41 protein-coding genes (2 of these 41 cut by a window edge) are annotated in these 57,671 nt (G+C 39.1%); 22 read left to right on the top strand and 19 right to left on the bottom strand.

Annotated elements, in window-relative coordinates; translation table 11 throughout:
• Window positions 1-1,984, top strand: partial view of a glycoside hydrolase family 2 TIM barrel-domain containing protein gene (locus XM47_RS00135; RefSeq protein WP_048687967.1) — the 3' portion only. It extends 1,121 nt beyond the left edge of the window; only the last 1,984 of its 3,105 coding nucleotides appear in the window; its start codon lies beyond the left edge, outside the window; its stop codon occupies window positions 1,982-1,984.
• A 128-nt stretch (window positions 1,985-2,112) separates the two neighbouring features.
• On the opposite strand, the gene XM47_RS00140 is transcribed toward XM47_RS00135, so the two are convergent.
• Window positions 2,113-3,660, bottom strand: a complete 1,548-nt coding sequence (locus XM47_RS00140; RefSeq protein WP_342669138.1) for a BNR-4 repeat-containing protein — start codon at window positions 3,658-3,660, stop codon at window positions 2,113-2,115.
• Window positions 3,661-4,264: 604 nt separating this feature from the next.
• Between XM47_RS00140 and XM47_RS00145 the strand changes: the two genes are divergently transcribed.
• From XM47_RS00145 to XM47_RS00155, 3 genes are all read left to right on the top strand, one after another.
• On the top strand, window positions 4,265-7,657 hold the full coding sequence (locus tag XM47_RS00145) for a TonB-dependent receptor domain-containing protein (RefSeq protein ID WP_048689103.1): 3,393 nt from the start codon (window positions 4,265-4,267) through the stop codon (window positions 7,655-7,657).
• 89 nt (window positions 7,658-7,746) lie between these two features.
• Complete coding sequence (locus XM47_RS00150; RefSeq protein ID WP_048687970.1) at window positions 7,747-9,402, top strand: VCBS domain-containing protein; 1,656 nt, start codon at window positions 7,747-7,749, stop codon at window positions 9,400-9,402.
• Window positions 9,403-9,439: 37 nt separating this feature from the next.
• Window positions 9,440-12,229 (top strand): VCBS domain-containing protein, encoded by a 2,790-nt coding sequence (locus XM47_RS00155; RefSeq protein WP_048687972.1) that lies wholly within the window; start codon window positions 9,440-9,442, stop codon window positions 12,227-12,229.
• 81 nt (window positions 12,230-12,310) lie between these two features.
• On the opposite strand, the gene XM47_RS19220 is transcribed toward XM47_RS00155, so the two are convergent.
• On the bottom strand, window positions 12,311-12,493 hold the full coding sequence (locus XM47_RS19220; RefSeq protein ID WP_216595964.1) for a hypothetical protein: 183 nt from the start codon (window positions 12,491-12,493) through the stop codon (window positions 12,311-12,313).
• 354 nt (window positions 12,494-12,847) lie between these two features.
• Window positions 12,848-15,277 (bottom strand): BNR-4 repeat-containing protein, encoded by a 2,430-nt coding sequence (locus XM47_RS00165; RefSeq protein ID WP_078061815.1) that lies wholly within the window; start codon window positions 15,275-15,277, stop codon window positions 12,848-12,850.
• Window positions 15,278-15,325: 48 nt separating this feature from the next.
• On the opposite strand from XM47_RS00165, the gene XM47_RS00170 reads away from it, so the two are divergent.
• Window positions 15,326-15,679 carry a hypothetical protein gene (locus XM47_RS00170; RefSeq protein ID WP_048687980.1) on the top strand — a complete coding sequence of 118 codons (354 nt, stop codon included), beginning with the start codon at window positions 15,326-15,328 and terminating at the stop codon, window positions 15,677-15,679.
• A 64-nt stretch (window positions 15,680-15,743) separates the two neighbouring features.
• Here the strand turns inward: XM47_RS00170 and XM47_RS00175 are convergent, their stop codons facing one another.
• From XM47_RS00175 to XM47_RS19070, 3 genes are all read right to left on the bottom strand, one after another.
• A complete protein-coding gene (locus XM47_RS00175; RefSeq protein ID WP_048687981.1) occupies window positions 15,744-17,618 on the bottom strand; it encodes an alginate lyase family protein in 1,875 nt (624 codons plus the stop codon).
• A 473-nt stretch (window positions 17,619-18,091) separates the two neighbouring features.
• Complete coding sequence (locus XM47_RS00180; RefSeq protein WP_053084479.1) at window positions 18,092-19,654, bottom strand: BNR-4 repeat-containing protein; 1,563 nt, start codon at window positions 19,652-19,654, stop codon at window positions 18,092-18,094.
• Between the two features lie 55 nt (window positions 19,655-19,709).
• Entirely contained in the window at window positions 19,710-19,871 is a 162-nt protein-coding gene (locus XM47_RS19070) for a hypothetical protein (RefSeq protein WP_154665740.1), read from the bottom strand.
• 179 nt (window positions 19,872-20,050) lie between these two features.
• Here XM47_RS19070 and XM47_RS00185 point away from each other — a divergent pair, with 179 nt between their 5' ends.
• The 3 genes from XM47_RS00185 to XM47_RS00195 all read left to right on the top strand — a co-directional run bounded on the left by XM47_RS00185 (window position 20,051) and on the right by XM47_RS00195 (window position 24,906).
• Window positions 20,051-21,538, top strand: a complete 1,488-nt coding sequence (locus tag XM47_RS00185) for a sulfatase (RefSeq protein ID WP_245623388.1) — start codon at window positions 20,051-20,053, stop codon at window positions 21,536-21,538.
• Window positions 21,539-21,618: 80 nt separating this feature from the next.
• Window positions 21,619-23,193 carry an arylsulfatase gene (locus XM47_RS00190; RefSeq protein ID WP_412731117.1) on the top strand — a complete coding sequence of 525 codons (1,575 nt, stop codon included), beginning with the start codon at window positions 21,619-21,621 and terminating at the stop codon, window positions 23,191-23,193.
• A gap of 201 nt (window positions 23,194-23,394) precedes the next feature.
• On the top strand, window positions 23,395-24,906 hold the full coding sequence (locus tag XM47_RS00195) for a sulfatase family protein (protein ID WP_245623389.1): 1,512 nt from the start codon (window positions 23,395-23,397) through the stop codon (window positions 24,904-24,906).
• Between the two features lie 243 nt (window positions 24,907-25,149).
• Here XM47_RS00195 and XM47_RS00200 read toward each other — a convergent pair whose 3' ends face one another.
• Window positions 25,150-25,467, bottom strand: coding sequence for a SemiSWEET transporter (locus tag XM47_RS00200; protein WP_048687984.1), 318 nt, complete (start codon window positions 25,465-25,467; stop codon window positions 25,150-25,152).
• A 167-nt stretch (window positions 25,468-25,634) separates the two neighbouring features.
• On the opposite strand from XM47_RS00200, the gene XM47_RS00205 reads away from it, so the two are divergent.
• Entirely contained in the window at window positions 25,635-26,468 is an 834-nt protein-coding gene (locus XM47_RS00205) for a helix-turn-helix transcriptional regulator (RefSeq protein WP_048687985.1), read from the top strand.
• Window positions 26,469-26,630: 162 nt separating this feature from the next.
• On the opposite strand, the gene XM47_RS00210 is transcribed toward XM47_RS00205, so the two are convergent.
• The 3 genes from XM47_RS00210 to XM47_RS00220 form a co-directional block, all read right to left on the bottom strand.
• Window positions 26,631-27,134: a hypothetical protein gene (locus XM47_RS00210; protein WP_048687987.1), complete on the bottom strand. Its 504-nt coding sequence runs from the start codon at window positions 27,132-27,134 to the stop codon at window positions 26,631-26,633.
• A 204-nt stretch (window positions 27,135-27,338) separates the two neighbouring features.
• The gene (locus XM47_RS00215; protein WP_048687988.1) at window positions 27,339-27,755 is read right to left on the bottom strand and encodes a hypothetical protein; all 417 of its coding nucleotides are present in this window, start codon (window positions 27,753-27,755) and stop codon (window positions 27,339-27,341) included.
• A 167-nt stretch (window positions 27,756-27,922) separates the two neighbouring features.
• Complete coding sequence (locus tag XM47_RS00220) at window positions 27,923-28,351, bottom strand: hypothetical protein (RefSeq protein ID WP_048687989.1); 429 nt, start codon at window positions 28,349-28,351, stop codon at window positions 27,923-27,925.
• Window positions 28,352-29,152: 801 nt separating this feature from the next.
• Here XM47_RS00220 and sbcB point away from each other — a divergent pair.
• The 8 genes from sbcB (at window position 29,153) to XM47_RS00265 (ending at window position 34,481) form a co-directional block, all read left to right on the top strand.
• Window positions 29,153-30,589 carry an exodeoxyribonuclease I gene (sbcB, locus tag XM47_RS00230; RefSeq protein ID WP_048687996.1) on the top strand — a complete coding sequence of 479 codons (1,437 nt, stop codon included), beginning with the start codon at window positions 29,153-29,155 and terminating at the stop codon, window positions 30,587-30,589.
• Between the two features lie 85 nt (window positions 30,590-30,674).
• A complete protein-coding gene (locus tag XM47_RS00235) occupies window positions 30,675-31,193 on the top strand; it encodes a hypothetical protein (protein ID WP_053084480.1) in 519 nt (172 codons plus the stop codon).
• 60 nt (window positions 31,194-31,253) lie between these two features.
• The gene (locus XM47_RS00240) at window positions 31,254-32,252 is read left to right on the top strand and encodes a 2-hydroxyacid dehydrogenase (RefSeq protein WP_048687998.1); all 999 of its coding nucleotides are present in this window, start codon (window positions 31,254-31,256) and stop codon (window positions 32,250-32,252) included.
• A 98-nt stretch (window positions 32,253-32,350) separates the two neighbouring features.
• Window positions 32,351-32,614, top strand: a complete 264-nt coding sequence (locus XM47_RS00245; RefSeq protein WP_048688000.1) for a DUF3081 family protein — start codon at window positions 32,351-32,353, stop codon at window positions 32,612-32,614.
• A 4-nt stretch (window positions 32,615-32,618) separates the two neighbouring features.
• Window positions 32,619-32,834: a TIGR02450 family Trp-rich protein gene (locus XM47_RS00250; protein WP_048688003.1), complete on the top strand. Its 216-nt coding sequence runs from the start codon at window positions 32,619-32,621 to the stop codon at window positions 32,832-32,834.
• 81 nt (window positions 32,835-32,915) lie between these two features.
• A complete protein-coding gene (locus tag XM47_RS00255; protein WP_048688006.1) occupies window positions 32,916-33,236 on the top strand; it encodes a hypothetical protein in 321 nt (106 codons plus the stop codon).
• Between the two features lie 43 nt (window positions 33,237-33,279).
• Window positions 33,280-33,687, top strand: a complete 408-nt coding sequence (locus XM47_RS00260) for an energy transducer TonB (RefSeq protein ID WP_048688009.1) — start codon at window positions 33,280-33,282, stop codon at window positions 33,685-33,687.
• Window positions 33,688-33,692: 5 nt separating this feature from the next.
• Entirely contained in the window at window positions 33,693-34,481 is a 789-nt protein-coding gene (locus XM47_RS00265) for a phytanoyl-CoA dioxygenase family protein (RefSeq protein WP_048688015.1), read from the top strand.
• 4 nt (window positions 34,482-34,485) lie between these two features.
• On the opposite strand, the gene XM47_RS00270 is transcribed toward XM47_RS00265, so the two are convergent.
• The gene (locus XM47_RS00270; protein ID WP_048688019.1) at window positions 34,486-35,178 is read right to left on the bottom strand and encodes a PilZ domain-containing protein; all 693 of its coding nucleotides are present in this window, start codon (window positions 35,176-35,178) and stop codon (window positions 34,486-34,488) included.
• Between the two features lie 228 nt (window positions 35,179-35,406).
• On the opposite strand from XM47_RS00270, the gene XM47_RS00275 reads away from it, so the two are divergent.
• Entirely contained in the window at window positions 35,407-37,434 is a 2,028-nt protein-coding gene (locus XM47_RS00275) for a GGDEF domain-containing phosphodiesterase (protein WP_048688022.1), read from the top strand.
• An 82-nt stretch (window positions 37,435-37,516) separates the two neighbouring features.
• Here XM47_RS00275 and XM47_RS00280 read toward each other — a convergent pair whose 3' ends face one another.
• Together XM47_RS00280 and XM47_RS00285 are read right to left on the bottom strand one after the other, a co-directional pair.
• A complete protein-coding gene (locus tag XM47_RS00280) occupies window positions 37,517-38,230 on the bottom strand; it encodes a FadR/GntR family transcriptional regulator (protein ID WP_048688024.1) in 714 nt (237 codons plus the stop codon).
• 349 nt (window positions 38,231-38,579) lie between these two features.
• The gene (locus tag XM47_RS00285; protein ID WP_048688027.1) at window positions 38,580-41,729 is read right to left on the bottom strand and encodes a LamG-like jellyroll fold domain-containing protein; all 3,150 of its coding nucleotides are present in this window, start codon (window positions 41,727-41,729) and stop codon (window positions 38,580-38,582) included.
• A 207-nt stretch (window positions 41,730-41,936) separates the two neighbouring features.
• Here XM47_RS00285 and XM47_RS00290 point away from each other — a divergent pair, with 207 nt between their 5' ends.
• Window positions 41,937-43,013 carry a family 16 glycosylhydrolase gene (locus XM47_RS00290; RefSeq protein WP_149865419.1) on the top strand — a complete coding sequence of 359 codons (1,077 nt, stop codon included), beginning with the start codon at window positions 41,937-41,939 and terminating at the stop codon, window positions 43,011-43,013.
• 82 nt (window positions 43,014-43,095) lie between these two features.
• Here XM47_RS00290 and XM47_RS00295 read toward each other — a convergent pair whose 3' ends face one another.
• Window positions 43,096-43,992: a 3-keto-disaccharide hydrolase gene (locus tag XM47_RS00295; protein WP_053084481.1), complete on the bottom strand. Its 897-nt coding sequence runs from the start codon at window positions 43,990-43,992 to the stop codon at window positions 43,096-43,098.
• A gap of 212 nt (window positions 43,993-44,204) precedes the next feature.
• On the bottom strand, window positions 44,205-45,278 hold the full coding sequence (locus XM47_RS00300; RefSeq protein WP_077066422.1) for an SMP-30/gluconolactonase/LRE family protein: 1,074 nt from the start codon (window positions 45,276-45,278) through the stop codon (window positions 44,205-44,207).
• Window positions 45,279-45,418: 140 nt separating this feature from the next.
• Between XM47_RS00300 and XM47_RS00305 the strand changes: the two genes are divergently transcribed.
• The gene (locus tag XM47_RS00305) at window positions 45,419-46,723 is read left to right on the top strand and encodes a family 16 glycosylhydrolase (protein WP_078061784.1); all 1,305 of its coding nucleotides are present in this window, start codon (window positions 45,419-45,421) and stop codon (window positions 46,721-46,723) included.
• A 165-nt stretch (window positions 46,724-46,888) separates the two neighbouring features.
• Here the strand turns inward: XM47_RS00305 and XM47_RS00310 are convergent, their stop codons facing one another.
• The 4 genes from XM47_RS00310 to XM47_RS00325 form a co-directional block, all read right to left on the bottom strand.
• Complete coding sequence (locus XM47_RS00310) at window positions 46,889-47,455, bottom strand: hypothetical protein (RefSeq protein ID WP_048688035.1); 567 nt, start codon at window positions 47,453-47,455, stop codon at window positions 46,889-46,891.
• 176 nt (window positions 47,456-47,631) lie between these two features.
• Window positions 47,632-49,974, bottom strand: a complete 2,343-nt coding sequence (locus XM47_RS00315; RefSeq protein WP_048688037.1) for an Ig-like domain-containing protein — start codon at window positions 49,972-49,974, stop codon at window positions 47,632-47,634.
• A 74-nt stretch (window positions 49,975-50,048) separates the two neighbouring features.
• Window positions 50,049-54,008 (bottom strand): TonB-dependent receptor domain-containing protein, encoded by a 3,960-nt coding sequence (locus XM47_RS00320; protein ID WP_048688040.1) that lies wholly within the window; start codon window positions 54,006-54,008, stop codon window positions 50,049-50,051.
• A 156-nt stretch (window positions 54,009-54,164) separates the two neighbouring features.
• Window positions 54,165-55,613: a sulfatase-like hydrolase/transferase gene (locus XM47_RS00325; RefSeq protein ID WP_048688042.1), complete on the bottom strand. Its 1,449-nt coding sequence runs from the start codon at window positions 55,611-55,613 to the stop codon at window positions 54,165-54,167.
• A 323-nt stretch (window positions 55,614-55,936) separates the two neighbouring features.
• Between XM47_RS00325 and XM47_RS00330 the strand changes: the two genes are divergently transcribed.
• Both XM47_RS00330 and XM47_RS00335 read left to right on the top strand, forming a co-directional pair.
• Window positions 55,937-56,644, top strand: coding sequence for a hypothetical protein (locus XM47_RS00330; protein WP_048688045.1), 708 nt, complete (start codon window positions 55,937-55,939; stop codon window positions 56,642-56,644).
• Between the two features lie 193 nt (window positions 56,645-56,837).
• A protein-coding gene (locus tag XM47_RS00335) for a CRTAC1 family protein (protein WP_048688047.1) crosses the window boundary here: on the top strand, window positions 56,838-57,671 show its 5' end (the start). 1,086 nt of this gene lie beyond the right edge of the window; only the first 834 of its 1,920 coding nucleotides appear in the window; it begins with the start codon at window positions 56,838-56,840; its stop codon lies beyond the right edge, outside the window.

The following is a 57,671-nucleotide window of genomic DNA, read 5'->3' on the forward strand; positions in this document are numbered from 1 at the left end:
CGATGAACTCGGCATTATGTTGATGGACGAAATATTTGACGGCTGGAAACAAAAGGCCCGCCACGACTACGGCGCACATCATTTTGATAAGTGGTGGAAAACCGACCTTGAAGAATGGGTAACTCGTAACCGTAATCACCCTTCTATCATTATTTATAGTGTAGGTAACGAAACGCACGGCAAAATTGCGCCTGAGCTAGTAAAAGCAGTAAAAGAATTTGATCCAACTCGTTTAGTAACATCTGGCTCAACTAACAAAGAAGGGATGGACGTTGTTGGTATTAATGGTGGATCAGAAGGTAAGAGTTTCTTTAAACGACGCTTTGATCGCCCATTTGTCTCAACCGAAGCACCTCACACATGGCAGACACGTGGTTATTACCGTACCCAAACTTGGTGGCGTGATGGACCTAAAAGCAACACCTTTGATTTACCAAGCATCACAGAAAAAGAAATTTTCTTTTACGACTGGAAAGATCCAAAAGACTGGGTAAATCAAAAACAACACCTAAACTCATCCTACGACAACGCAACAGTACGTATTAATGCGCGTAAAAACTGGGAAATGGCACGAGACTTACCACACCATTCTGGCCACTTCCGTTGGACAGGTTTTGACTATCACGGTGAAGCAGGTTTAGCGCATGGTGGTTGGCCGTTTATCGCTTTTATGGGTGGCGCTTTAGACTTAGCTGGTTTCAAAAAAGATTTATTCCACTTGTATCGCAGCCAATGGTTAGATGAGCCATCGTTGCACATTTTGCCTAGTTGGACACATCCAACTATGAAAAAAGGCACTAAAATTCCAGTGTGGGTTTATTCAAATTTAGATGAAGTTGAACTGTTCTTAAACGGTAAATCTTTAGGCAAAGACAAGCCAGGTCTTAAAGCAGAAGACATGCAATGTGAGTGGTTTGTACCTTGGCAGCCTGGCACATTAACGGCTGTAGGCTACAAAAATGGCAAGAAAGTTTTAGAGCAAACCTTAAATACTGCAGGTGCCCCAGTTGCATTAAGACATCAAGTAGAAGTATTTGAAGCTGAATCTGATTTTGACACGGCTAAAGTCATCTCAACAGAAACGGTCGACAAAAACCAAGAGTTCTACCCATATGGCGCACATAAAGTTTATTACCACTTTACTGATGGCGTGAAAGTAAAAGCGTTAGAAAACGGCTCACCGTTCGAACATACCAATAGAGTACGCGCTAATTTCCGTCCATTATTTATGGGTAAAAACCGCGCTTTTGTAGAAGTTAAATACCCACAAGCAATGGAATATGCAACCATAGGTGCAATTGTTGGAGACGAAGCATTGCGCTTATCGAATGAAGTGAGTATCGATGCACAGTACTTACCGCTAACAGATAGCGCACGTTATCAAATGCAACAAATGCAAATTGTTTATTCGATTAACGATGCCTACGCTACGGATATGCAAACCTATAACAAACCATTTACCGTTAAAAATGGCGACACTGTTTACGCTAAAGTTTTGGTTAACGGCAAAGTTATCTTAAACATGCAGCAAAGCTTTGGCGACGGAGTTGGTATTTTTTGGGGTGATGAAAACTCAGCTAATATGTGGGTAGGTCGCGGCTTATCAATGCAAGGTGAAGCAGCCGAGTATAAAGGTGATGCAGCAGCCGTAAGAGATGCACACGGCGTACACGGTGGCGCCTATGGTACTTTCAACGACAAAGAAGGTAGCATGTATTGGTATCACGAAAATGATGGTGAAGAAGGCGTGTACAAAGCTGTATTCCGTTACACCCACAATGATCAAAAGACCAAGCGTCGTATCGCTATCTACATCAACAATGAAAAAGCGACTGAAGTTGAATTCGAACCAACAGGCAGCTGGGACAGCAAATGGAGCGAACAAGCCTTTGCCAAATTCACTTTAGTAAAAGGCGCAAATCATATTGAGTTCAGAACTATGGGCGAAAGTGGTCCAAACATTGATCAATTCGTTCTAGAATAAAGAGAACTCAGCTTAATGTCCCTGCCTAAATGTGTAACACATCCTAGGACAGGACAATACAACATAACAAACTAAAAAGCCCGCTAGCGGGCTTTTTTTAATGGTTTAATAAACCTAGTTTCAGAGTCTTAATTAACTCCTAAATCAATAATCTGCAAATGTAGTGGCAATGAACTCCCAGAGCCTCTTTCCATTAAATAATAATAAGCCTTGCCGTTTTTAATATGGACTGTACCGTGATCAAACTGTGTACCGCCTTTTTGCTGATACACAGGTTTAAAATCATTGGTACCGCCTTTGGCTTTTTCAACATAGGGATAGCCCCTTTTCAACCCGATAATAAAAATATCATCGCCAGCTGTGTAAATTGAATCACCGCCGGTAAAGTCAGTCGAAATCTTGAACTCACTTGCACCTGCTGGTTTGTATGCGTGAATTGCAACATCTTCAAAATCTGGGCGTTTGCTATTAGCCGAACTCGCTTTACTAATAATGTGAATATCTTCGTTTTCTGTCACAGTCCAATCAAACCCACGAACGATATACACAGAATTTGGCTCTTGATGAGAAATGTAGTCACCTGGCTCAAATACTTTTATTTCATCTGAGTTCACCAAAGGCCAAGTCATAGGTTCACCTTTGTGATTTTTCCACTCGCCCATGCCGTCCGGATGATCAGAGTATGCGTAATACACACCGTTTTGATATTTGTATCTGTCATTATTGTCAGCACTACGTTGTTGAAAGCTCACTCTAAGCTTACCGTTAACATATTTCATAAACCCGTATAAACCCCAGTTATATGGATGTCCGTGAGTTTTTTGATCTTTGTGATTAAACGGTGTGAATCGAGTCCACTTTTGCTTTTCAGCATCATATTTATTGAAATAGTAAGCGCCGTTATTGTTACCCCCCCAGCGCATATAATGGATTAATGTGCCGTTGGTGCTGGTATAAAATTTAGGGTAGGTTAAAGCAGAAAAATTTTCTTTGTCGGCTAAATCCCCTGTCATTGTAAGGTGTTTATAATCGTCAGGCCCTTCGCTCACTTCACTGGTATCTTTAACAAACTGCGCTAAAGTGAAATCTTCATCGCTGACATCAGCCGCACCTACCACTGAATAAGAATAACGGAAGAAGTCATTAACAAACCTACCTTTAAATCGGCCATTTTTATCGTCATCAACATAAGCGTGCATGTCGTAAACCATATGAATAGTGCCATTCAACGGGCTAACCGCCAAACCTATAGTATTATGTGATTCACCAACCAAAGGATCGCCACGGAATCCGGTATGTTGATGCGGAAACTGAATAGTTTTAACCTTGCCAGTTTTAGTATTTAAGCGCGATAACATCACATTACGATTGTCTTTACCGCCTTTATACCAAGTCATAAATACATAATGTTTGTATGGTTTTACTGCATCACCATGTGCTGAGATATTTTTACCAAAGAAATAATCATATCCAGCACCTTTTGATGGGTTTTCAAAGGTCTTATGATTCAACTTCTTACCATCAAAATGCAGCGCACCATCGGTAATTTTTGTTTGGCTTTCTAAAACAACTAGCCCAGCTTTACTATTTTCTACACTTGCACTTGATGGCGCATTATTAGTTGCGGAGCAAGCAGTTAACACAGTTATTGCAATCAAACTCTTAAATGATGTCAAGCATGTAGCTTTGAGCTTGAATTGTTTAAATTTTTGCATTTAAATTGTTTCCGGTTGTTATAAACAGAAGGGATAAACATGCTTAATTGAGCCAAAATAACTCACATACAAGCAGATTGAATCATAAAGTAAATATATACGAAAATATTATTTATTCAACCTAAGTAATCATAACCAACTTAGGTGGTCGTCGAGTAACTATAGCCCTAGCACGATAGGCATGTTTTAACACCTCTTACCAAAACTTATATTGCGGTGCGTAAGTTAAAATTTAGACAATGGTCCATTTATAGTGATCATTTTACCTCTTAACATCAGCTCAGTATTGACCCTACACCCCAACAAATCATTGCTGTTCTGGCTATGCCACTTGATCAAATGACTTAACGCTACCATAGGCGCTAAGCACTCTGTTGACCATCACAAACCACAAAAAACCAAATTCAAACAAAAAATTTCATTTTTTATCACATTTTATCAAAAAGGGGGGTAGTAGTTTTCTAACTTCATTGCTTTGGATATTGAAGCATAGGCTTTCAATATGTAGTTGGACGACCAGCTCATAAAAATAACTAAAAAATCCAAATATGGGGAAAAGTTTGAAATGAAAGAGACCAAAACATACCCGAAACAACATAGTGTTGGCAAAGCACTATTAATCGGGGGATCGGCTAGTGTGTTGATGTCGCTTTTCACGCCATCAGTATTAGCAGCAGAAGTTAGCTCAGTAATAAATGCCAATAAACAAGCAAATAATGATGTTGAAGTTATCGAAGTCAGCGGAGTTCGAGGTTCATTAGAATCAGCCTTAAGAGAAAAACGCGGTGCTTTATCTATTGTTGATGCCATTTCAGCAAAAGACATGGATGCGCTACCTGCTCTTGATTTAGGTGAAGCCATGCAAGCCATCCCTGGTGTGCAGCTTAATACTGACGACTCAGGCCGTAACTCAGAAATTACCCTGCGAGGTTTACCAGGCGGTTTCGCAAAAACCATGGCAGAAGGTCAATCTTTTGCTGTACCGAGTTTATCTCGAGGTGCAGTGGGTGAATCGAACCCATTTGGTGCGTTTGAAGCAAGCACATTTGACGGTGTAACCGTAATTAAAGCGCCAACTGCAGATTTGCAAGAAGGTGGAATGGCCGGTGTCGTAAACAAAAAACTACAACGAGCACTCGGCTCTAGAGATGGTAAATACTCAATAGGTTTAGGTGGTCGCTGGGAAGAACTGACGGATGATTGGAATAAAACGATTAAATTATCTGCGTCCAAACATATTATTAAAAATAAATTGGCCGTGGCGTTTAAAGTAGCTGGCTCTGAACAAAACTTCCGTAGTGACACCGCAAACTTCACTGAATATGTGCCGTTAAACTCAGTTGAGAACAATTTAACTGTTGATAGTAATTTTATCAGTCGTGATGATTTAAACGCCTATAAAACCCAACATGGTATTAACGATCCACTATCTGTTATAAAAGCCATTGGTAAAGCTCATCAGGTTAGCGTGCATAATCGAGGTAATCGCGTTTCGGCAACTGCTAACATTGAGTGGAAACCAACAGATTCATTAAAACTAGGTGCCAATTTCCTCTATACCTTGAAGAAGATGGACGAAAGTAATATGGAAGATGCACAGTTTCAGGTTGATACCAGTGGCAACAATGATACTCAGCGAATTACACCGCTAAGCACCCCTATTCGTTTAGATAGCATTGATAACCCAGATTATAGACCTGGCATAGATGACCCTACTTTAGCAAAAATCCCTCAATATGCGGTCACTCATACAAAGTTAACTAATGTTAACTATAGACCTGTTAACCGCCTAACCTCGTCAGAGCAGGAAGCGAAAGGTGTTTTCATCTATGCTAATTATGCGACAGACGATTGGGTAATTGATGCCACAGCCACCAGATCAAACTCAGTGAGCGAAAACGTTCAAAGCGGTTTTGATTTTCGTTTAACCAATAGCAGTCACCGAACATACACTGACTTAGATGGCCTTCCATATAAACCCAATTATGCACCTACGGGGCTTAATGCCGAGGTTAAGACAGGTGAAGGTGATTTAAAAAATGCGTCTGCTACCATCACAGGGCTTGAAAATTATAACTTCTCAGATGTAAACAACGTATTTCAACAAATTGATCCTGTTACAGGTGAGCTGATGTATGACTTAGGCGACAAGTCTTGGCAGCGTTTTGCCAATGGCTGGCAAACAACTCGGGTCAACTTTAATGGTAGTAAACTAGATCCAAAAATTAATCCAGCTAACCTCGCTGATTACCCAGAAGATTATTTCTACAACAAAGCAATTGAGGCATTGCAGAACGCGAGCAAAGAGCCGACCGAAGAGAATATTGCCGCAGAAATATTGAACCTACAGAGTAAAGTTGGCGGAAAATCAGTAGATTTTTATACATTCGGTCGAGTGCAACGCCCTACACGCGAAATGAAATCAGCTGAAATTAATTTTGAACGTTATACCGACATAGGTAGTGATGCCTTTAGATTAACCAGTGTTAAATTTGGTAGCCGCCACTCTCGTGAAACTTTAGAAGCTTACGATAGAACCATAGGTGGAGGTGGTATCAACATGGGTCTAGTTCAAAGTACCGACTTCTTCCAAAACGGCTTAACATCTGACCGTCAAAACGAATATTTTAATGGTGACTATCCTAAGCACTTCCGATCAGGCATTGACAACGGTTGGTTAGTGATTAATTCACAAAACATGAAGCAAATAGTACAAACCGATATGGTGCTTTATGACAAAGACGGTAATCTTGACCCTAATTTGCGTATCAATCCAGAAACGGGTTTTGCTGAACGTTTGATCTCTATTGAGGGCTCAACTTCTATCGTGAATCAGCAATTCCGCCAAAACTTTTATGCAGACCAAGCAATCAATGCAGCCTACTTAATGGGTAAATTTGAAGGTGAACTTGCTGGTTTTACTTATACAGGTAATGCAGGTCTTCGTTACGTTTCTACGTCTAATGATGTAATAGGTTCAGGTTTTAACGTTGACGGTAACGAAATTGCTGTATTAACCGAAAACAACTACGAGCACACTCTACCATCACTCAACTTAGCCATTGATGTGCATGACGATGTGGTGCTGCGTACAGCTTATTCACAAGCTTTAGTTCGTCCAAACCTACTCGCACAATCGCCAAGCCCGATATACACCTACGACGAAAACCGAGTGACTTTAGAAAATTCTAAAGCTGAAGTATTACCTTATACCTCGAATAACTTCGACCTTTCATTAGCTTGGTACAACCGTGATGGCTCATCTATTTCTGGTGGCTTCTTCTACAAAGAAATTGAAGGGCAAATCGTAACCGACACAATTTGTCCAGTCGGTGATCCTGAAACCGCTGCCTTTTGGGGGGTAGGTGAAGTCGCTATTGAGGGCTCAAACTGTAAAGAAGTTGGTGAATTCGTAACGGATGAAGGCGAAATTTACAGCAACCGAATTGTAAAAATTAAACAAACCTACAACAGTGATATTCCAGTAAAAGTATTTGGTTATGAGTTTTCAATGCAGCAGAAGCTCGACTTTTTACCTTACCCTTGGAACGGTTTTGGTGGCAAGCTTAACTTCAGCAAAATCGATGTAGATGAAGGTGCTGGTAGAGCGATGACCCGAATCGCTCCTTATACATCGAACCTGATTGGCTACTGGGAAAATAACGGCGCCAGCATTCAACTTGTATACAACTGGCAAGATGAAAAACTCCTGAGTACAGGCCAAGAATCAGGCACCTTCTTAGGTACTGAAGCGCGCACCCAAACCGCAGGTGGTCGTATCGATCTTTCAGCTAGGTACAAATTTCGTAAAAGTCTAAAAGGTCTAACGCTGAACCTTAAAGCAATGAATGTAAACAACCGAGAAGAATACGAATACATAGCCGGTAACGATAAGGCAATTAGCCGTATTCGTTATCAAGGACGTATTGTCTCGCTCGGCCTTAGCTATAGCTTTTAACAAAGTAGCGCTTAAAGATTAATTTATATTGCAAAACAATAAGTTAAAAAATTTAGCAATATAAGAACAGTATTTATAGGAATAATCCAATGAAAAAACAATTTTTGGCCATATCTATTATGGCCGCACTGACTGGATGTGATTTAGACAATCTAGATGACTTAAAGGTGCAAGCAACCTTTGATAATGCCTTTAAAACAGAAGTCGGTTTTTCTGGTACCGAAGGTGCTGGTTTTGATGTTGAGCTCACCACAGGTCATGGTCAAGCATCAGGTACATTAGTTGTCAACGATGTTAACTATGGTGAAGCCGAACCTAACTATGAACTCACCCCAGAAGCCATGTATGGCACATTTACTCTATCGCCCCTTCAATCAGGTTATGCCACATGGAGATATGATTTAGATGAAACTAACCCAAAGGTGGCAGAGATTCTTGATGTTGCTGATGCGACACTCACAGATAGCTTGACTATTACTACCTTAGATGGCACCACAAAAACCATCAACTTTATTATTAAAGGGGTTGACCCAACTCTGCCAGCCGAGGTTAGAGGTGCGTTGATTGCCAATGCATCTATTCGTGAAACCTCTGCATTTGGGAGTGTAACGGCATACGATCCAAATTTTGGCCAATCAAAATTAGTCGCAAATGCGACTTTTGATCCAACCTCAGCTGAACTTTCCCCAACCACATTTGACGATATAGGCAAAGCAGTCGGCATTTTATCAGATAAAGGTTTTGGCTCGCTATTTATCTCGGAACAAGGTGCTTGGGAGTTTAAGGTAAATAGAAATGCCAAAAACCCAGAAGATGATACCCAAACACTTAAAGATATGTTACCTGAGCCAGACAGCACACCAGTAACAGACACTGTCACTTTCACCACGATTGATGGTACAGCGACTACCATGGATATAAACATTTATGGTGCGGTACCAAATTTTGTCGCTCGTATAGTGAATCCAGACCCTGTTTCCACAGATCCTAATGCGAATCAAGGCCATGTTAGTTTCCGCATCGATATGGATGTTGCTGGAGTATCTGCCGCTGCTGCTGCCGAAGGGAAATTGGTGTTTAAAGCCAGAATATCAGAAGACCTTACCAAGCCAGCCATTATTAGTATGAGCTGTAATAGCAACTGGCATCCAAGCGCAGAGAACAGAAGGCTTGCTTCTTTTTATATTAAACCTGATGGTCAATTTGAAATGTGGTCAGGTGAACTCAAACCAGGCTTTGATCACGATGATCGCGGCATTCCATCGTCAATGACAGGCACCGATAATAAAGTAGTTTTCGACCAAGGTTTTGTCCCTGGTGAGTGGTCAGAATTTACTTTGACTTGGGAAGGCGCGGGCAAGACGACAAAAGCTTTGCTTGAAATGTGGTTAGATGGCGAGCGCTTAACCTCAGATCATCCAGCCATTCCAACCGACCCAACTCAAAAGGTGACAGCACAAAATATTGGTGGTTTTACCGTCAATCAATGCCTGAATCAACTTGCGTTTTATATTAAGAAGAGTGGCGACAACGACACTGGTGGTGTAGGCGACTTTTTAGTTGATGATATTCAATACTACACAGACATCAATGCAATTCCAAAAACCGATGCAGACACCAAAGCTTTGTTGAATGAAAAGTTCGCCAACAACGTACCTGGAGATGTAGTTAAAGAAATTACTGTGGGCACAAACAAACCATACAGCAGTTATACAACTGAAGACGTGTTGGTTGTTAAAGACTAATAAAGCGCTGGATTAAAATAGAATTAAAGGTAAATCAATGAAACGTAAATTATTAACTTTATCCATTGTCGCAGCGCTAACCGCTTGTGGAGACAATAGTAACGACGAAACAATTGGCTTTACACCAAATCCCGACACTGTACCTGAATTTGTTGGTGAATTTTCTGCTATCGCCACCAAACACGCAGAAACTGGCAACCCAACAGGTCAAGTGGTTATTACCGACGCAAGTCCAGGTGAATCGCTGTTTAAACCGCTAGAAGCCGTTGGCACATACGGTGAGTTTACATTTAGTGCAAACGGAACTTGGACTTATACCCTATGGGATAACCCAAAAGAATTTTCTGCCACACCACAGCACCCAGATGTGACTGCATTAACTAAAGCAGGTTTACCTGATTTGGTTGAAACATTTACGGTTACCACTGCAGATGGCACCGAAAAACAATTCACCGTCATTATTCGTGGTATCGACGAACCTGCAACCTTTAGTGGTTCGCTTGAACGAGCGGTTTCACGCGATACAGGTAAAGGCGATACAGCTGGCACAGTTATCGTTAAAGATGCAAACCCAGAAGAAGCCTCGTTTAACCTAACCCAAACAACGACGCCTCAAGTTATGTACGGTGCAGCAACCTTTGACCCGACTACAGGTAACTGGACTTATGACCTAGATGAAATGAACGCAGATGTAATGGCGTTAACCGATTCTAGCCAATCGTTAACCGACAGCTTTACCATCACGTCACTGGATGGGACTGAACAAATGGTCAGTGTATTTATCTCAGGTGCAGATCCAGTAGCGGCAACTTTTGTTGCAGATAAAACCTTAACCACCAATGAAGATGGCACATTCTCAGCCATGGTTAGTGCTAATACTGGCAGCTTAGCAAGCTCCATTGCTGTGACCGATCCTAACTATATGGAAGAAACCTTTAAGCCTTTAGATAATGTGGAAACGGCTTTAGGCCATGTAACAATAGATGCAGCTGGCGCTTGGTCGTATAACATCGACTACAGCAAAGATGCCGTTAAAGCACTTTTATCAAAAGATGCAGTTGATCCACTGCCAACAGCAACAGACGTATTAACGTTTGAAACCATAGATGGCACGTTAGCAACGGTAAATTTAACTCTTGAAGGCGCACAATTGGTGCCTGCTGTTGTTGATGGTTTACCTATGGTTGAAGATGGTGTTTCATCCTCAGCAGTGAATGTTAACTTTCTAACAATTACTGGTAGCTTAACAGTTTCTGACACTAACTCGTGGCAAGCAGCCTTTATGCCTGACACTTTAACCACTACTTACGGTTCATTCACAATTGATGCTGCGGGTAGCTGGAGTTACACGTTAAGCAATGACTCAGTAGCACTGATTAACGCTGGTACATTAGCTTTACCATTTACTGAGCAAGTGACAGTTAAAGCCGAAGATGGTACTGAAGTAACCTTGCCGGTGTCTATTACCTCAATTGAAGGTGTAAACTATGGTGCGCAAATTGCTGGTGACAGCACAGGGACCAAAGTTTGGGTGATGAAAATACCAGGCCCAACCGAGGCTGTAGGTAAGGCAAGCTTTACTGTAAGAGTACCTGAAAGCAATACCAAAGATGTAAAAATACAGTTCCACGGTTCAGAATGGCAAGGAGGTGACGTCAGAGTTCACCTACTATCTATGGCTCTACAACCTAGATCAAACTCAATCTTTATTCTTGATGGTACAGGCACCAGCACCACAGGTAATTCAGTCAAGCTTGATCAACCTTTAACTATGGGTGAGTTATTGAAGTTTGAATTGACTTGGGACAGTTCTGCTGACGCGTTAGCGGCAAACGGCGACAAACCTTTGCTCACGTTAAAACTTAATGGCAAGCCAGTCACAGGCACTGAATCAGCAAGCGGCTCTAGCATTGTTAATGGTGAATTTCCGTCATTCTCAACAGCTGATGTATCTATGTTAGATAAAGGACCTAAATTCTTTGCTGTCTGGACTAAAGATGATTTACCTGTCGATCTAGACGATTTCATCGTTTATTCAGATGTTGCGGGTACCACAGAAGTCTTTAGTGAACACTTCGATGCGGATGGCATAGCAGAAGGCGTTGAGTTTACGCCTGACTATGTAAATGCTGGTCTAACCAACACTAAAACTGTGGGTGTTGAATTCCCTGCAACCGACAAGTTCTTGCGTCTTTCTAATGACGATAGCAACTATGGTGGCACTACCCTTCAATTTCCGAAACAAGAAAAAGGTAGTGTTAGTTTTGATGTTCGAATGTCTACAACTGCACAAGCAGGTTACGCAAGCCTATTTGGTGCCACAAGTGGTAGCCAGGGAACCGCTCTGGTCGATTTTGAGTTCAATAAGTTTAAGGCCTTTAAAGTAAGAGGAACCACTGATAAACCAGGCTATATCCCTGTCATCCGATACCCTATGGACGAGTGGTTCCCTATCGAACTATCTTGGGATGCGACTGGTGATGGTACTCCAACGGTGATCATGAAGCTCGACGGTCAGTTGGTGACTGAAATTCCTAACTTCACTCTTGCTGCTGACGGCTCTTTTGAATCGAACAGTACCGCTCTTGCCGATATCGCAGATGGTGTGCATAGAATTGCCTTTAAGTGTGGTTTTAAGTTAAATGACCCAGCCAGCGTTTGTGACTTTGATAACGTGGTTGTTAAAGCCGCAGATGGCTCAGAAGTAGCTTCTGAAAACTTTGATAGCCTTGAAGCGGGTGAAGATGCTATTACTCAAGATGAAGTTTTACAAAGTGGTATGAAAACCCTAGGTACTATTCTTAACGCTGATATTGTTGAAAAATAACTTCACCAATACCCTGCAAACCTAACCTCGCGCGGCTTGGTCGCGCAGGTTATAAAAAAACCCCAGCATGTCAGCTGGGGTTTATTTTTTCGACTCTAAAAGTTTAACCAAACCCATCAATTGAGCAATGGTGTTTTTGCCCTTTTTTAGATATTGACTGATGTCGATAGTGTCGTAGTACTTATTTGAAGCAATCACGTAGTTATCAATGCGTGGTGACGGTGTAACTGGGCTTGGGCCGCCAGTGAAGCCCCCTTCAAACACCACCATTTCACCGTTAATCCACAACTAGTATTTAGTGTCGGCACTAATATAAGCTTTGGCTTGTTGGTCGAGGTTATCAATTGTAACTTCTTTGCGAAACGCCACCCAAGAATTGGAGATACTGGCTCTTGTATTACTCCAAATCCAATCTGCTTGTCAGTTGACCGCGAGTGATTGAAAACTGGCCCCAATAAATAACAAGGCTAGGGATATTATTATATGCATAGAATTTGTGTCATTCCTATATTAGAGCTAAATCAATATAAATAGCTTTAGTTTCTAGAGTTTGTTGAATAAAAAAGCCAACACATTGCTACATAACAAAGTGTTGGCTTGGATTAGGTATTAAAAGATTTATTTGATTACTTTACGTCGGCCAGCTAAGGCTATTAGAGCTAATAAAGAAATGAAACCAAACGAGCCACCACCTTCACTCTCTTTATCTTGTGTTGGAGTTGGTGTTGGTTTAGCACTAACAGTTACTGTCATACTAGCCTCTGAAGTAGTCCCATTGCTATCGGTTAGCGCTGCTATCAAGGTATGAGTGCCGATTGAAAGACTACCCAATTCTTCCGTCGTCAGATCCCACTGATATGGTGCTTCAGAGTCTGTGCTAATGATCTTGTTGTTTAGCACTAAAGAAACTTGAGCGATTGACGCGGTATCGGATGATATTTGAGGGTTAACTTTCACCAAAATAGTTTCATAACCTTTTTCCAATGCCAAAGTTTCATTGGCAAACGAAATGGCTGGCGTAGGTTTTGCTTTTATTGTTAAGTTGCTAGTTGTTTGTACGCTAAGCCCTGTATCATCGGTCACGACAGCTTTTAAACTATATGAACCCGGCGCAAGGTTTTGCAATTCAGGACTGGTTTGAGTCCATTCATGTGCGACAGCAGCATCAGAACTGACTTTAATTTCATTAATGTACAGGTCAACCGTAATATTGCGATTAGCGACTGGCGTGTTTGCATCCACTTTTATTGCGATTGTTTCATAGCCTTCTAACAGGGTTAAGCTATCACCAGTAAAAGCGATACTCGGGGTCACGTCTACTGTAAAACAAGCAAATTTCGAGTCTGGTGGTGCAACTGAAAAGCTCGCCGCATCACAAGTGACATTTTGCGTCTGATTGGTTAAGTAAGTGAAATTTTCGTTCGCACCAAAAGCAATATCCATAGTGCCTGTTACTTGTACTGTTTCACCTTGCTTTGCAGCATAACTAAAACCTTCTGGGCTTGAAGGTTGAATATCTAGGTCGATGACTTGTAAATGAGTTGTGCGGGTATCGCCCGAGCCACCCTCCAATAAGTAGTAATACACTTTGCCGTCGTAGATATACACAACGCCTTTCTCAAAAGTTTTACTTTGCACCGGCGCTTCATAAACCTTAGTAAAATTGTTGGTGCCACCTAAAGCCTGCTGAACAAAAGGTCTGCCGTTATCAAGACCAATTATGTATATATTGTCGCCAGCAGCATAAATTTCAGAAGCACTAGGAAAATCTGTGGATGTAACAAACTCCCCGACTCCGTCTTTTTGATAGTGATGTGAATAAATTGTCCGAATATTTTTACCATTAACTCTTTCACTTGCTCGGCCAATCATGTGAACATCACCCTTGTCAGTCACAGCAAAGTCGAAACCTCCAGTAATACTCACTTGATCACGACCAGTTGCTTCTGGCATTAATGTACTTTGATCAAACACGAGTACTTCATCCGCTTTAACCAAAGGCATGGTAATTAATTCACCTTTGTAGTTTTTCCATTCGGTCGCACCTGTAGGGTCGTCTGAATAAGCGTAATGCATACCTTCGTTTGCATAAAATTTGTCAGGGCGATTTAAGCGTCGTTGAAAACCAATTCGTATTTTGCCATCTTGGTATTTCATGTGGCCATAAATGCTCCAGTCGTCTATTTCACCTTTGCTTTGCGCCTTTAATACGTTAAAACGCTGAAAGTTAGTCCATTTAGATTGCTCTGGAAGGTATCTGTTAAAGACAATTCCACCATCATGTGATGTGCCTTGACGCATGTGCATTAATAAATCGTTTTGGTCATTCAAAAAAAAGCCCGGATAAGTCAGCTGTTGAAACGCTGAGACATTTTCAACGCCTGTCATAGTGACGTGATTGTAATCGTTAGGACCTTCGCTATTTGCACCTGTATCTTTGACAAACTGTGCAAGGGTGAATTTATCGTCCTCGACGCTTGCTGCACCAGGCAGGCTATAGGCATAACGGAAATAATCGTGTTTGAAACTACCATTACCGCCAGTGTCTTTCCCTGGGCTATATGCGTGCATATCAAACAATAAGTGAATGGTTTCGTCTTTCGGGCTAATACCAACAGCGATAGTATTGTGCGTTTCCCCTACCCACCATCGGCCTTCAAAACCCGTGTGTTGGTGTGGAAATTCAATGTCAACTTTTGCGCCAGTTTTGGTGTTGTAGCGCGTTAACATCATATGGCGGTCTAAAATACCACCTCGATACCAAGTCATAAAAATGTAGTCTTTATATGCCTTTATCGCATCACCATGCGGTACAATTGAACGTCCGTAGGCGTAATTATATTTCTGCCCTTCGATATAAGGTTCATTTCTAGCCTGCGTAACTGACTTTTTCTCACCATCAAAATATAAAGCTTGATCGCTCACTTCAATTTCTAATTCAAGCTTCGCTGTTGCAAAACAGTTGGCAGCAAACAGCATTAACCCGACGGGTACCAACAATTTTTTAAGCGCATTCCTCGAATGATAGAACCTAGGCCCTATGTCCATAACTTTCCCCTTTGATTTATATAATTATATTTTTCAGGCCAGCTATTGATGCAACAATATTTTTATATTTGCGCAACAAACAAACCCATCCTTATTAATAAGCGCGCAAATCAAAATATTGATACCCCTCAAACGGAATTAATCCAAACAAATGTGCTTCAGCCAACGCTAAGCTCATCAATCAGGCGCTATCAAACTATGTTGGACTTACTTTTTCTCTGCGTTGGCATTGCAGTAAATCAAAGAATATTGCAATTTGATCAATGGGTGATGGTAGGCTCTGCGATACTGCAGCTGTTGTTTTTGCTGAGTGGGCGCCGTGTAAACCGAGCTGAAAGCGCTCTGTTGCTAATAGGTTATAGTGTGTATATTGTCTTAAGTTTTACTCTTTTTGTCGGCTGATAGGATAAAACACCCCTGGGATAAAAACTTGGGCATTTGCCTTATGCCATGCCCAAGTTAAAAACTAAGGGGCATAGGTCAATATTTCAGTAGCAGTGAATTTATCTTTACCATCTAAATTTCCTGACAAAATATCTTTTCCCAGTATTAGCTCAGCCTTTGTAAACATAGGCAATGCTAAATTTTGTAATGATGGTTCAACGCCACCACCAGTAATTTGTTTCCATGTCCAAGCCTCAGGGTTGTCAAAATAAGGGATCACAAAATCGAAAACCGTTTTTAAACTGACACCGTCTGTGTTGGTATAGTCCCATAAGTCATTGTTGGTATGGCGAGCTCCTAATTCAGCAATACGGGTTAAAGCCCACAAATTATTCACTGTGTAATTAACTGATTTTGAGCGTTTTAATTCTTCAGGCAGGCTACCGTCAGCAGCAACTTGAGAGTCGATACGCGTTTTAGTCACATTGATTTGTGCTTCCGCATCATCCAATTTGCCAAGGTAAATTTGTAGGCTGAGTGCTTGATGGTCATAGTTTGTGCCGTGATTATTACTACGGGTACTTTCGAAAATGCCTAACTCACTTGTAGTTAACCAAACGTAGTAATCCTCAAACCATTGTTGCATAGTTTGGCTGTCTGAATCAGACCAAGGATTATGTTTATCAATCAGTTGCACTGATGTAATAACATTGCCGATACTATTCCATTGTAAAATACCAAATCCGCTACCATCTGATTTCCCAGGAATAGCACTACCGTGATTTACATTCGGGTTCATTTTAGTAGCTTCATCAACAAACCAGGTTTTGACAATCTCCTTGGCTTTTTCAAGGTATAGCATGTCCTCTGAAAAGTAGAAGGCAAGGTTCAATATTTCTAGTGCATTCAGCATGTCTCTACGACGTTTATAATCAGCATCTGGGCCATTGTTGGTTTTGCTATTGTACTCACCATCGCGATAAACCCATGGTAAACCGTCGGCTGTATCAGGATTAGGCCAGTAATAAGGGCCTATCGAATAGTAATCATGAATATCACCACTTGCTGGTATTAACGTCTTGTTGGTAACAGGGTCAACTGCTTTGATTAGCTCTTTATCTGCTAGTTTGATCAGTTCTTGGTAAGCATCCACATAGGTTTGGTTATTGGCAGCAATAGCCTGTTTAGAGAGTTTTAGTCGCTCTTCATTAAAGAAAATTAAAGCAGGATTATCATTGTCGATTGGTTTATCAACGCCATTAATTGTGATCATCAGTTCGGTGGTGCTACCGTCAGCCGAGGTCAAAGTAATCAGATCGCTTGTGCTATCTTGTTTACTCGTCCAAGACGAAAACATGCTATGAGATTCGTTTAAGCTGTAACTCCACTCACCGGCTTGGTTGATGGTAAAACTTCCGTATTGAGCTTTCGCTGAGGTTTGAAAAAGCGCTTCGCCATCATCCGGATCTGTCACTTGCGTTTTTCCAGCAGCATCACCATGGCTTAAATTGACTTGTGCGGTTAGATCACCCGCAAAGCTTGCTGGATAATTTTCGACACCTGAAATTTTAATCGCCAATGTTGTTGTGCTGCCATCAACCGAAGTTAAAGTTAAATTTTCGGTTAATGATTCTGATGCATAACTCAGCTTAGCCACGTCACTTTGTGCTTTGTTAACTTCAAAGATCCAAGCACCATCTTGGTCAACCGAGAAGCTGCCATAAGCAGTCGCAATGGCGGTTTGCTTACGAAATGCCGCTTCCCCGCTATTAGTATCTGAAACATTTGCTTTTCCTGATATAGAGCTTGTTTCAGTAGTCAATTTAGCAGTTAAATCGCCTGAAAATATAGCAGGGTTATTAGCTGCTGGAGTCTCTGAATTCCCTTCGCTACTGCCGCTGCCACAAGCGGTTAAACCATGAATTATTGCTATTGTTATTAATGGTGATTTTTGCATTCTATAACCCTTTAATTATATATAGTGACGATTGCGACTAGGTTCATACCTAGTCGGCTATCAAAGCCACCTGCTTACCTCTATTAAATTTCGAATAAGATAAATTCAATAGTGTCCTCACTCCGAGGAATGCCAAGCCTTGAGTGTATAGTGGGACATTCTAAAAAAAGTAAACTGAGCATATCGCCGGTATCGGAAGTTTTGTCTGTTATTAAGAAGAGCGAACAACTAGTTACATTACTACCCCTAAAGGTAAAAAATTGTTATTACCCTGAACTCAGCTAAAACATTGTAGAAAGCGTTGAAGCTGAATTAGAGCTAAATCTTCAAGGATAAAATTGATTTGAAAGTGGGTTAAAAAGTGTGAATAAAATGTATGGGCTGATGAAAAAGCCTTCAGGGAGATTCAAGTTAAGTAAGCCTCTCACCGGTTAAACAGGGTAAAATTGGTGTGAGGCCTAGAAGTTAATAATTTATTTGCCGAGTAAGTTAATCACTTGCAAATAAGTAGTGCGCTTGTCACCCTGCCCTTCAGCAAGCAAGTAATAATAAAGTTTCTCATCTGCAATATGCACTATGCCTTTGTTAAAGTCGGCAGCCTGTTTTTCGCCTTGATAAACCCGCTTAAATTCGTTGCTGCCACCTGCGGCTTGTTCAACATAAGGCTGGCCATTTTCTAGGCCAATAATGTAAATATTGCCGTTGGCAGTATATATATTGTTAGCCCCAACAAAATTTGAGGTTGTAATAAATTCATTTTGGCCTGCCGGTTTATAATGGTGTAGTGATATGTCGACCTTGTTTTCGGTATCCCGTACTCGACTAATAATATGTGTATCTCCGCGTTCAGTAATCGTCCAATCAAAACCGCCAGTGATTACCACACTATTTTTTCTAGTTGTCTCGACTAAATCACCTGGCTCGGTTACAAATGCAGGTGCGGCGGCAATTAAAGGTAATTCTATAGGCTCTCCTTTGTAATTATGCCAGTCAGATTGACCTAGAGGATCACCTGAATACATAAAATAAACACCATTTTGGTACTGATATTTATCGGTTTTATTGTTTAAACGTCGCTGAAAAGCAAAACCAAGTTTACCGTTGGCAAACTTCATGTTGCCATAATTGCTCCAATTAAATTCTCGGCCATTTTCTTTAACGTTCAGTTTGTTAATACTTTTAAAGTCGTGCCAAAGCCCTTGACCTTTGTAATAAGTGAAGATGCCTTTACCATCATGAGAGGTACCTTGACGGATATAAAAAAACAAATCGCCATGTTCGTTCAGGAAAAACTTAGGGTAAGTCAGTTTTGAGTGGGCATCATGATCTTCAGCACCGGTTAAGGAAAGATGGTTATAATCATTTGGTCCTTCACTGTGGGCACTGGTATCTTTCACAAACAGACTTAAATTAAAATCGTTATCTGCAACTGCAGCTGCACCATCTAAGCTGTAAGCATAACGAAAATAATCTTTAGCAAAACTACCATTACCGCCGGTATCTGAATGACGGCTATACGCGTGCAAGTCGAAAACCAAATGTATCGACTCATCTTTAGGGCTAATACCGACAGCAATCGTATTATGGGTCTCCCCTATCCACCATCTACCAACCAATCCAGTATGCTGGTGCGGGAATTCAATATGTTTTAATACCCCAGTTTTTAAATTTAACCGAGATAACATCATGTGTCTGTCATACTTACCACCGCGATACCAAGTCATAAACACAAAGTGCTTATAAGTTTTTATTGCATCGCCATGAGGGACAATTGCCGAGCCGTATTGGTAATCATACTTGCCTATGGCATCATTTTTGAGGCGGAGACTTTTTCGAACATTCCCCATCTTTTTGCCATCAAAGAATAAAGCCGCATTTGTAATTTTAACTTCCTGTTCAAGGTAAATACCTGATTTGTGTGCGGCTTTGGTCTCTGTTGTCGTACAGCCGATATTTAACAGGGCAGCTCCAATGGCAAACAATTGCAACATAGTTCGTTTGTTTACCGAATTTTTAATAATTCCCATATAGTTCATGGTTAAATGCATCCTAATGATAGTTAAATAAGTTTTAAATCATGCGTGTTTGATATTATTTTTCTTGCCCTCTTATACAACCTTTGGCGCATAATGGGGTATTTTTTTGTGCTGTGAATTCTCCATAATCAGCTGCTGACTTAATGTTAAACAGCACCTCGCCAGAATCCACATCCGCAACCACTGCTTTCCCTAATATTGTTTTATTCTCAAGCAAATACTCCTTTATTAGATTTTATAAACGTCTAAACAGAAGAGCCTCAAATCAGCAGAATTACTACCCATAAAAATTCATTACTTCTTAGGGGTAGTAATTTGGGCTTGTCATTGCTGATCTTACTGAAACCCAAGTTGTTTAGTGCTGAGCAGACTTAGCAATAAATTGAGAAAGTAAAAATGAAAATAAAAAACATACCTGCAGTGTTTATACTCTGCTGGCGAAATTTTTTAGTAGCATCCTTGTTACTAGCACCACATTATTCTTTTGCACAGATACAACAGCCAAATGTCGTAATGATAGTCGTTGATGACCTTGGTTGGACTGATGTTGGCTATAACGATCATACGGGTGTATTTCAAACACCTAACATTGATGCTTTAGCGACTAAAGGCATTAATTTTACCAATGCTTACGCAGGTGCAGCTAACTGTGCGCCAAGTCGAGCTGTATTAATGAGTGGTCAATATTCACCTCGCCACGGTGTTTATACCGTTTCACCTTCTGCCCGTGGTAATGAGAAAACTAGAAAACTTATTCCTGAGCCAAACATAGATATTCTTGCTGATGAGATTATTACCATGGCAGAAATGTTTAAATCTGCTGGTTACACCACAGGCTCTTTTGGTAAATGGCACTTAGGTGAAGATGCTAGAACACAAGGTTTTGACCACAACGTTGCTGGCCACATGAAAGGTCATCCAAAGTCGTATTTTAGTCCTTACAATATGCCATTTTTAGCAGATGGTCCTGGCGGTGAATACTTACCCAATCGCATTACCAGCGAATTACTGTCCTGGATTTCTGAAGTCAAAGAACAACCATTTTTCGCTTACGTGCCTTATTACACTGTTCATACCCCCATTCAAGCCATTGAAAGTGTTAAACAAAAATACTTAAGCCACCCACGTATTAGAAATAGCAGACATGCGACTTATGCCGCCATGGTTGAACTCATGGATATTAACATTGGCCGCATTATGCGTAGCTTAACTGAGCAAAAATTATTAGATAATACCTTGGTTATTTTCACCTCTGATAACGGTGGTATTCGCTCAATCGCTTATCAAGATCCATTACGGGGTGGTAAAGGTAGCTACTATGAAGGCGGTACGCGCGTACCATTAATAGTTTCTTGGCCACAGAAAATTGTTGCCAAAACCGATTCGACACCTGTGATTAATGCAGACTTTTACCCAAGCTTAGCCCAAATTATTGGCGCTGATGTCAGTAAACAAGTATTAGATGGGGTTGATATCACTCACCTTTGGTTCGAACAAAAAGGGTTCAATCAAGAACCGCTAGCAGAGCGCAGCCTATTTTGGCATTTCCCAATTTATTTACATGCTTACAATCCAAAAGCAGATCAAAGCCGAGACCCGCTTTTTAGAACCCGCCCTGGAACCACTATGCGTAAAGGTAAATGGAAACTTCATCATTATTTTGAAGATAATAAATACGAGCTTTACGACTTAGAAAATGACTTAGGTGAGCATGTTAACTTAGTGGAATATTTACCTAATGTGGTATCAAGCTTAGCTAAAGAGTTAGACACTTGGCGTAAAGAAGTTAATGCGCCAGTGCCAACCCAAAAGAACCCGAAATACGACGCTAAATTTACTGCTGAACTAACTGCTATACGACTGTTAAAAGAGTCCAAAAAATAATTTAGCCAAGCGCAATCACGCTATCGGTAGCAAAGCTAGCGATAGCGTGATTATAAAACGACAACAGACGGAGAAACTCTGTGTTGAATAACATAAAAAAAGTTTTACTTTCTTGCGTAATTACAACAGCCTGCATTACCGCAGTAACCAGTTGCGCACTAACTAGGATATCAACCGAAAGTGCTTCAGCTAAAGCACGCCAAGTCGAACAAGCCAACTCAGCTAAGCCCAATGTTATCTACATTATTGTTGATGACCTAGGTATTGGTGATATTGAGCCCTATGGCCAGGAAAAGATTCGTACTCCTCATTTACAAAAAATGGCTGAGCAAGGTTTAACTTTCACCCAGCATTATGCCGGTAACCCTGTTTGCGCACCGTCTCGCGCTGCAGTAATGACGGGTTTACATTCTGGCCATAACCAGATTCGAGGTAACTACGAATTAGGCGACTTTTCTGATGAAAGAGAATATGGCCAACTGCCATTAAAGCCTGGCACAACGACCCTAGCAACAGTGATGAAACAAGCGGGTTATCAAACCGCGTTAATTGGTAAATGGGGACTAGGCGGCCCTGGCTCATACGGCACACCGAATAAACAAGGGTTTGATTATTTTTTTGGTTATCTAGATCAAAAACAAGCCCACAACCATTACCCAACTCACCTGTGGAAAAACGAAGAGTGGTTCTCATTAAATAATAAATGGTTAGATGCGCATGCAGCGCTACCTGTAGGTGCAGATCCTTACGATCTTGAAAGTTACAAAGCATTTTTACGAGAAGATTTTGCTCAAGAGCGCTTAACTCAAGATGCGCTGAAATATATAAAAGAAAACAAAGATAAACCTTTCTTTTTATACCTAGCTTACGCTGGCCCTCATGCTGCCTTGCAAGCACCAGAAGATTTAATTGACGAATATAGCTTTGAAGAAACACCTTACGGGGTACATTCAAAATATTTAGCTCAACGAAGACCTCGCGCAGCACGTGCAGCGATGATCACCCATATTGATAAAGGTGTAGGTCAAGTTAAAGCGCTATTAAAAGAGCTTAACCTTGATGAAAATACCTTGATCATCTTCACCAGTGATAACGGCCCAAGCGCCGAAGGTGGTGCTGATATGGAGTTCTTCGACAGTAATGGTAAGTTCAGAGGTTACAAGCGCGACTTATACGAAGGCGGCATTCGTATGCCAACGCTTGCATACTGGCCAGGGAAAGTAGCTGCAGGACAAAAAACTGAGCATGTTTCTGCTTTTTGGGACCTATTACCCACCTTGGCTGATTTAACTAATGTTGAACTTAAAACCAAAACCGATGGTATTTCATTTTTACCGACTTTGTTAAACCAAGATGGGCAAAAGCAGCATGACAGCTTATATTGGGAATTTCATCGTGCTAATGGTTTCCACTCCCAAGCGGTGCGTATAAAAGATGATGTTAATGGTGATTGGAAAGCGGTTCGCCACTACAAAAAAGGTCAACGGCTTAATCCGCCAATTGAGCTCTATAATTTAAAAACGGATCCTGCGGAAACAACTAATGTTGCCAGCAAGTACCCTGAAATTGTCAACAAAGCAACTGAGTTAATGAGAACCTCACGAACGCCTTCATTTATGGATGCGTGGAACTTTGATTACTGGCCAAGAAAGTAATCAGTCCCATTGTTTTTGAGGGTAGAAGTTTTCAACAATACGATCTAGGGTCTGTTGATCTTTGTTTTATATTTTCAGCAATAGGCTATTTTAAGTGGTAATAAAGCAGATTGAAGCTTGTTTGGTTATACCAAATGAGTGAAATTCTAATGCAGCTATTATTTGCAATCGCACCAATAATGCGTCGATAGGAATAAATTAATGACATATATGATGAATAAAAATAAATTATTAAGGCTTTTAACTAGTGTAAGTTTGCTTATTTATGTAAGCGGATGCGGTCAAATTAGCCCCAAAGAATCGCAGCCAACGAGTATTCATAATATAAAAGCACCTAATATTTTGTTTATTTATACCGATGACCAAGCTCCTTGGGCGCTTGGCAGGTCAGGAAATAAACAAGCGTTAACCCCAAATCTTGACAAATTAGCCAAACAGGGAATGTTTTTACCAAATGCCTATTCAACTACGCCAGTATGCACCCCATCTAGAGCTGGTTTATTAACGTCTCAATACGGTTATGAATTAGGCTTAGATGATTGGATTAATACTAAAGCAAAAACCTTAACAGGTCATCAACCAGATTTAGGGCTTGCACAAGAGCTAGAAACTTGGCCTGAGGTTTTGCAAAAAGCGGGCTACACGACAGGTTTGATCGGTAAATGGCATTTAGGGTATCAACCACAACATCACCCAAAGCATCACGGTTATGACGAATTTGTTGGTTTTGTTGGTGGCGGTACAACACCAGTGAATCCATTCTTAGAAATCAATGGCATTGAGACAAAAACTCAAGGTTTAACCACAGATATTCTAACCGACCATGCATTGAAATTTTTAGAAAATCATAAAGACAAACGCTTTGCTTTATCCTTGCATTACCGAGCGCCACATTATAAATTTTTACCGGTTGCACCTGAAGACGAAGCACCATATCTTAATATGGATATAAAATTACCACATCCAGATTATCCAGATTTAAATACCAAGCGCGCTAAAAAATTAATGCGTGAATATTTATCGAGTGTACGAGGTATCGACCGCAATGTCGGCAGGGTTTTAGCAGCGTTAGATCAACTCGATTTGACTGATAATACCTTAGTCGTATTCACCTCAGATCACGGTTATAACATTGCATTCAATGGCATGTGGCATAAAGGGAATGGCTTTTGGTTATTAAATAATAAAACTAAAGCAACGGAAAACATTCCTTCTGGACAACGACCTAATTTATACGATCCTAGTTTAAAAGTACCTACGATTGTACGTTGGCCTAACGTAATTAAAGCTAACTCAGAAAATCGTTCAACTATGTCAAACCTTGACTGGTTTCCAACCTTAGTAGGTATAGCTCAAGCTAAAGCTAGTTCAGCTAATATCATACGTGGTAAAGATTTTTTCCCCGCCTTATTAGATGAAAATATTATTCTCTCCACAGACTATTATGCCGCTTATACGACGCAGCACCAGTCAATTACCGGCATGAGAATGTATAGTGATGGTCAATTTAAGTTGTTACGTGATTTTAAAAATAAAGGGCGCGATGAGTTTTATGATCTAAAAAATGATCCTGACGAGACAACTAATTTATTCATGCAGCATATGACCTCTGAACAGCAGAAAATAGTTAATAAGTTTGATCAAATCATTTTAAACAAAATGCGAAGTACAAAAGACCCCTTACTCCAACTGGCAAATGAATTTCGCCAATAAATAATCTCGCCCACAAGGTTTGTTCTTCAATAAGCTTGTTACCCATCGGCACTTTATCAGTGGTTAACAAGCTATTTTCTTTATGCTATGGAGCTAAAGAAATGTCCTTCGTAACAACCATATCAAAGTCTAAAATCAAGCATAATCGATTAATTTTAAAAGATAAAAATGCTTGAGATAGCTCTCATGGTATCCCCCTCAGAACAGGTACACCATGAGATTAACTTTAATCTTATCTGTTGTTTATGCTGATAAATCTCTAGTCGTATTGTCAGCATTTATCATTGTTGATTTGCGATCTGTAATAAATGCATTATAAAGCTTAATTGCTAATATTATCCCTGCGAGCACAAAAGTAACCATGTTCGCAACTATCATTGCCATATCTTGTTTAATCAAACCATACGCTAACCAGCCTGCCACCCCAATAGTAAAAATACTGTACATTGCCAGTGAGAGTGAGGCGGTATCCCGAGTTTTTATTACTTGGATCGCCTGAGGTAAAAATGAAAAAGTTGTTAAAAATGCTGACGTAAAGCCAATAATTTCAATAGTTGTCATGATGTTCACCTCTAAATAGACACTTAATTAATTTTCCGCTGTTAGTTTGTTGCTTAACAGCTATTTCTCAAAACTTGCAGGTATTTTAATCAACAAGTTCACAAAGCGTTATGGTTTAGGCTATCATAATATTTATCCATTCCTATCATTAGTCAAATTCGGTAATTATGCATAAATACAACCCGTGGCCGGACATTCTTGAAATTGGCGAGCAATGCGACGAAAGATTTGTTGATGGTGAACGCACACCAGAAATGAAAGATCTAAACTGCTCTGTTTCTGGCGTTTCAAATTTAGCGGGGAGATACCGAGTAGCGCGCTCTAATCCCGAGTGGCACGCCATTGTCTTTACCGTTGCAGGCGCCGTTGAGTTATATAACGAACAAGGGCATCAAACCGTTGAGAAATGTCATTTAATATCGTTGCCTGCCGGCAAGCCGTTTGTGATGGAATTAGAAGCGCCAAGTTTAGATATTGTTTGGTTTCATTTAGACCGCTGTAAACATTGGGACACTTATATCAAAACCTTGCCAAGCGTATCTTTTTGCGATCTAAACCAGCAAATCTATCATTTATTAAGTTTAATTTATTACGAGTTTGATTCAGGTTTACGCCAACCGGCGATGAAACAATTAAAAGCTTATTTAAATAAAGCCTTGAATAAGCCAAATACCACATCCATTGATTCACAGCGTATTTGGCAACTAAAACAAGAACTAGAAAAGCGCCTACACTACCCGTGGAAAGTTCACGAAATGGCGGAAAAAATAAATTATTCAGCGGCACATTTACATCGCTTATTTCAAAGTCATTTTAAACAAAGCCCAATACAATATTTAATCGACTTGCGTATGGAAAGAGCTAAATATTTATTAAAAAACAGTGATTGGTCGATAGAACAAATTGCCGAACAAGTCGGCTATAGTGATGTATTCAACTTTTCAAAACGCTTTAAAAAGTCAATTGGCTTAGCGCCTGGTAAGTTCCGTTTAAGCGAGTAATAGCGTTAGCCATCACCCATTGGAGTGTCTGTAGTTGTATACGAATTAGGTTATTTTTGCCAATGAGCTTGGGTGCTACAATCGAATATTGTAGCGCTAAATCAATATAAATAGCGATAATCAGCTGGAGATACTCGAAATTAATATTAATTTAGCTCAATGTTAAGTTTGAAAGCTGACATACAAAACTCGCTTAGTCAGTTCGTGGTACATAATAACCACAGCTCCTTCAACATGCTTCCTATTAGCTTCAACAGACCATATTTTGGCAGCTATGTTTTGTGATTCTGGATTAGACTCGCCTTCAAAGCATTTGTTAATTTTACCTGCGCTCGCAGCTAGCTCCCTAGCTTGGCTGAAGATATGATTATCTTCTCGTCCATGCACCCACTCTCCTTCATTAGGTGTCTGAAACTCAAATCTCTCAATTTGAAGACAGTAATAATCTAGATGATCACCATTAAATATTGGTGGCGACTGCTCGCTGTAAATGAGCTGATAATCTTGTTCAGTTACAATATTGCCGTGATTAAGGACAAATATAGAGTCTTTTGTTCCCTGTTTTCCCAGTGGACTAAATGAATAGATTAGAGCCAGCATAACGAAAATCACCAACAAAAGTGATAACCCAGATAATATAAAGTATATGGTTTTTAATGCCTTCATGATTATCTCAACACTCCTTAAAACTGCTATGGTCGAGGGACCAGATTCAGAGCCGTTCCCGAACAAGCGCCAGACATGCCGTAGTGTTAAAAACAGCATAGAATCCAGAATTTAGTTAATATATTTGCTCATATAAATCATAAGTCCCAACACCAATATAGAAGAATCAGCTTCAGTTGACTTGTGGTGTTTTATCAGAACAAACTACATTGAGCTAAAATAAGCCAAAGATTGAGTTAATTGTTCGACTGATAATAAAGCACCCGACTGATCTTCAATAGCAACGCCATTATATTTGGTATTGAGTATTATTGCCGTCGTAAAAGCGGTTTTAACTTCCATTGCATCGCCACTAAACTTTAATTGATATACAAAGCCTTGCTGATAATCAGTTGGTACTAAAACTTTAAATTGATTAGGTAACTCATCAGCTAAAAAAGAATATAATTCGACACCAGTTTTTTGATTATCCAAAACGGCAGGTAGAAAACCTGTATGGCGCTTAAGTTCTACATTTTTTGAATACTCAATATTATACCCAAACTCTTTCGCGCTAAGATTTAAAGTATTTGAATTAGGTTCAACTTCCAAAGCCAAAACCACAAACAAACTCATCGACATAAATGATTTCCTTTGAACACAATATCTTAATTTTAGTTATGGTATTGAACACAGTGACAAGAGGCAAACTTTTTAACTTCATTGGTTCATGCCACAGTTTTTGTAATGAATTAAGATCCAGATAAGTGACTGGTAAAACAAGAATAAGAGAGCTTATGTATTATGTTTCAATTTAAAAGTGTTAATGTGTTACTGATTGGTAAAATTGAAAAAATTAACCCCGCATACCAATACAAATGGGCATTAAACCTATCATGAAATTGGCTAGGTGTAGGATTATTTGACCAATTATCTCTCTTAATAATATGGGGGAAAATCAATAAGGTTAAGGCTATCAACCATTGGATAAACAAGTATATCTCTCCGCCACTTCTACCCCGATAATCATTCCAGTCAATATTTATAGAGTTTACAAAGAAAGGGAAAAATAACTTCGCTGTAAGTATTATCAAAGCTAACAATATAGCAAACCATACACCGATCCTGTTTTTAACACCCCATCTAAAGTCAGCATATTTTCTATTCCCTCTTTGATAGATATACATTCCCATCAAAGGAAGATAAACAATAATTAGGGGCAGGTAAAAGTATTTCATAATACTCCATGATGGCACGGCTATTTCGAAGTTGATTATATCTCAAACATAATAAGTCACAAAAGTAAGTGAGGTCATAAGTGGGCTTTTATCTTAAAATGCTTACAGGATGTTCTGTATGAAAAAATCGAAATTAAGCGCTTGTTCTGCACAAATAAACACAAAAATGTGTGCATAAAGAACAAACGTGCCCAAATAAGCAAGATATCATGACAACAAAATATCCATGAACACCACTTGAAAAATTGGGTGATCTTTAAACGAGCTAACTTACTTAACCTAATGTGATGTTCTCCTCCCACATTCGACATTGATGCGCCATGATTGAATTGCAAACAATTAAATTAAACCTGTTACACGCTTCGCATATAGTCGGACTGATTAAAGATAGTTTTGTATGACTATTGAGCCTTCTGCTTCAAACCATAAAAGACATACTGGTTGATAAAGTCATTCGTCACGTCTGCTACTAACTTTCTCTCTAGATTCAGCGAACAAAGCGGTGAATTTAAGCCAATTTTAATTCCTTGTTGCTTACCTAGCCAACGAAAGCGATAATTGAAATATAAAGCCCTTGACGATAACTCTAGCAGCCAACCGCTGTCGGTTAATTCTGCTTTGCCATTATAAAGCAACTAAATTTTCTGCAAGTAGATATCAAACACAGGCATTGATAATTAGTGGTCACAATTTGATGCACAAAAGCCATAAAAAATGAAAATTAGCACACAAAAAAATGCAAACTAGAATTAAAACAATATACATTAAAAACAAACACTTAAACCAGAAAAGAGAACATAAATGAATAGTACAAACCAACCTTCTCTACTCTGGCACGATTATGAGACTTTTGGGGTTAACCCGAAAAAAGATCACCCATCTCAATTTGCTGCGATTAGAACCGATCTAGATTTAAACGAAATCGATGAGCCTATTGAATACTTTTGCTATCCACCCGCTGATTATCTCCCAAACCCAGAAGCTTGCTTAATTACTCGAATCACGCCGCAGCATACATTCAAAAAAGGGATGAATGAACATCAATTCATAACCAAGGTTTTGGCAGAAATGAGTAAGCCGAATACTTGTAGTGTTGGCTACAACACGATTCGGTTCGATGACGAGGTGACGCGTTACACAGCCTATCGCAATCTATTTAGTCCATACGAAAGAGAATGGAAAAACGGTAATAGTCGTTGGGATATTATTGATTTAGTCAGGGCTTGTTATGCATTAAGGCCAGAAGGTATTAACTGGCCAACACATGAAGATGGCAGCCCTAGTTTCAAGTTAGAAGACTTAACCAAAGCCAATGGTTTGTCGCATGAAAAGGCACATGATGCTGTATCTGATGTAAGAGCAACAATTGCTATGGCGAGGTTAATCAAAGAAAAGCAGCCTAAGCTATACAACTACTTATTTGAGCTCAGAAACAAAAGAAAGGTCGCAGAGCTTATCGACATCAATAATATGACACCTCTGGTTCATATTTCTTCTAAAATTAAATCGGTTTACGGCTGCTGTACTTGGATAGTGCCTATTGCTTGGCATCCAACCAATAGTAATGCCATTATCGTATTAAATTTAGCACTCGATCCTAAACCGCTCGCAAACTTAACGGTTGACGAAATCAAACAAAAACTCTTTGCATCATCAGACATGCTGGCGCCGGGTGAAGACAGATTACCAATTAAGCTAATTCACTTAAATAAGTGCCCTGTACTGGCAAGCGCAAAAACCTTGTCTGCCGACAATGCCGAACGATTAGCGATAAATCGGGAGCAATGCTTAGCCAATTTAAGCTTTATAAAAGCGAATCCAGACATTCGAGAAAAGCTGGTGAGCTTATACCAAGATATAGATTTTGAAGGCGAGAGCGATGCTGATTTTGGTTTATACGATGGCTTTGCCAGTAATGCAGATCAAGCTGTGATGCGTCAAATTCAAGATTTAGAACCCCACCAGTTTGATAGTTTCCAGCCAGTATTTGAAAACCCAAAATTTAAAACGCTCTGGTTTAGATTAAAAGCCAGAAATTATCCAGATACATTAACTGAGCAAGAAATGCATCAATGGCGTATGCATTGCCAAGCTAGACTGCTAGACGACTCAAACCAGTTTGGCCTCAGTATGAATAGCTACATGCAATTAATAGAAACGCTGGGGCAGCAACACAGCCAAAACCCAGAAAAACTAAAAATATTAGAGCAACTCTACCAATATGCGGAGCAATTCTAGTCAGCTTGATGCATATCAATAAAAAATAAATTTAATGTGTTAGAAAGTAACTATCGATACTTAGCAAAGCTTTTTAGCACATTAAATGCCTTATCCAGAAAAACTATCTCCTAAACTGCAACAAAAGTTAACTGAAAATACCTTCGGCATTAGCTTCCCCAGCCGCTCTGGCTGTCAAATGCGATTTGTTAGAAATGGTAAAGACTTAGGTGGCTTTTATTCGTACAAACAATGGGGTAGTGTAAATAAGGCAGTTGAAGCAGCCATTAGTAAAAATAGGCAGCTAAAAGCTCTCTACCCTATCAGTAAAACTAATCGAAAAAGAAAGCCCAAGCCAGATGCTAGTTGTGGCTTTAATGGCGTTGGCTTTAGAGAAAAACTCGATAAACGACGAAACAAAATCGAGCGATTTTATTGGGCCAGCTTTAAACGAAATGGTAAACCTGCGATTAAAACATTTTCGTTAGGCTATAAAGAATTTAGCGCCGACCAGCAGCTACACGCCTACCGAACCGCAATCCAATTTAGAAAAGAATGGGAATTGCTAGATTCAGAAATGAAAGAAGAAAAATACAAAGATTGGCAAAATAAAAGGCTCTATTAGTCAAAATTCAGGATAAAAGCCCAGCTTGTCTTGTTTCTCAAAATCATAGGAGTAATTTTTATGACTAAAATGATAATGGTGAGTGTTAAACCTTACGACCAAAAATACTTTGAACAAGCCAACCAAAAGTTTAATTTATCCATAGACTATAGCCCAATTCATTTAACCGAAGAGACAGCCCATCTTTTTCAAGGTTATAGCGCTATTTGTATTTTTGTAAATGATATAGCCAATGAAAAAGTACTGAACATATTAAAAAATAACGGCATTAAACTAATCGCACTTAGGTGTGCAGGTTTTAATAATATCGATCTCGAATGCGCCAAAAAACTAGGTATCACAGTTTGCCGTGTCCCAGAATATTCACCACAAGCAGTCGCAGAGCACACAGTTGGTTTAATCTTAACCCTAAGCAGAAAATATCATAAGGCTTATAACAGAGTTAAAGAAGATAACTTCGCGCTCGATGGCTTGCTCGGCTTTAATCTTTATCAAAAAACGGTTGGGATTATTGGTACGGGTAAAATAGGCTTGGCGACGATTAAAATCTTAATTGGATTTGGTTGTAAGGTCGTATGCTATGACCCAAGCCCAAATCCAGTAGTCAATGAAATCGGCGCTGAATATCTGCCACTTGACCAAGTTTTTCAACAAGCTGATATTCTTAGCTTGCACTGCCCGCTTACCCCGCAGACCCACCAATTAATCAATACAGAGAGTATTCAAAAAATGAAAAAAGGTGTCTGCTTAATTAACACCAGCCGAGGTGGATTAATTGACACCCAAGCAATCATTGCAGCACTCAAGCAAAAACATGTCGGTTACTTAGGCCTAGACGTTTACGAACAAGAAGCTGACTTATTCTTTGAAGACCTATCAGATCAAATAATTGAAGACGATATATTTCAGCGACTGCTTACTTTTCCTAACGTATTAGTTACTGGCCACCAAGGTTTTTTCACCCAAGAAGCATTGCAATGTATCGCTGAAACCAGCTTAACCAATATTCAAAAATTTGAGGCTCAACAAGCGATTCCTGCAGAATTTATCTGCAGTTAATACCAATAAAAGATCTAATCTAGTCGGATTTAAGTATAACCTCAGTCAATATCAATAATTTTGTCTTAACATTAGTAATTATATAACTGGGGTTAAATATGAAAAATAATCTAGACCTTCACCTATTTTTAAATGCATTCAACATAATATGCAAAAACGGTGAAAAACAGCATAATTATCATTTACTTCAAGGCATGAGAGCTTGGAGCGATTTTGATGGCTATACCTGCTTTTTAGCCAATAGCAAAGTCACTATGACACTGCTATTCCACGGAAAATACTCTATCGATGCAACAAATGATGCTGAGATAGATACTTTCACGCAGCAAGTTAAACGCCTTTGTATAGCAAATAAAGGTTAAATTAATGAATAAGGTTTCACCTAAAAGCTTACTCAACAGTAAATGGACCAAGCAAGTCATCGCTAATAAAGAAAAACACTTTGTGATAACTGAAGTTGATTTTGATGAAGATAAAAATGTCATCAAATGCGTCATTCAAGCTGTGATCAATAAAAACGAGTACGCAATAAATTGGCGGGATTTAAAAAACAGCCAAAGTTGGCGTATTGGTTGGCAGTAAGCAATTAAATCAATAGAAAAATCAGTTAAAAGTGATAGAGTAAAGCATACTCATTCTTAAAATTCATATATCAGGACGAACATGAAAGCCTATCTAATTTTAGTTTGCTTAATATTTACCGTACCAGCTCATGCCGAAGAAATATCTTGGTGGGAAACTGTAAAATCTTATGTATCAAGCGCTTGGGAAGATACTGAAGATGACAGAGAAGACCTTGCCGAGAAAACCAAAGAAAAAACTGCCACAGCGCTAAAAGCAGCAAAAGAAAAAGGCTCAGAATTATTAGACGTGACGGCTGAAAAATCAAAAGAATTAGCCGAAGATGGAAAAGAAAAGTCAAAAGAAGCTTGGCAAAAAACCAAAGAAAAATCGGGTGAACTTTGGCAAAAAATCAAAGAATAAACTAGGTTTCGCTACTCATGCTAGTTAGAAAGGTTTAATGCCAATGAAGTTAGCACAAATAAAGCGTGTTTTTTATACTGCACTGGGTGTTAGCTTATTAGCTAGTTGCGGATCCACGCCAGAAAATATCTGCGAAAAATGGCCAAATCGTTATAAAGCACCATATACATTTTTACCTGACGAAATAAAGCCATTAGTCAGAATTGAACCTAGATACCCTAAACACGCCTTTAAAGATAAAGTTGAAGGTTGGGTTGAGCTTGCGTACGTCGTCGTTAATGGTCGGCCAAGTCAAATAAGGGTCATCAGTGCTAAGCCAGAGGGGGTTTTTGACATTTCAGCCATTACGGCATTAAGTAAATGGATTTATCAAAAAACCTACCAGGATTGTATCTTGGTACCTAAAGCCTACCCAATGAGAACCGTACTCACTTTTGCGATAAAAGATTAAGCCAAATGCGTTTGTTGTCTGAGCTTCAAACTTATATCCAAAAACAATATTCAGCATATGGCTATGTTGTTTTAAAGCAATTTTTCAACTCGAACGAGCGCTTGCCCATTTATACTGAACTCATGGATTTTCAGCAAAATTGGCTTAAAGATAATTTCGAAGTTTACCTAGCTGGCGCAGTAAATTCAGCTTATTTAACTTCGACTCAACACCTAAACGAAGCAAGCCGAGAGACCTTGTTTAACCTGATTGCATCAAACAAAATAATGCAATTAGTACAAAGCTTAATACCCAAGTCTCCATGCTTTTTAAACACACAATTATTTTTTGATCCACTCAACCCAGATCAGAAAAATTACTGGCACAGAGACCCTCAATATCATATATCTCTGGTAGAGCAGCAAGCCGCATTAACCGGCCCAAATGTGATTCACTTTAGACTGGCATTAAAAAATGAAAGAGGCATAGAGTTAGTCCCTAAATCTCATATCAAGTGGGACAGCACAGAAGAGCTAGAGGTACGTTTATCGCAAAACGGTAAGCAGCATCATCAACCTCTTAGCACAGGCAAAGTAATAGCCTTAGATGCTGGTGACTTGCTAATTTTTTCAGCCAATATGATACACAGAGGCTTGTATGGTTTAGATAGGTTAGCGTTGGATATCCTATTTTGCGATCCAGCTCCAGAAGTCCTCAAATTTATTCAATTAGATTGCTTACCAAACACCGAGCAACTTGCTCAGTTAGAAGATGCTTCTGCTTTTGAGAATAGTTTGAGATTCATCCATAACTAGAGCTCTAGTCTTCATCCTCTTCGTGAATAATAATGTAGTTAATTAACTTAATCGCTTGTTTTTTGGATTCGGTGTCAAACTTTAAGCCCAGTGAAATATCGTCTCCAATTTTCTTATATGAGCAAGTAACGCATTCGACTTCTAGCTTTTCATTTTCAATAAAATTTTCGATGAGCAAGTGTAACTTATCACCTCTTTCTAAAACCACTTCAGCTGCTTCTTTTATCATTAGCTGACAGCCGGAAATGGAAATATCAGTAATCATACCATGGCGTTGTTTATCGGCTATTTCGAGTTTCGTTGCTATGTCTGTGTCAATACGGACTGCTTTTCTTAAACTTTGGACGCTTACGGTTTGCGGAAAATTAAGCACCATAATCCGAGAGGGTATTTTTAACACTTGTTTAATACTGCTAACAAAAGCAGCAACTGAGCCTTCGTGTCCCTCTTGTAAGCCACGAACCGTAACCGCGGCATCAGGTACTATATACTGCGAAATATTACCGATTTTACTACTTTCCGGTAACTGAACTAGTGCGTATTTTTTAGGTAAATAGCCGATAAAAATACTTCTAAATTTGATTTTTTGCCCTGATGGTGTCGATATTTCAACCGTTACAATTGAACCCGCTTGTAACAGCCCTAAATTTCGACTCAATCTTTCCAGAGTATTAAATTCAACAGGCGTTGTTAACATTATGACTGTGACCAATTAATCCTAATGCTTTAAAAGTAGTTAATTAAACTTATTAATCAAAGAAACCATAACTAATCCTAGTTTTTTCCTTAATTAGTCAAGATAAGCGTCTATAATTATTAAAATCAATTGAAATTAAGTTACAAGATGTTAACTTAATTTAAACTTGCGCTAGCAAGATAAATTTATCTTTTGTTTTTTAGGCTACTCATTTTTCAGGCTTTATTTGTGTATAAATACTATTATAAAATTCTTGATAAGCTCTCTCTTAATTCATTAAAAGCGAGAGTTGTATTAACTTTATTCGCTACCAGTTTGTTAATCACTGTTATTATTGCATCTGCGTTTTCTGCATATCAATTTATTAAGGTAAAACAACAAATAACCTTAACCGTACATGAAAACATTAATTCAACAATTAGTTCATTGTCCGAAGCTTTATGGAGCTTTAAAGAAGAAACTGTCTCGCATATAGTGGCTGGGCTAAACCAATCGCCCTATATTTCAGCAGTAGAAGTTATAAGCGACTCAGGTAAAACTTATGCCGAAGGCGTTAAAAGCAATTCGTTTTTTACCAAAAGGGATTTGTCATTTAAATCAGAACAAATAAGCCCAGTGAATGTCGGGACATTACAGATTTGGCTAAACCAGTCAGCGATTAATAAACAAATCTATAATACAGTTTATAACATCATTTTAGTTTATCTGATTTCAGCTTTGGTGATAGCACTGATAACGATTAAGCTGATAGATGCAATTTTATCAAGGCACTTGTCTAGAATAGCCACTGGTCTGCAAAAATTTGATTTAAATGATTCAGATAATATCCACTTACAGTTAGACAGACCCAGCTACATTCAGGACGAATTAACTAGCATATTAGATGGTTTCAATACCCTCAGACAAAACGCTAAAGACTTTTTAACCACAAAAGAACAGTTTGAACAGCATTTAACTTATCAAGCTAATTTTGACGATTTAACAAAACTAGCAAATCGTCGCTATGGTTTGGAGCTATTAAACAACAAAATCAAAAATATCCAAGACAAGGCTTGTTTTTCTATCTTGTTTATTGATTTAGATGGCTTTAAAGAAATTAACGACACACACTACCATTTGGTCGGTGATGAGCTATTAAAGATAGTTGCGAAAAGATTAACCGACATTTCCATTATACAAAACCCTATCATCTCTAGAATTGGGGGTGATGAATTTATGATGGCGATTAATTTAACTGGCGCCCAGCTAAATTCTTTCTGTAATGATTTAATCAATGCAATCAAACGAAGTTACATCATAGCTGAGACTAGGTTATCGCTCAGCTGTAGCATTGGCATCGCCATGTATCCAGCCGACGGTGATACTGCGACCAGTTTGATTTCAAATGCCGATACGGCTATGTATCAAGCAAAACTCGCAGGTAAAAGTCAGTTTAAGTTTTACTCTGAGGAAATGTCTCAAGAACTAATTTTTAAATCTAATTTAAAAACGGCACTAAAAACAGCCTTAGCAAGAAAAGAAATCCAAGTTTATTTCCAGCCTATCTTTGCGATATCTGATGCCAAAATTGTTGGCTTTGAAGCGTTATGTCGTTGGAATCACAAAGAATATGGTCCTATCAGACCTGATGTATTTATTGCTTTAGCTGAAGAGACAGGCGACATAGTTGAAATTGATAGATATGTGCTTTGCGAGGTAATTAAAAATTTAGCCGAATTTGAACAGCAATCAGATAAGATTTCGTTGTTTGGTACGGTAAATTTTTGTCCTCTCGATTTTGAGCAGAAAGACCTAACACAGTATCTAAACTTTCAGTTAGAAAAATACCAACTGACTAATAATAAATTAGAGATCGAAGTCACCGAACGATCTATGCTGGCCGAAGATGAAACTGACATAAAGCAAAAGCTTGAAGAGCTCGCTAATTTAGGGGTAAAAATTGCGATAGATGACTTTGGTACAGGCTATTCAGCATTAAGTTATGTTAAAAACTACCGCAGCTATATTTCTAAAATTAAGGTAGATAGGTTATTTGTTAGAGATATTGAAGTCGACCATGCTGACGCTGCTCTTATCAACTCAATAATCAGTATGGCTAAAGGTTTAGGGATGAAAGTGGTTGCTGAAGGAATAGAAACCGAGGAACAAAAAAATATGTTAGAAACGCTCGGCTGCCAATATGGTCAAGGCTATTTAATTAGTAAACCCATCCCAATTGAAGAGTTTAAGCAATTAGTATTTAACACTGAAAACTAAACAGAAGACGACCAAGTGCATTTTTGATTTAATTTTGATGCTATATCAAAATCGTGTAAAAAGTTACTTGGTCTAAAATTAACTAGGCCGTTGACTCTAAAGCTTCGTCAATTAATATTAAAGCTTCCTGAATGATAAACGCAGTCGCTTCTCTAGCAGCGGCCGCATCACGTGCCATTATCGCAGTTAATATTTTGTGGTGGTCGTCTAAGTCGCCCGCTTTTACCCCTTTTAATAAATTGGTATAGCGAATACTGACGTTTAATGCTGTTTTAACGAATTCACGAAGCTGGACGAAGAATCGATTTTTACTCGCGTATAAAATGCTTTCATGAAAAGCGATATCAGATTCAAGTACGTCATCTAAGCCTTGATGTGCCAGCTCTAATCGACGCATAGCATGTTTGATCTGTTGGATTAACTCTGGCGTAGCATGTTGCGCAGCTAAAGACGCAGCCTCAGGTTCAATCGCTAACCTAACTTGCAAAAACTCTTTTAAGAGCGTTAGAGAGGGTTTGCTGTCTAGAATCCATTTCAAGACATCTCGGTCAAAAATATTCCACTGATCTTGAGGTAAAATGCGAATACCTTGCCGAGGTCTAGAAATAATCATGCCTTTCGCAGAGAGCATCTTTATTGCTTCTCTCATCGCACTTCGGCTAATGCCAAACTCGCTACATAAAACGGCTTCAGTTGGTAGGCCACCACTTTGATCGTAAGTTCCACTCACAATCGATTTGCCTAGTTCATGTGCTATATGCCATGAGTAATTTAAATTTGGGATAGCTTGTTGCATAATTTTCACTCTAAAACACCCGACAAACATAGTATATACAAAAACATACTACGTTTAAAGATAAAGATGATTTAAACAACAAATACTATTTATCCGTTAAAATGGCAATTGAAGTGTGTTATTCAGCTGTTGAGCATAGATAGTATTCAACCTTATTTTCCACAGTAAAGTACGAAAATAATGTTCGACTTCTAACTTACTTATTTAATATCAGGATCAAGCTTCTATCTAAAATATGAGCTCATTTAGGAAAGATGTTAACCCTAATAAAACACTGATTAATGGAGAAATCTAAAAAAGGCTTTGAGGGTTAATCTCAAAGCCAAAGGGAGGTGCCAACAAAATACATTTAAAGCGACTGGCGAACACCAACTGCATTTATTTCTTGTAGTCCGACTGTTTGTCCACTCGGAGCTTGAAGCAATACTCGGACCTGACTTGCGCTAAAAGTAACTGAGTAAGTTTGTAAGTTTTGGTTACTGCTGGCTTGCCAATTAGTTACATCTAGCCAAGCATTACTGGCGTTATCCCAAGTTTGGATTTTCCATCTTGAAACTTGCTCAGGGTTCGAATTATCTTCCTTTAAAGTAAAACTGATATCTTGGTACACAGCGCCGAAATCGAATTCCAACCAAACCGGAGAGGAATTTGCGCCTCTTTCACCAACCTGTGTAACGGCTTCTTCTGCACTGTTATCAGAATTATCATCTAATGCATAACCAATTGTAGCATTTACCCAGTTGCCACTATTACCGACCAGAGTTGATAAATTAACAATGTTTTCTGGCTGGTTTGGTGTGCTTGTATCTGTGTCTTCGCCTGTACTGGCGAGTACCAACCTGTCAATCGAAAAACCTTCTACCGGGTCGGCAATAAAATGCTCTGCTGGAATGCCTTGGCCCAACCAGTTAGCGGGAATATTACCAAATACCTTAGCATCCGGTTGCATAGGTTGTCGTCTCGGATCATCAACTGCATCTAAACTATTATTTAAGGTAAGCGCGTCAATATCTAAACCTTGCATCCCACCCGCTGTATGACAGCTTAAACAAAATGCGTTATTGCTAGAATCCGGTCTAGGAGCATTCCAAAGTAAAGGCCCTTCCGGAAAGTTAATAGAATCACGAATACTGTGCAGTCCTGCTGGTATATTCGCTAAATGCGCAGCATAGTCTGCACTATAGTCGCTGTAACAAACGTATTTGTCGTAGCTAGGCTTATTTCTAGTATTCAAAGTATTTCGAATTGCATTGTGAGAACCAGCAGGCATGCTATCTGCGTAATCATTCCAATAATGCCATTGCGTATCATCAACAGGAGCAGCAGAGTCTAAACCAACTAAAGTACCATTGGCGTGATTACAAGCCATTTCTACATTCACTCTTTCCGCCATCACTTTAAAGTCGTCGATCCAGCCAATAAAATTCGATGAATCAGTCGTCTGACTATGGCCAAGCGTCAACTCTCCTTGCTGCATCTCAAATAGACTGTCGCTATGAGTGAATAAATTGACTCTGAAGCCATTAATATAAGTCGTGATGGTGCGGTTATTGTTAGTTGCTTGTATGCCAATATGTGTCCATGCATTGGTTGGAATAACATTGCGAGTATTAATTAATCTAACTTGGTTACCCGTTGAATCAAAGTAAACTAATCGATTTGCGTTACGCACTCTTATTTCAGAGTTATCAGGGAAACGGATTAAAGTTTTATCTCCAGTCTGGCTACCTCGCATATCTAGAAAAAGACTATAGTACCAATCTGTCTCTTGGATATCTCTGGTTTGTGCCGGCACCGAAAATTCGATACCACTGCTATTACCGCTAAGCCAAAAACCTTTGCCGTTAATACCACCCTTGGCGATAGGCTCTATTCGGCCATCACCTAATATGTCACCATATAAGGGTATGTTCCATTCAGGTTCGGCAAAACTTGCATTACTTTCAGGTAAAACTCGTCCCGCAGTTGCTGCGTTTTGGACTTTTCCGTCGAGCGTTATCCTACCGCCATTACTTCTTAATTCAACCACTTGAGCCATGTTTGCATTGATAAAACTATTTGGGTTTAAGTAGTCATCAAATGCCATTTCAGTGGTACCTCTACCAGAGCTAACCAGCCAGCTAACGTCCGCAGGGGTAACAGGTTTCATATGCTCTAAGTAATTAAACCTATGCTCATTACTATCAAAAAAGGTTGTATTGCCAGAGCTAGCTAAAGGCAGTAGCTCTTCACGGTTATCGCGGCCACTACCAACACGGGTGTAACCATCAAAATTAGACGTTGCTTGATATAATTGCACTTCTCGCTGTGAGCCGTCGTCTGCGTGCAAGGTAAAATCTATATTGTTAATTAGGTTATCTAATAAAACCATTTTACCTCGGGTCCAAAGCCCCATAATAACCCTACCATTAAGGGCGGAACCATTTTGAGCATCCAAGTCATCAACACATTCATTTACTGACTCAAGGCATCTTGCAGGGTAAAGTGATTCACCTGTTTTAGTATCATAAAGGCTAGTACCAACTGCTGTAATTGTGATGTTATCCCCTTCTTTATCAATCCAAGGATAAGTGCCTATTGGGTTGCCATCTGGAATTACATTATTTGCCGTATCTCGAAACAACTGCATAGCAAAACCATATCTTTGGTTTATGGTCGTGTCGTAAGGCGCATGTCCAAGTGGATATGGCTTATCCCATTGAGTCACGTCACAAGCCGTTTGTGATTCAGGGTTATCATTAACAAAGTAGATGTTATCTGATTTACTGGTATGGCTGACATTTTGGCTATCACGCCAAGTAATTTCAGTGCCTGCGCCGACTCTTACAAACAGTAATCGACCATCACTGGTAGTCATTGGCTCTAAGAAACTATTCAATTCAAAAGTAGCGCCTTGTACAGCTGTTCCTGCTGTTACCTCTACAATTTCTGCATCAGCAGTTTTAGGATTGCTTACTCTAATCGTGACAGGCGTGCCGAAAATGGTTCTTAAATCTGCGTTATTGTCGTCTCTTTCCGAACGAATAATTGTCACGGTATAACAATCATCGGCATTATCTACACCACATGCCATCGGATTTTTAATATTAGATGTTTCATCAAAAGCCGGATCACATAAACCTAAGTGTGAAGATGCGTCCCCTTGAATTTGATTGCTATATAGCACGGCATTACTATCCGCTAATGCATTTGGTTTGCTTAAAATATCTGTACCAGTCCCAACTTCAGAGTTAACAAATGCTTGTTCGAGTTTTTCGGGTACTTGTAACCTAAAAGCTACCCGTCCATTTTCTTGCAATTTGTGAGAAATACCAACTCTACCGTCAGCGGTTGTTTGTAAGGTTGGAATAGTCGGCCGAGTAAACTGAGGTCGGATTTCACCATCACGTGTTTCCATCATATACACGTCACGATCAATACTAGGTTGTTCCGGTAAAGCAAAAACTGAATGCGCAACAAATAGGTTTAAAGCACCTAATAATTTTATTTTCTTATTCATATAATTCTCTACAGTACTGGGACCTCCTTGAACCCTAAACATCAAATATTTTTAAACATACTACAAATAAAAAACATCAAGTGTCAAACAAAATAAACATCTTATTAACAATAAGCCTGCTATTTTGTGAATTTTATGTAAATAATATTTATTACACCCCACCATAAAGGTATGATGTAATTACAGATATCAAGTTAAGAGTTAATGATGAATAATTTTAAAAATAAAGCAGTTAGACATCTAACATGTTTGGCTGTTGTGACAAGCCTTTCCGCTTGTACCAGTACAGAAGACAATAATCAGCCTTTACAAGCTGTAACCTCAACAACTCCTACCTCTCACCCCACTTTAGTCAAAACAGATATATTGCCTTTAAGCGATCCAGACAATAAAAGCGGTTGGTTACTCAATACTGTCGTCAGTGATGAGTTTGAAGATAATCACTTGGATGAAGACAGATGGTATATCGTTGGTAAATTTGAGAATGGAAAGCCCGTTTACAAGCATCCTGACAAGCCGAATAAAAAAGTTTGGAAAGGTAGAGCTCCCTCACAATTCTCAGGTAGAAATCATAGGTTGGAAGATGGAAAGCTAATTTTAGAAACTCGTTGGGAACCTGATTTTCCATTTAGTGAAGAAATTAAAATTCCAGTATTTGGTGAACCCATGAAGTACGCCAATATAACCACAGCCTGTATTATTGCACGAAAGTCTTTTAAATACGGTTACTTAGAAGTTAAAAGCAAAGCGGCAGATGCTGAAATATCCAGTGCTTTTTGGGCTATGGGGCCTCAGTTAGAAATTGATTTTTATGAGCAATTTGGTGATTACCGCGGCCAAGGTAAAGTAGATATTGATCGTCAGCTATGGTGGTCGATTCGTGATTGGGGTGATAAAAGAGTGAGAGGAAAACCAACCTATACAGAGAAAAAAGATCTTGGTTTTAGAGTTGCAGACGACTTTCACGTTTATGGCATAGAGTGGGATGAAACCGGCGTGAAATATTACATAGATGGTAAATTATTCAGCCAAGTTACCGCTGAGGAAGTCACAGCTTGGGCAAGAAAAAACCGAGATGTAGACGAGAATTACCAAGGCTATGTTGCGGACAGACCAATCAATGTATGGTTTGATCAAGAAACCTTCCCATGGAACGGACTCCCTGAGAGTAAAGCAGACCTAGAACTAAATAGTCCTGAAGGTAAAAAAGACGACGGTGTGGTAGATTTTGAAATCGAGTATTTACGTATCTGGCAAAAACCGAGTCAGCTAGAAACTCAATAAAATTAAGCCCTTAATTCGATATTTTCGGGTTAAGGGCTATCATATCTAATAGAGCCGACTCTACTCTGAGATTGAGTATGTGCTAATCAATTCGACGAATTTGAGCTTCGATTTCTGGTGGTAATTGAGTAACAGTTCGAATCTTCATATCCTTATAATAAATTTCTGCAGCTTCTGATTGAAATTGAACTTGTCCTTTAGTTAAAGGCTTGCCATGTTTATCTTGTAAGTTTTCAACAAACATGACGACTTCGCCATTAACTATATGCACAGCTTCATCTCCAACTGCATATAACTCCACAGTATTCCAATTTCCTAGCGGCATTTCATTCTCTATATAAGCGTTTGTATATCTCGCCCCAGTAATGATGTTATCGCTATTAGGGTCGTAATAATATAATCCGTTATCACGTTTATCTGGCTTATTGCCTTTTTCAACCATAAAGCCTCTATATTGACCTTTTGGCCCTTTAAGCCCTAAGTAATCCCCCACGTCGCTTTCTTGTATTTGGTATTCGAGGCAAGCCTTCCACGTGTGCCAAAAGACACCATGTTCACCTTGGCAATGATAGAGCAGACCGCTATCTCGCTTTTTATCTAATCTAGGCTCATACCTTGGCCAGCCCCACCTAAATTGAAAAACTAGATGATAGTTTTGGTACTCTTTTTTAGTATTAATACCTGCATAAATTTCACCTGTGACTTTCATAATAACTTGATTATCTTCTTGAATAACACTAAAAATCTTCAAGGGGTCATTATTCAAGCCAAGCGGTGTCCCTTTGGTCACATCATCACTTTGATAAGTCCCTGCTTGTAAGCCTTTTACACTTGAATGAGGAATACCGACCCAAGTTTCAAATTGAGATAATTCTTTGTCTATTAAGTAATGCCAAGTATCCGCACTAACTGTTTGGCAAGTAATAGAAAAGCCTATACCTAACAAAGTAAGCGCCTGTCGTTTTATAGTTAATCGCATAATTTTCACTTTTATTTTTTATTATCCACTTAAATTAAATCAAAAAAGTAAAAACATAACAACAAACCATGCATAACTACGCATAACTATGCAAAACTTAAAAGTATAAAGCAGTTAGGGAGAAGCAAAGTAAGAAAATTAGATAACAAGGCGAGATAACAAAATAGCGAATTAACTCAGGTTAATTCGCTATAAAACAACAGTAAATCGGATTACTTCAGCGGTATGTAAGAAATACGAGCCTGTTTATCATCTTTAGTGTTAACTATCCCTTTGCCTTTCATCAAGTCAAAGTTTGAAATAACAAGCTTGTCATTATAAACAATTAAGTCTGCAGGCTGATCAATTTGACCATTAGAACCATCATTATCTGGGTAATCTGCGATCACAGAAACTTGTTTCTGAGGGGTGATTTTAATAATTTGATTATTTAAAAAACCTGCTAGATAAAGATTGTCTTCAGCATCTATATTAATACCATCTGGGCCAACATTTTTTGGTACAGTTGCAAAAACCTCTTGCTCAACAACTTTGCCCTGATTATTCAGCTTCAATTTATAAATAATGCCATCGCCTAAATTACCCGTGAATAAATTACCTTTACTATCAAACACTAAGCCATCTAGACCAAAAGCGCGATCTGGATTTAACGTATCAGCTGAAAAAATCAAGTGCTCAGAACTGCCATTGCTACTGACTTTAATATTTCTGTCCGTTGTTTTAAATCGGTATAAACCACTAGCCATGCCTTTAGATTTCATTTTTGGCAATCTAAGCTGAGTTAGGTATAAAGCACCATCGTGATATCTCAAGCCATTTGGAGAGCTCATGCCATATGCAACGACTTCAGTCGAAGCGACTTGATTACCCTTAAAAGTTAAGCGGAGTAACCTAGCTTGATTGCCGCCTTGATTGTCACATATATAAAGTGATCCGTCTGGTGCATAAGCAATGCCCATAGGTCTTACTTTGCCTTTACCATTTGACGGAGTTAAATCGGCAAGTTTAGTTACCTTTCCTTGGTTAGTAATATTGAGTAAAACGCCTGGATATCTACCTTTTTGTGAGTAGTTAACGCAAGATAAAGTTAAATCACCATTTGGTGCAATCGCAAACGCATCCGGCGTTGGACAATAATCAGGTAAGTTTGCAAACAGCTTAGCAGGTTGTAATCCTGGTGCTGCGGTATCACTTACCTCTTTGGTTGAACTACATGCAGAAACAACACTGACTATAGCAGCAGATAATAACAATTTTTTAAATTGGTTTGACTTAACTAACTTCATTTTAATTCCTAAATAATTACTTAGTTGTCTAAAAAGGATAACAACACACAAACAAAAAATTAAAATTAAACATACTATGTTTATAATGTTAAAACAAGTGCTATACTGATAGCACGACCATAAAATTAATAGTATTGCTTATGAAAAATATTGTACTGAGTAGTTTATTGACCTTATCCACTAGCTTAATCTGCACTTTCGCAAATGCTAGCAACCCAACAGGGTTTGAACAGAGTAGCTTAGCCTTTTCACCCATGGCTGACTTTAGCGACGAATTCAACGCTAACCAAATCAACACGAGCAAATGGGAAAATGCCCCCAAGAGTTTAGTGATAGGAGCTTGGAGTTTTGTCCCAGAAAATACCTATGTTAAAAATGGTGTTTTGAATATAGACGTCACTCAAGAAACCCATACAAGGCCCTTCCACGATAGCTGTTGGGACGGTGTAGCTGGCGGCTCTGCCAAGCTGACCCAAAGAGAGCTTTATTATAAATCAGGTGCTATCAGAACAGCGGCTGATACAGTTTATGGCTTTTATGAAGCAAAAATTAAAGGCGTGAAAATGTTTCCGGGTTTAAGCCCTGCGTTTTGGCTTTACAGTGACGGACACCCTTTTCCAGACAGCCATGTAGAAGGCAGCGTCGACTATAGTGAAATAGACATAGTTGAATTACAGCAAGCGGATTGGCATGGCCCGAAAAAGGATGATGCCGATCCGGTGAATGTAATGGACCATAACTTACATGCACGCATCGTCGGAAAAAATGGCAAAAAGATATGGCGACGTCCCAAAGCTTTTAGAGAAACGCAATTATTAAACTATCATGCGCCATTTGACCCTTCAGAGGACTTTCACACATACGCTGTTGAAAACAGAAAAGATAGAATTTTTTGGTATGTCGACGGTAACTTAGTCGGTAGTAAAGCAAACTTATTTTGGCATAGACCTATGCACTTAATCTTATCTATGGGATTAAGAAGACACTTTATTAAATTTAATGGTAAATGCCAGCGCGCCGATCCGCATCCAGATAATGTCACTAAAAAAGGCTTCCCGGAAGATGCTAACATGCAGATTGAATATGTCAGATCATGGCAAATTGAACCAAGTATCTGGTTAGCAAGCAGCCAAATGACAAACCAGAGCCTAGCTTTATCTTTTGATTACCATGCGGGTAGCACTGAAGAAGTAATTAAAGGCAACACAAACGGTATAGAACTGAGTGTCGTTGAAGTTAAAAATGGTAAAATTGTTAAACACCTAAAAGGTATCACAGATAAAAGTGTGTTAGATGGTGACAAAAAATACGCCGGCTCTAGCCAATTTAAATTGGATTTAGCCGAGTTTAATAAGCCGTTAACCGATTTAGCTGTCATTGCAATGTTTTCATCTTCTAACGGAAATGAAATCCAATCACAGTTGATCCCTATCTCTAATCTGTAATACCTAATACAGGTTAGCCTTTGTAGCAGGAGCTGCTTTTATGCTCTTGCTACAAAACTCTCAAAAAGTAAGCTAGTGATTACTCACTAAAAATAAACTCCAGCTTGTGACTGAAGTGCCAGAAAAGCTAAGCTTGAAATCTTAATCCTTTAAAATGCCACGATTTCAACAGCCGTAAAAGCCTTTTTTAAAGCACTTTTGTAAATCTAAAGGTAATTGGTGCTCTTCGGGCCATGTGGCTTCAGAGAGCGATTTAAGGCTATTTTTGTCGACTAACTCAATTTGCACGTCCGACAACTCTCTTTTATTAATTATCGCAATAACAGCTTGCTCAACTTGAGAGACAGAATCTAATACTAAAATAAACTGCTCTGGTTTATCTAACAGTCGGAAATTTTGCGCTTTAGCTAACTCAACCCCTGCATCATCAAAATCATTCTCTAAACTAAACACTAACCATTTAAACACGACCAAAATAGCTTGTTCGTTATTAATACCGAAAAAGCTCTGAATGTAAGTGTAGCCTTCGCGTTTTATATGAGTTAGCTCAATCCCAGCTTCTGAATATAACAGCTTAAAGGCTTTTTCTGGTAATTGACTCACCAGCTGGTGACTTAAATTAGTTAGTCTTAGCTGTGGGTGGCTATATTTTACAAAGCGAACACTGTATTCAGAGTCCTCGATATAAATCTGAAAGGAAACTTGATTATTAGTGGTGCTAGCAATAAGCATATAAACCTCTTTTCTCTTTAACAGGGTCTGTGAATGGCTGGCTTCGATACCGGTATAAAGAAGCTTTCTCTATGGCGTGCTTATTAAATATAAAAGACTTGCAGCAAAATTCAACGCAAAAAAAAACCTAGAGGCTAACCTCTAGGTTTTTAAAATCACATCGAACAAACTAATGTTTATTCTGGTGAAGTGAACGCCCAGTTATCAATTACGATAGCGTCGTCTTTATTAACATTATGGAAGAAGAACATAGGGTAAACATTGTTACCGCCACGACCTACGTTGTGACCAAACCAAGTTACACTATTATCACCTTCTTCAGGTAACTGAATATAATCAAGGTCTGTTTTCGGATCTTTAAATGTCACTAACTGCCACACTCCAATTAATGGTTTAACTTGAGCTGTCATTAACATAGCTGGATCATATCGGTTATTCCCAAGGTTCGTGTTAACCGGTCCACCTGGTGAGAAGTAGAAGTCCATTGTAATATCTTGGTCAAGTTGAGCTTTATTAGTTACTTTAACCCATACAGAAGGCTTAACTTTTTTACCATATGACTTAGCTGGACCTGATACCATACCAAATTCACCTTTGAATAAAGATGCTGAAGCGCCGCCCCAGTCATTATATTCAATACCCGCACGTGAGCGGCCTTGATAAGTGTTTGAATCGCCAATGAAGTAGTACCAGCCATTAGCAAGTTTGCTATCATCTAAATCCGTTTGGAATTTAATGCCTAAACCTTTACCTGTCACACCATTCTCTAATGAAAGCGCAGCTGTAGGAGGGTTATCAACACTACCGCCCTGACCACCTCGAACAAAGAAGCTACCCTCACCAGTAGGTAACGCATCATATTCAAAGTCACCTCTATATTTGCCATTGTAAGTCCAGTTCGGGCTTGCATCATCACGTTTTTTCTTACACGCGATATTTTCAACAATGCTAATATCAAGCGTATCAGTTTGTGCAGGCTCAACACCGGTTAAACTTACACTAATACTTGCCATATTGGCATCAGGTGTTCCGTCTCTCCAATGATAAATATCTTTAGCTTGGAACACAGCACGACCTGACTTCTCAGTTGAATTGTTAAAGTGACTACCAACATTGGTATTTAACTCACCTTGATAATCCCATTTGTATAAGAAGTCACCGTTAAGCATTTCACCCGCTTTCGCAGTTGCAATCGCTTTGAAAGGTACAGCACTACAAGATGGTAGCTCAATGCTATCTGGCAAAGCTTGGTCTGTGGTATCTGAAATCGCGATTGATTCTGAACCTGTTGGCGCTTCAACAACGTTAACTTCTAAGCGGATTGTGGTCTTACCTAGCATATCTTCAGCAGCAGGTTGAACTGGTGAGAAGCCTTCTGGCAATGTTGGATCAACGTCATACCAATCTGCAGGAATAGTCGCTGTCACGACTGTAGTTTGGCCCACTAAATGACCTGTAATGTTACCTTGCTCATCGACTGAAGCGATAGTTGGATCTTCACTTGCCCAAGTCCAACCTCTAAAACCTGCGTCATACTGGTTTAGCGGCAAGCCTCTTACAATCGCACTATTTGTCGTGCCTTCAATCACTGGGATTTGGCCATCATTCGCTGCGTCTTCAGGTGCATCGTGCTGAGTAAATAAGCCTAAAACAGGATCTCTTAGTGCTTTAATCGTCAACTCAAATGTACGAATTGTCGAATCGATAGCAACAAGTACATTCTTAGTCGCTTGTTCACTTTCAGGATCATTTGGGTCTGCCTTAATAGGGTCACCATTTGCATCCCATAAAGTTCTTGCTTCAACTCGAGCAACTGGCAAACCTGTAATAGGATGCGCTGGAATTTCAAAGCTATCACTTGGGTAAAGCCATAATTCTGTCGCTAAATCCGCATTACGAACTAATTGTGGGTCTGTATCTAGCTCTAAACCATAAGTGGTTAAATCAGTGTTGTACTCATAACCATTGTCCATACTGTAGTTAATACGGTATGTGCCTGAGTTAGTTGGACCATTTTCAGTTAACGCTCTCGCTAAACGATAAGGGCGAACAACTAATTCTGTACCATCAACAACAAAAGTTGCACCCGGTACTGTTGGTGAACGCTCTTCGCCTTCATAAGAAATTGAGTATAGGTAAACCGTTGCGTCAGCAACATCACCTAAATTAGTGTCACCCGATAAAGCATTCTTTAATAGGTTAAATCTAACTTCGTATGTTGCTAGCTCAGCATCAATCTCTCGCATACGAGTTGAAAGTGCTTCAGCTTCTTCTGTCGTAATACCAGGTTGTGCAAAGGCTTCACGTTTGCTGATTAATTCTTCGTATAAATCAAGAATTGCAACTGGTGTTTCTAATGTTTCACCTGTTAATGGTTGACCAGGCTCTTCAACAAAAGTAATCGGGCTGTCAGAGTTAAAGCCTTCGTTACTATAACCGTCAATATCACCACCACAGCTGGCTAATGCTGACGTTACGACAGCTGCTAATATTGATTTTTTGAGTAAGTTTGTTTTCATCTTACCTTCTCCAAAACTTTTTTGTAGGCTGCCTCTGCAGCCTAATAAATACTTTATGAATTTGTTACGTTCGCTTAGAAATTAGCTCGTATACCAATGCGATATTGACGACCCGTTTTAAGTAAAGACATAGTTTTACTTGTATCAACTGAGCTATCTTCCATAGCATTACCTTCATTCTCGATAAATACTTCACCATCTTCTGTGCGTAAATCTTGCGCAGTAAAGAAAGTGCGACGAACGTCATCTGTTAAATTCAATGCTTGGAATGAGACAGTAAAGGTATTATTGATTTTGTAGCTAGAGCTAAAATCAAGTCTCGAAGTTGAATCTAACCATGATGCACCATTAATCAACTGACGATTAATTAACTGCATAGAGCTATATCTGTGCGCTAATCTCAGTTGTACGCCATCTTTTTCCCAGAACACAGTTGTATTAGCTGAGTGCTTAGGCGTATGAGGCTGTGGCAATGGTTTTAATACTTGGCCAGTTGTTTCGATGATTTCTTCATCAGACTCTGAATGAGAATAGGTATAGTTAAACTGTGTCCCTAAACCAGACAAGAAACCAGGTAAGAAGTCATAGTTATGGGTATAACCAAACTCTAAACCTTTAATTGTCGCGCCTTTACCGTTACGACGAACTTGTACTTGGAACTCACGACATTTAATTTCAAATGCTTGGTCTGTGATATCGTTTGAAGCTAAACGCTCACGGAAACAGTCAGAATCAATAACACTTTGAACATCAGAATTATCAACTAATGACGGGTCAATCAAAAACTCCATAGCGTCGATTTCTGTTTGATCTGTCACGTTTCTTAAATCTTTAGCATAGTAAGGTGTCGCAACGGTTTCTTCGAAGTTAGTCATATCTTTGTAGAATAAAGTTGCTGACAAAATACCTGTGTCATTAAAGTACCATTCAAATGATAAATCTAAGTTTTTAGACTCTAGAGGTACTAGGCTAGCGTTTCCTAAAGAACCACTACCCACAGGATCCCAAATACTTTCATTTAATCGAACCGCTGGATTTAATGAATCGAAGCGAGGACGAGCCATAGTTTTAGAAATCGCAAAACGCGCTATCATTTGTTCATTAATTGCATAGTTTAAGTTCAAGCTAGGTAAAAACATGCTATAGCTAGAATCAGCATGACGACGGCTTGATACACGGTAGTCAGGTAGTAATAAACCTTTACCACTTAGTGCTGTAGTCGAACGGTCTAAATAAGCTCTTAAAGTTTCTGTATCTCGGCCACGACCAGCAGGCGCGTATAAATCGCCTGCTCGGTTAGGGTTAGGCGCTTGATAAGAGATAGTTTCACCTGTCGGCATACCATTACTATCATAAGTAACAATTTGCTCTGGAGTTGGTTTGTTAATCAACTCATTTGCTAAACCATCTGCAAATGCACCAGGTGAATAATCAAATAGCATGATTAAAGCTGGATCATCTTGTAAGTTATTCAGTGCAGCATCCCATGCAGCTTGGCTACCATCAAACTTATCAGGCGCAAAACCATTTAAATATTGATACTCATTACCTGTGATAGGGTCCGTATATTCTTCGAGTAAACCATTGCCAACACTCGGTTGTGTGTTATCACGTTGATCATTAAAGGTGTGAGTTAAACGCCAGTCATAACACTTATCGAAATCGGCAAAATCTTCATGATTTGGATAATAGAAATCAGCTGGGATTGAATTTCTGTTTGGTGTGAAGCTTAAGTCACGAGCACTTGTACATACAGGTAAGCTCATGTTGGCTAGCTGACGATCATTAATGGTGTCATGAGCATCAATTGCAAACACATTATTATAGTATTGAATGCTATCGAAACCAGATGAATTCACTTCATCTTTTACATAACGTACACCTACGTTACCTGTTAACTGGCTGTCTAAGAATTCAAAGTTAATTTGTCCGTAAGCCGCAGTCGTATCGATTTCAATCGTGTTACTACCACTGTTGTTTGGTGTAACACGCATTAATGACGCATCACGACCCAATACTCGACCTAACGCTTTATCAACACTTAATAATGGCCAACCATTAATCCACTCACCACCTGTATCTTCTAACTTATATGGGCGAATTAGGTTTTGAGAATCAGCAGTCCAAGCATTAACAGGACCAGTATCCACTTCAGATGGCGTTATTATCTCATCTAAGAAGTTATTAACCGGGAAAGCACCATTATCGATAAATTGAGCGAGTGTAATATCCTGCATGCGGATTTGCTCAAGGTCTAAAATTTCACCTTCACTCGATTGAACACTAGAAGAGTTAGAAATTTGCGTTGTCGCACGTGACACATCACGCTTACGATTACTGCGTTTAACACCAAACTCAACTTCACGAATATGCTCTGAATCAATCGCCCAATCAAAGTCAATGACTAAAGACTTAGCAGTATCATCACTTAAGTTACTGGTAAAGTTAACACCACCAACATGGTTGGTATGTAAATCACGTGGATTGAATCGACTTGGTTTATAATCTAATGCGCCAGTAACTGCATCTCGGCTTGCAAACTCAGTACCTAAAGATGGAATACATGAACCTGTAATACAGTTAAAGCCCATAGGTTGGAAATCGCTTAACGGCGTACTTTTAACCGCACCACCCCATAACGTACCCCAAGTTGCAGTAGATAAACGAACGTTTCTTGGGTTGTCATCAACTGTGTTTGAGTAACCCGCAACGATATTAACTTGAAGGTCATCCGTTAGCATTTGCTTTATATTTAAGCTAGCAACTTTTGTTTCAATCGTATTAACACCCATATTTCGCGCAAAGTTACCCTGTGTTCCACGGCCAACCCAACGCTCAAACGTGTCATTTGCTAAATTAAAGTTGCGCCATGCATACATAGGATCTAATTCTAATGGCACATTAGAGTCAGGTGCATAGTTCATGAATAATGAATGGTTATCATTAGTCACTTCTTGTTTTGCATGACTTAAATCTAATTGAATATCTGTATCCGCACTAGGTGCGTATTGAAGACCAATATTCAAGGTTTTACGGTCACGTTGATTTCGGTTTAAGTAGAAGTTTTGACTCTCGCGAGTCATACCGTACTTATTAACCTCAGTTGTTAAAATTTGCGTATTTGGATCATAATTATCCGATGCTCTGTGGTAATTATGTTTAGGGTATACATAATATTTACCATTTATTTCTTGAGCAAAAGCATCATTATCAGTTTGAGCAGCTAAGTACTCGGCTTCTGAATCAAACACGGCACTCGGTACACGAATAACCTTATTATCCATGTCGCTCGCAGTAAAATCTTGGATGCGATAAGCTCTTTCACCCCAGTTTACGTTTGTTTCGTCGCGACGTGTTTTTTGAGTTTCGTCTGAATAAGTAACAATTACACCAAAAGACTCGTCAAAAAACTTATCTGAAACACTTGCTGTGATTTTGCGATCGTAATCAGTTGAGTAATCATTGTAACGACCTTGATACTCCAACATACGTCTAGGCTTATTTAAAGCAAGCGGTTTAATTGAATTTAACTGAACTGATGCACCTAAAGAGCCTTCGTCATTTTCAGCAGATTGAGTCTTGATAACATCAATTGAGCCTAAAATATCGGCAGAGAAAGTACTTAAATCAACACTTTGGTCAGATGAAGCACTTTCTGCGTCACCACTTAAACCACTGGTTAAAGCAATACCGTTCATTGAAATTTGATTCAAGTGAGCGCCAGCACCACGAACAGAAATTCGAGTCCCTTCACCATCTTGCTCTTGTACGGTTACACCCGTAATTCTTGATAACGCATCAGCGATATTTTGGTCAGTTGATTTACCAATATCTTCTGCGTGAATTGAATCAGTTACCGTATCAGCAAAACGCTTAGAGTTAATCGCTTTGATCAAGCTACCTCTAAAACCTGTTACTTCAATCGTTTCTACGTCGTTTTCTGTTTCAGTCTCTTCTGCTGCGTACAAAGGTGTTGTCATAAATGATGTAACAACAGCGGTAGCAACTGCTTTGAGTTTGAAGTTATTTATCATGTGGCCTCTCCACTTCGTTTGTAGTGCTTGAGCTAAAGTGACAACCCCGTCATTTAGCTTTATTTACTTAAATTCAATAAAGCATTAGAAGAACTGCAAATTCCTAATGCTTCCAGGACAGCTGGCACAAAACATTCTGTGCTAGCTGAGATACTGCTAAGGAATCGATATTTGCGAGCTTGATTGCTTACTATCAGCATTTTTCCAGCGATACTTATCCATACGATCTATATCCATGTTTTCGAACTTTCTTTGTAGTAACCAACGAGGTCTTTCCAATGTTGATTCCCACTCAAATAACTGTTTAAACATAGCTTTTACGCGCTCTGGCTCTTGAGCTGCATAGTTTTTAACTTCTTTGATGTCGTTTGGTACGTAATACAATTCTGCTGGACGGTCAGGAAAACGAATTAATTTCCAATCGCCAACTCGAATCGTGGCTCTGACATCTTTTTTCCAATACATAACTTCATGCGGTCTACCAGCTTTTTCGCCTATTACGAATGGAGCTAAATCAACACCGTCAACACTGTTAAGGTCTTTAGTATCGCCACCACCCGCAGCATAGAATGTAGGTAACAAATCAAGAGTTAGTACCGGGAACTGATACTTAGTATTGGCTTTAAACTTGTTCGGCCATTTAGCAACAAATGGTACGCGTAAGCCGCCTTCTAAGTGGTTAGATTTAGTGCCACTAAATGGCGCATTATCAGAAGCGTTTTTGTCTGTAGGACCGCCATTGTCATTAGAGAAAACAACTAGAGTATTGTCATCTATGCCTAACTCTTCTAACTTATCCATGATTTTTCCAGACGCTCTGTCTAAAGAAAGTGTCATGGCTGCAACAATTTTGCGGTTGCCGGTTAAATTTGGGAATTGCGCCAAATCTTCTTCCGTAGCTTCCATTGGAGTATGAACCGCATTAAAGGAAACAAAGGCAAAGAAAGGTTGCTTTTTAGCATGTTTGCGTTCAATAAAATCAACGACTTCATCAGCAATCACATCGGTTAAATAACCTTCATGCTCTTTAAAGTTACCAAAGCCACGCTCTAAGTAGTTAAGCTCGTCATGTGGTTTATTCTTTTCGGTATATGGATAAAAGCTTCGAGCGCCGCCACGGAAACCGTAGAACTCATCAAAACCATTCTTAGTTGGATGAAATTTATCTGCGCCTCCTAAATGCCATTTACCATAGTAAGACGTCGCATAACCAAGCTTTTGCAAATACTCGCCCATGGTAACTTCTTCAACAGGCACGCCCATATCATTGTTATCTTTAGCTGAGTTTTTACTCATATAACCAGGTACATTATTTTCTTCAAAGCCAAACCTTTGTTGATATTTACCAGTAATAATACCGGCTCTAGAAGGACCACAAGTCGGATCAGATACATAGCCTTGGGTAAAAATCACCCCTTCTTTCGCTAATTTGTCTAGGTTAGGCGTCTTCATTACTTTGCTGCCATGAAAACCGAAATCGGCATATCCAGCATCATCAGCAAACAAAAAGACAATATTAGGTTGTTCTTCATTTCGAGATTTAGCGTTCGCTAAATTCGATAACACAAGTAAGAAACTAAAAATATATAAGGTTAAGTACTTCATCTCAAATCCAAATAATTATGATAATAAACATCATATGTTTAAGTTAATTATATTAAAGCATACGTTTACTAATTAATCAATATGTTATTTTTTTGTGTTATTTTTGATTAAACAAAAAATAACCCTAATGAAAATAAATATAAGATACTGATATTTAAACGTTTAATATAAAAACATATTAAATAGAAATTTATTAACCAAATTAAGTTTAGTTAATAAATTTAACTTTTTTGTTTTTTTTATTATAAAAACTAAGTTAACATAAAAATAACACAAACATAAAGATAATATGTTTTGAGATAAACAACAACCGAGGTTAGATTATGAAATATTGGTACTCCGCTTTTTTACTACTAGTAGTGACAAGTTTTGCTCACGCTGAAGATAAAATTATTAATTTTTCAGTTCAAGAAAATATCGGCTTAAAGGAAGTTCCAATTATTCATGTTGAAGTTGAAATTAGTAAAACCCGTGATTTATATGTCGCCCTACAAGATCTAGATAATGGCTGGAAGCAAATTACATCAAAAATGAAACGCCTGAGAAAATCAGGTAAGTACAGCTTACAGTTGAAAGTCGAAGATTTAAAACCAGGCAACTATCGTTGGAATGCTTACATTGCCCCTAGAGGTAAAAACTGGAATGAAAAAATAGGTGAGCAGCTTAGTCAAAATATGCGTGTCGTTGATGCAGATAAATATGTAGAAGCAATTAAATTCTCTAATAATGACCAAATCCAAAAAGTAGTCTGGCCAAAAGTAATCGCAGATAACTCAGAATATATACTCAATGTGGCTTATGCGATCACTCAGCCAAGAGATTTATATATTAAGCTTTATAACAAAGTCGGTTGGGTCGAACTAGGGAGCATCAAAGTCCCCGTCGCTAAACCAGGTGAAATTAAGTTCCCAATCGCAGATATGATTAAGGTTTATGGCAAAGGTGAATTCGCTTGGGTTGCTAATTTGTCAGAAACCGGCGAAACCGAAATTTTAGGTAAAAAACAAGGTCGCGTTTTTACTATTGAATAAAGATTGTCGAATTGTGTTAGAAACACATATTTATTAAAAACTTTACGCTCCAACTTGGAGCGTTTTTATTATCTAAAACTACATTCAGAGAATAGGTCAACGAATATTCGCTCAATCTAGCTCTATCACCTTCAATAAATTAGCTAGCTAAATTATCCATTTCATTTTTTAAACATTTATAGGTAATCATTACATGTCACTGAAACATAGTTTCATCAAACCAAAAGCCATTTTAACCGCGTTATTAGTAACGAGCGTATATACCAATCTTGCAGGGTGTAGCGCCACAATAACACCAGAAATAAATGAGTTAGTTTTCATTAAAGCCCAAGAAGATATCAATCTGGAAACGTTAAACCGAAGAAAGTGGGATAATCCAATTGTCGCGGATTTTGATCAAGACGGTCATACCGATCTACTTTTGCTCGATCACGGCAGGCTGATGAAGATGTATTGGAATAACGGCCAAGGAAAGTTTTTAAAACCGATCACAATTAGAGGTGGTGACTTACATGGTGTCGCAGTCGGAGATATTAACCAAGACGGAAAACTTAATATTGTCGTTTCTCAAGGTGGTGGGGCTGGAACCAACCTTAGAAAACCAGAATTCTACCAAATAGAGAAAAATAGAAAAATATCTAAACTTGCTGATTTAGATAAAAACTTTGTAGCAGGTAGAGGCAGAGGCGCTAAACTTGTTGACGCTGACAAAGATGGCGATCTCGACTTAATCTTACCAGGCGCTATGTCATCAAAAGATAAACAGAGCCAGATTTTTGTCTACGAAAATAATGGCAAAGGTCATTATACGCTCCATTCAAGGCTACCAACGATTCGCGGTGAAGCACAAAGATTAAAAATCACTGACTTTAACAATGATGGGATTTTTGACCTTATTTTTTATGGCACTTCTCAACCGATCAAACTATATCAGGGCGATGGCAACCTAGGCTATAAAAACGTCACCGAGCAAGTCCTAGCGGGTAACCAAATCACGCATGTATTAGGAATAGCTGAAATCGACTTT

The sequence above is a fragment of the Catenovulum maritimum genome (assembly GCF_001050375.1).
In the GTDB taxonomy this organism is placed as follows: Bacteria; Pseudomonadota; Gammaproteobacteria; order Enterobacterales; family Alteromonadaceae; genus Catenovulum; species Catenovulum maritimum.

Excerpts from the sequence above, each read along its gene's own strand:
- XM47_RS00325 (WP_048688042.1), bottom strand. The coding sequence starts at position 55,613 with ATGAAGTACTTAACCTTATATATTTTTAGTTTCTTACTTGTGTTATCG.
- XM47_RS00205 (WP_048687985.1), top strand. The coding sequence starts at position 25,635 with ATGCATAAATACAACCCGTGGCCGGACATTCTTGAAATTGGCGAGCAA.
- XM47_RS00150 (WP_048687970.1), top strand. The coding sequence starts at position 7,747 with ATGAAAAAACAATTTTTGGCCATATCTATTATGGCCGCACTGACTGGA.
- XM47_RS00270 (WP_048688019.1), bottom strand. The coding sequence starts at position 35,178 with ATGTTAACAACGCCTGTTGAATTTAATACTCTGGAAAGATTGAGTCGA.
- XM47_RS00200 (WP_048687984.1), bottom strand. The coding sequence starts at position 25,467 with ATGACAACTATTGAAATTATTGGCTTTACGTCAGCATTTTTAACAACT.
- XM47_RS00250 (WP_048688003.1), top strand. The coding sequence starts at position 32,619 with ATGAATAAGGTTTCACCTAAAAGCTTACTCAACAGTAAATGGACCAAG.
- XM47_RS00240 (WP_048687998.1), top strand. The coding sequence starts at position 31,254 with ATGACTAAAATGATAATGGTGAGTGTTAAACCTTACGACCAAAAATAC.
- XM47_RS00210 (WP_048687987.1), bottom strand. The coding sequence starts at position 27,134 with ATGAAGGCATTAAAAACCATATACTTTATATTATCTGGGTTATCACTT.
- XM47_RS00215 (WP_048687988.1), bottom strand. The coding sequence starts at position 27,755 with ATGTCGATGAGTTTGTTTGTGGTTTTGGCTTTGGAAGTTGAACCTAAT.
- XM47_RS00320 (WP_048688040.1), bottom strand. The coding sequence starts at position 54,008 with ATGATAAATAACTTCAAACTCAAAGCAGTTGCTACCGCTGTTGTTACA.
- XM47_RS00265 (WP_048688015.1), top strand. The coding sequence starts at position 33,693 with ATGCGTTTGTTGTCTGAGCTTCAAACTTATATCCAAAAACAATATTCA.
- XM47_RS00155 (WP_048687972.1), top strand. The coding sequence starts at position 9,440 with ATGAAACGTAAATTATTAACTTTATCCATTGTCGCAGCGCTAACCGCT.
- XM47_RS00300 (WP_077066422.1), bottom strand. The coding sequence starts at position 45,278 with ATGAAGTTAGTTAAGTCAAACCAATTTAAAAAATTGTTATTATCTGCT.
- XM47_RS00170 (WP_048687980.1), top strand. The coding sequence starts at position 15,326 with ATGCAACAATATTTTTATATTTGCGCAACAAACAAACCCATCCTTATT.
- XM47_RS00245 (WP_048688000.1), top strand. The coding sequence starts at position 32,351 with ATGAAAAATAATCTAGACCTTCACCTATTTTTAAATGCATTCAACATA.
- XM47_RS00195 (WP_245623389.1), top strand. The coding sequence starts at position 23,395 with ATGACATATATGATGAATAAAAATAAATTATTAAGGCTTTTAACTAGT.
- XM47_RS00330 (WP_048688045.1), top strand. The coding sequence starts at position 55,937 with ATGAAATATTGGTACTCCGCTTTTTTACTACTAGTAGTGACAAGTTTT.
- XM47_RS00180 (WP_053084479.1), bottom strand. The coding sequence starts at position 19,654 with ATGAACTATATGGGAATTATTAAAAATTCGGTAAACAAACGAACTATG.
- XM47_RS00305 (WP_078061784.1), top strand. The coding sequence starts at position 45,419 with ATGAAAAATATTGTACTGAGTAGTTTATTGACCTTATCCACTAGCTTA.
- XM47_RS00285 (WP_048688027.1), bottom strand. The coding sequence starts at position 41,729 with ATGAATAAGAAAATAAAATTATTAGGTGCTTTAAACCTATTTGTTGCG.
- XM47_RS00315 (WP_048688037.1), bottom strand. The coding sequence starts at position 49,974 with ATGAAAACAAACTTACTCAAAAAATCAATATTAGCAGCTGTCGTAACG.
- XM47_RS00290 (WP_149865419.1), top strand. The coding sequence starts at position 41,937 with ATGAATAATTTTAAAAATAAAGCAGTTAGACATCTAACATGTTTGGCT.
- XM47_RS00185 (WP_245623388.1), top strand. The coding sequence starts at position 20,051 with ATGAAAATAAAAAACATACCTGCAGTGTTTATACTCTGCTGGCGAAAT.
- XM47_RS00310 (WP_048688035.1), bottom strand. The coding sequence starts at position 47,455 with ATGCTTATTGCTAGCACCACTAATAATCAAGTTTCCTTTCAGATTTAT.
- XM47_RS00175 (WP_048687981.1), bottom strand. The coding sequence starts at position 17,618 with ATGCAAAAATCACCATTAATAACAATAGCAATAATTCATGGTTTAACC.
- XM47_RS00280 (WP_048688024.1), bottom strand. The coding sequence starts at position 38,230 with ATGCAACAAGCTATCCCAAATTTAAATTACTCATGGCATATAGCACAT.
- XM47_RS00255 (WP_048688006.1), top strand. The coding sequence starts at position 32,916 with ATGAAAGCCTATCTAATTTTAGTTTGCTTAATATTTACCGTACCAGCT.
- XM47_RS00145 (WP_048689103.1), top strand. The coding sequence starts at position 4,265 with ATGAAAGAGACCAAAACATACCCGAAACAACATAGTGTTGGCAAAGCA.
- XM47_RS00220 (WP_048687989.1), bottom strand. The coding sequence starts at position 28,351 with ATGAAATACTTTTACCTGCCCCTAATTATTGTTTATCTTCCTTTGATG.
- XM47_RS00165 (WP_078061815.1), bottom strand. The coding sequence starts at position 15,277 with ATGGACATAGGGCCTAGGTTCTATCATTCGAGGAATGCGCTTAAAAAA.
- XM47_RS00260 (WP_048688009.1), top strand. The coding sequence starts at position 33,280 with ATGAAGTTAGCACAAATAAAGCGTGTTTTTTATACTGCACTGGGTGTT.
- XM47_RS00235 (WP_053084480.1), top strand. The coding sequence starts at position 30,675 with ATGCCTTATCCAGAAAAACTATCTCCTAAACTGCAACAAAAGTTAACT.
- sbcB (WP_048687996.1), top strand. The coding sequence starts at position 29,153 with ATGAATAGTACAAACCAACCTTCTCTACTCTGGCACGATTATGAGACT.
- XM47_RS00295 (WP_053084481.1), bottom strand. The coding sequence starts at position 43,992 with ATGCGATTAACTATAAAACGACAGGCGCTTACTTTGTTAGGTATAGGC.